The sequence below is a fragment of the Oculatella sp. FACHB-28 genome (assembly GCF_014696015.1).
GTDB lineage: Bacteria > Cyanobacteriota > Cyanobacteriia > Elainellales > Elainellaceae > JAAUTN01.
Genome location: NZ_JACJPJ010000050.1, coordinates 57,672 through 115,342, shown reverse-complemented (window position 1 = coordinate 115,342; position 57,671 = coordinate 57,672). Strand labels below are relative to the sequence as shown.

General features: G+C 49.7%; 49 protein-coding genes and 4 pseudogenes (2 of these 53 cut by a window edge). 30 read left to right on the top strand and 23 right to left on the bottom strand.

The features are described from left to right. Together H6F88_RS10260 and H6F88_RS10255 are read left to right on the top strand one after the other, a co-directional pair. On the top strand, positions 1–527 hold the 3' end of the coding sequence (locus H6F88_RS10260) for a transglutaminase domain-containing protein (protein WP_190642653.1). The gene continues 1,180 nt to the left of window position 1, outside the view; the window shows 527 of its 1,707 coding nt (coding positions 1,181–1,707); the start codon falls outside the window, past its left edge; it ends in the stop codon at positions 525–527. Between the two features lie 83 nt (positions 528–610). After that, on the top strand, positions 611–1,357 hold the full coding sequence (locus H6F88_RS10255; protein WP_190642652.1) for a Uma2 family endonuclease: 747 nt from the start codon (positions 611–613) through the stop codon (positions 1,355–1,357). A 29-nt stretch (positions 1,358–1,386) separates the two neighbouring features. Here H6F88_RS10255 and H6F88_RS10250 read toward each other — a convergent pair whose 3' ends face one another. Continuing rightward, on the bottom strand, positions 1,387–2,157 hold the full coding sequence (locus H6F88_RS10250; protein WP_190642651.1) for an amino acid ABC transporter ATP-binding protein: 771 nt from the start codon (positions 2,155–2,157) through the stop codon (positions 1,387–1,389). Positions 2,158–2,438: 281 nt separating this feature from the next. Here H6F88_RS10250 and H6F88_RS34385 point away from each other — a divergent pair. From H6F88_RS34385 to H6F88_RS34375, 5 genes and pseudogenes are all read left to right on the top strand, one after another. Beyond that, positions 2,439–4,133, top strand: a pseudogene (locus H6F88_RS34385) (ABC transporter permease subunit). 63 nt (positions 4,134–4,196) lie between these two features. Next, the gene (locus H6F88_RS10240) at positions 4,197–4,787 is read left to right on the top strand and encodes a chromophore lyase CpcT/CpeT (protein WP_190642650.1); all 591 of its coding nucleotides are present in this window, start codon (positions 4,197–4,199) and stop codon (positions 4,785–4,787) included. Between the two features lie 134 nt (positions 4,788–4,921). Next, positions 4,922–5,044, top strand: a complete 123-nt coding sequence (locus H6F88_RS34380) for a DUF4160 domain-containing protein (RefSeq protein WP_242050489.1) — start codon at positions 4,922–4,924, stop codon at positions 5,042–5,044. 75 nt (positions 5,045–5,119) lie between these two features. Continuing rightward, positions 5,120–5,461, top strand: coding sequence for a DUF2442 domain-containing protein (locus H6F88_RS10230; protein WP_190642649.1), 342 nt, complete (start codon positions 5,120–5,122; stop codon positions 5,459–5,461). A 143-nt stretch (positions 5,462–5,604) separates the two neighbouring features. Continuing rightward, positions 5,605–5,898, top strand: coding sequence for a PIN domain-containing protein (locus tag H6F88_RS34375; RefSeq protein ID WP_347277687.1), 294 nt, complete (start codon positions 5,605–5,607; stop codon positions 5,896–5,898). A gap of 24 nt (positions 5,899–5,922) precedes the next feature. Here H6F88_RS34375 and H6F88_RS10225 read toward each other — a convergent pair whose 3' ends face one another. The 4 genes from H6F88_RS10225 to H6F88_RS10210 all read right to left on the bottom strand — a co-directional run bounded on the left by H6F88_RS10225 (position 5,923) and on the right by H6F88_RS10210 (position 8,802). Further along, positions 5,923–6,234, bottom strand: a complete 312-nt coding sequence (locus H6F88_RS10225; protein ID WP_190642648.1) for an AzlD domain-containing protein — start codon at positions 6,232–6,234, stop codon at positions 5,923–5,925. Continuing rightward, positions 6,231–6,974, bottom strand: coding sequence for an AzlC family ABC transporter permease (locus H6F88_RS10220; protein ID WP_190642647.1), 744 nt, complete (start codon positions 6,972–6,974; stop codon positions 6,231–6,233). Before H6F88_RS10220 ends, H6F88_RS10225 begins: the two co-directional genes overlap by 4 nt. 87 nt (positions 6,975–7,061) lie before the next feature. Beyond that, positions 7,062–7,868 (bottom strand): AraC family transcriptional regulator, encoded by an 807-nt coding sequence (locus H6F88_RS10215; RefSeq protein WP_190642646.1) that lies wholly within the window; start codon positions 7,866–7,868, stop codon positions 7,062–7,064. Positions 7,869–7,884: 16 nt separating this feature from the next. After that, on the bottom strand, positions 7,885–8,802 hold the full coding sequence (locus H6F88_RS10210; RefSeq protein WP_190642645.1) for an NAD(P)-dependent oxidoreductase: 918 nt from the start codon (positions 8,800–8,802) through the stop codon (positions 7,885–7,887). A 291-nt stretch (positions 8,803–9,093) separates the two neighbouring features. Here H6F88_RS10210 and H6F88_RS10205 point away from each other — a divergent pair, with 291 nt between their 5' ends. From H6F88_RS10205 to H6F88_RS10190, 4 genes are all read left to right on the top strand, one after another. Continuing rightward, positions 9,094–10,245, top strand: a complete 1,152-nt coding sequence (locus tag H6F88_RS10205) for an NAD-dependent epimerase/dehydratase family protein (RefSeq protein ID WP_190642644.1) — start codon at positions 9,094–9,096, stop codon at positions 10,243–10,245. Between the two features lie 270 nt (positions 10,246–10,515). Then, positions 10,516–11,649, top strand: a complete 1,134-nt coding sequence (locus tag H6F88_RS10200; protein ID WP_190642643.1) for a glycosyltransferase — start codon at positions 10,516–10,518, stop codon at positions 11,647–11,649. A gap of 434 nt (positions 11,650–12,083) precedes the next feature. Continuing rightward, positions 12,084–14,657, top strand: coding sequence for an adenylate/guanylate cyclase domain-containing protein (locus tag H6F88_RS10195; protein ID WP_199333542.1), 2,574 nt, complete (start codon positions 12,084–12,086; stop codon positions 14,655–14,657). Positions 14,658–14,659: 2 nt separating this feature from the next. Then, positions 14,660–15,553, top strand: coding sequence for a rhodanese-related sulfurtransferase (locus H6F88_RS10190; RefSeq protein ID WP_190642641.1), 894 nt, complete (start codon positions 14,660–14,662; stop codon positions 15,551–15,553). Between the two features lie 246 nt (positions 15,554–15,799). Here the strand turns inward: H6F88_RS10190 and H6F88_RS32620 are convergent, their stop codons facing one another. Further along, complete coding sequence (locus H6F88_RS32620; RefSeq protein ID WP_199333535.1) at positions 15,800–18,121, bottom strand: NACHT domain-containing protein; 2,322 nt, start codon at positions 18,119–18,121, stop codon at positions 15,800–15,802. Positions 18,122–18,221: 100 nt separating this feature from the next. Next, a complete protein-coding gene (locus H6F88_RS10180) occupies positions 18,222–18,689 on the bottom strand; it encodes a hypothetical protein (RefSeq protein ID WP_199333534.1) in 468 nt (155 codons plus the stop codon). A 197-nt stretch (positions 18,690–18,886) separates the two neighbouring features. Between H6F88_RS10180 and hemB the strand changes: the two genes are divergently transcribed. Further along, a complete protein-coding gene (gene hemB, locus H6F88_RS10175) occupies positions 18,887–19,870 on the top strand; it encodes a porphobilinogen synthase (RefSeq protein WP_190642640.1) in 984 nt (327 codons plus the stop codon). Positions 19,871–20,087: 217 nt separating this feature from the next. After that, a complete protein-coding gene (locus H6F88_RS10170; RefSeq protein ID WP_190642639.1) occupies positions 20,088–20,567 on the top strand; it encodes a DUF732 domain-containing protein in 480 nt (159 codons plus the stop codon). A gap of 52 nt (positions 20,568–20,619) precedes the next feature. On the opposite strand, the gene H6F88_RS10165 is transcribed toward H6F88_RS10170, so the two are convergent. From H6F88_RS10165 to H6F88_RS10150, 4 genes and pseudogenes are all read right to left on the bottom strand, one after another. Further along, positions 20,620–20,802: a hypothetical protein gene (locus H6F88_RS10165; protein ID WP_190642638.1), complete on the bottom strand. Its 183-nt coding sequence runs from the start codon at positions 20,800–20,802 to the stop codon at positions 20,620–20,622. 107 nt (positions 20,803–20,909) lie between these two features. Beyond that, positions 20,910–22,538, bottom strand: a complete 1,629-nt coding sequence (locus H6F88_RS10160) for a glycoside hydrolase family 3 N-terminal domain-containing protein (RefSeq protein WP_190642637.1) — start codon at positions 22,536–22,538, stop codon at positions 20,910–20,912. A gap of 173 nt (positions 22,539–22,711) precedes the next feature. Further along, positions 22,712–23,068, bottom strand: a pseudogene (gene rbfA / locus H6F88_RS10155) (30S ribosome-binding factor RbfA); the annotation flags it as partial. Between the two features lie 89 nt (positions 23,069–23,157). Then, the gene (locus tag H6F88_RS10150) at positions 23,158–23,355 is read right to left on the bottom strand and encodes a DUF751 family protein (RefSeq protein ID WP_190642635.1); all 198 of its coding nucleotides are present in this window, start codon (positions 23,353–23,355) and stop codon (positions 23,158–23,160) included. Positions 23,356–23,665: 310 nt separating this feature from the next. Between H6F88_RS10150 and H6F88_RS10145 the strand changes: the two genes are divergently transcribed. The 9 genes and pseudogenes from H6F88_RS10145 to folB all read left to right on the top strand — a co-directional run bounded on the left by H6F88_RS10145 (position 23,666) and on the right by folB (position 30,012). Then, a complete protein-coding gene (locus tag H6F88_RS10145; protein WP_190642634.1) occupies positions 23,666–24,715 on the top strand; it encodes a catalase family protein in 1,050 nt (349 codons plus the stop codon). Between the two features lie 57 nt (positions 24,716–24,772). After that, a complete protein-coding gene (locus H6F88_RS10140; RefSeq protein ID WP_190642633.1) occupies positions 24,773–25,411 on the top strand; it encodes a Uma2 family endonuclease in 639 nt (212 codons plus the stop codon). Positions 25,412–25,658: 247 nt separating this feature from the next. Further along, on the top strand, positions 25,659–26,963 hold the full coding sequence (locus H6F88_RS10135) for a glutamate-5-semialdehyde dehydrogenase (protein ID WP_190642632.1): 1,305 nt from the start codon (positions 25,659–25,661) through the stop codon (positions 26,961–26,963). A gap of 69 nt (positions 26,964–27,032) precedes the next feature. Then, entirely contained in the window at positions 27,033–27,854 is an 822-nt protein-coding gene (locus H6F88_RS33250; protein WP_242043609.1) for a hypothetical protein, read from the top strand. Then, positions 27,851–28,081 (top strand): annotated as a pseudogene (locus H6F88_RS10125) (type II toxin-antitoxin system VapC family toxin); the annotation flags it as partial. The gene H6F88_RS33250 and the pseudogene H6F88_RS10125, both read left to right, overlap by 4 nt. A gap of 107 nt (positions 28,082–28,188) precedes the next feature. Further along, positions 28,189–28,641 carry a hypothetical protein gene (locus tag H6F88_RS33245; RefSeq protein WP_242050488.1) on the top strand — a complete coding sequence of 151 codons (453 nt, stop codon included), beginning with the start codon at positions 28,189–28,191 and terminating at the stop codon, positions 28,639–28,641. Between the two features lie 6 nt (positions 28,642–28,647). Continuing rightward, positions 28,648–29,373, top strand: coding sequence for a transposase (locus tag H6F88_RS33240; RefSeq protein ID WP_242050487.1), 726 nt, complete (start codon positions 28,648–28,650; stop codon positions 29,371–29,373). 24 nt (positions 29,374–29,397) lie between these two features. Further along, a pseudogene (locus tag H6F88_RS10115) lies at positions 29,398–29,556 on the top strand (type II toxin-antitoxin system VapC family toxin); the annotation flags it as partial. 87 nt (positions 29,557–29,643) lie between these two features. Continuing rightward, the gene (gene folB / locus H6F88_RS10110; protein ID WP_190642695.1) at positions 29,644–30,012 is read left to right on the top strand and encodes a dihydroneopterin aldolase; all 369 of its coding nucleotides are present in this window, start codon (positions 29,644–29,646) and stop codon (positions 30,010–30,012) included. 7 nt (positions 30,013–30,019) lie between these two features. On the opposite strand, the gene H6F88_RS10105 is transcribed toward folB, so the two are convergent. After that, positions 30,020–30,394 carry a hypothetical protein gene (locus tag H6F88_RS10105; protein WP_190642630.1) on the bottom strand — a complete coding sequence of 125 codons (375 nt, stop codon included), beginning with the start codon at positions 30,392–30,394 and terminating at the stop codon, positions 30,020–30,022. 247 nt (positions 30,395–30,641) lie between these two features. Here H6F88_RS10105 and H6F88_RS10100 point away from each other — a divergent pair, with 247 nt between their 5' ends. Next, a complete protein-coding gene (locus H6F88_RS10100; protein WP_190642629.1) occupies positions 30,642–31,946 on the top strand; it encodes a valine--pyruvate transaminase in 1,305 nt (434 codons plus the stop codon). Further along, positions 31,946–32,476 carry a ribosome maturation factor RimM gene (gene rimM / locus H6F88_RS10095; RefSeq protein ID WP_190642628.1) on the top strand — a complete coding sequence of 177 codons (531 nt, stop codon included), beginning with the start codon at positions 31,946–31,948 and terminating at the stop codon, positions 32,474–32,476. Before H6F88_RS10100 ends, rimM begins: the two co-directional genes overlap by 1 nt. Positions 32,477–32,572: 96 nt before the next feature. Here the strand turns inward: rimM and dxr are convergent, their stop codons facing one another. Next, on the bottom strand, positions 32,573–33,766 hold the full coding sequence (dxr, locus tag H6F88_RS10090) for a 1-deoxy-D-xylulose-5-phosphate reductoisomerase (protein ID WP_190642694.1): 1,194 nt from the start codon (positions 33,764–33,766) through the stop codon (positions 32,573–32,575). A gap of 83 nt (positions 33,767–33,849) precedes the next feature. Continuing rightward, positions 33,850–35,094 (bottom strand): hypothetical protein, encoded by a 1,245-nt coding sequence (locus H6F88_RS10085; RefSeq protein WP_190642627.1) that lies wholly within the window; start codon positions 35,092–35,094, stop codon positions 33,850–33,852. Positions 35,095–35,511: 417 nt separating this feature from the next. Between H6F88_RS10085 and glgP the strand changes: the two genes are divergently transcribed. After that, the gene (glgP, locus tag H6F88_RS10080) at positions 35,512–37,725 is read left to right on the top strand and encodes an alpha-glucan family phosphorylase (protein ID WP_190642626.1); all 2,214 of its coding nucleotides are present in this window, start codon (positions 35,512–35,514) and stop codon (positions 37,723–37,725) included. A gap of 387 nt (positions 37,726–38,112) precedes the next feature. Here the strand turns inward: glgP and purF are convergent, their stop codons facing one another. Both purF and purL read right to left on the bottom strand, forming a co-directional pair. Continuing rightward, positions 38,113–39,678, bottom strand: a complete 1,566-nt coding sequence (gene purF / locus H6F88_RS10075; RefSeq protein ID WP_190642625.1) for an amidophosphoribosyltransferase — start codon at positions 39,676–39,678, stop codon at positions 38,113–38,115. Between the two features lie 333 nt (positions 39,679–40,011). Further along, a complete protein-coding gene (purL, locus tag H6F88_RS10070; protein ID WP_190642624.1) occupies positions 40,012–42,411 on the bottom strand; it encodes a phosphoribosylformylglycinamidine synthase subunit PurL in 2,400 nt (799 codons plus the stop codon). A 570-nt stretch (positions 42,412–42,981) separates the two neighbouring features. Here purL and H6F88_RS10065 point away from each other — a divergent pair. The 5 genes from H6F88_RS10065 to recJ all read left to right on the top strand — a co-directional run bounded on the left by H6F88_RS10065 (position 42,982) and on the right by recJ (position 52,477). Then, positions 42,982–43,749, top strand: a complete 768-nt coding sequence (locus H6F88_RS10065; RefSeq protein WP_190642623.1) for a peptidylprolyl isomerase — start codon at positions 42,982–42,984, stop codon at positions 43,747–43,749. Next, entirely contained in the window at positions 43,746–46,733 is a 2,988-nt protein-coding gene (locus H6F88_RS10060; protein ID WP_190642622.1) for a type I secretion system permease/ATPase, read from the top strand. The genes H6F88_RS10065 and H6F88_RS10060 overlap by 4 nt, the downstream gene beginning before the upstream one ends. Positions 46,734–46,810: 77 nt before the next feature. Beyond that, positions 46,811–48,391: an HlyD family efflux transporter periplasmic adaptor subunit gene (locus tag H6F88_RS10055; RefSeq protein ID WP_190642621.1), complete on the top strand. Its 1,581-nt coding sequence runs from the start codon at positions 46,811–46,813 to the stop codon at positions 48,389–48,391. A gap of 86 nt (positions 48,392–48,477) precedes the next feature. Then, on the top strand, positions 48,478–50,091 hold the full coding sequence (locus tag H6F88_RS10050) for a rhomboid family intramembrane serine protease (RefSeq protein ID WP_190642620.1): 1,614 nt from the start codon (positions 48,478–48,480) through the stop codon (positions 50,089–50,091). Positions 50,092–50,113: 22 nt separating this feature from the next. After that, entirely contained in the window at positions 50,114–52,477 is a 2,364-nt protein-coding gene (gene recJ / locus H6F88_RS10045; RefSeq protein ID WP_190642619.1) for a single-stranded-DNA-specific exonuclease RecJ, read from the top strand. Here recJ and H6F88_RS10040 read toward each other — a convergent pair. The 7 genes from H6F88_RS10040 to H6F88_RS10010 all read right to left on the bottom strand — a co-directional run. Further along, positions 52,465–52,821 carry a thioredoxin domain-containing protein gene (locus H6F88_RS10040; RefSeq protein ID WP_190642618.1) on the bottom strand — a complete coding sequence of 119 codons (357 nt, stop codon included), beginning with the start codon at positions 52,819–52,821 and terminating at the stop codon, positions 52,465–52,467. The genes recJ and H6F88_RS10040 overlap by 13 nt on opposite strands. Positions 52,822–52,864: 43 nt before the next feature. Further along, complete coding sequence (locus H6F88_RS10035; protein ID WP_190642693.1) at positions 52,865–53,578, bottom strand: NnrU family protein; 714 nt, start codon at positions 53,576–53,578, stop codon at positions 52,865–52,867. A gap of 49 nt (positions 53,579–53,627) precedes the next feature. Continuing rightward, a complete protein-coding gene (locus H6F88_RS10030; RefSeq protein ID WP_190642617.1) occupies positions 53,628–55,532 on the bottom strand; it encodes a protein kinase in 1,905 nt (634 codons plus the stop codon). Positions 55,533–55,738: 206 nt separating this feature from the next. After that, positions 55,739–56,392, bottom strand: a complete 654-nt coding sequence (locus tag H6F88_RS10025) for a V4R domain-containing protein (protein ID WP_190642616.1) — start codon at positions 56,390–56,392, stop codon at positions 55,739–55,741. An 18-nt stretch (positions 56,393–56,410) separates the two neighbouring features. Continuing rightward, positions 56,411–56,896 carry a hypothetical protein gene (locus tag H6F88_RS10020; RefSeq protein ID WP_190642615.1) on the bottom strand — a complete coding sequence of 162 codons (486 nt, stop codon included), beginning with the start codon at positions 56,894–56,896 and terminating at the stop codon, positions 56,411–56,413. A gap of 73 nt (positions 56,897–56,969) precedes the next feature. Next, positions 56,970–57,311 carry a hypothetical protein gene (locus H6F88_RS10015; RefSeq protein ID WP_190642614.1) on the bottom strand — a complete coding sequence of 114 codons (342 nt, stop codon included), beginning with the start codon at positions 57,309–57,311 and terminating at the stop codon, positions 56,970–56,972. After that, positions 57,308–57,671: the 3' portion of a V4R domain-containing protein gene (locus H6F88_RS10010; RefSeq protein ID WP_190642613.1), read on the bottom strand. 323 nt of this gene lie beyond the right edge of the window; only the last 364 of its 687 coding nucleotides appear in the window; its start codon lies beyond the right edge, outside the window; it ends in the stop codon at positions 57,308–57,310. Before H6F88_RS10010 ends, H6F88_RS10015 begins: the two co-directional genes overlap by 4 nt.

Below are 57,671 nucleotides of genomic sequence, written 5' to 3'. Positions count from 1 at the left end.
CTGCACAAGAGGCGATCGGCACCGAAACCAACCTGCTGCGTAAAATTCTGAAAGTCCGCAACTACGTTTACGATCGCCTTTCCTACGGCATCAAGCCGCACATCGACACCCCCGACGTAGCTTTGGAACGCGGTGTTGGCTCTTGCGGTGAATATGTTGGCTTGCTGTTAGCGCTAGCCCGAATCAATGGCATCGCCTGCCGAACGGTTGGTCGCTACAAATGTCCACAACCCGCCGATCGTCAAGGAGTGCCTCTGCAGCCTGACTTTAACCACGTCTGGCTTGAGTTTTACGTTCCTGGTTTTGGCTGGCTACCGATGGAATCCAACGTGGATGATGTGATCGAAGGCGGTCCTTACCCTACACGCTTTTTCATGGGTCTGCCCTGGTATCACGCCGAGATTGCCAAAGGCATTCCCTTTGAGACTTTAAAGACTCCAGATGCCAGCTTTGACCTGTCAATTGGCGACCTAGCAATCAACCACATTCGCTTCACCATTTTGGGAGAACTGCCTCCTCCCACCTGATCTCTGAATCAAAACTAAAACCCATGTACTAATCCAATCCTTGCCGCCATAATAAAAGCACATCTGCAACGTTGAGGGACTCAATGGCTCTAACTGCCCAGGAACTAGAAAAACTGATGCCAGATGCCAGTCAGCTTTTGAGTGATGAGCCGGAAATGGAGAGTTCGCTTCACTATATGCAGCTTTTGCTGCTAGTTATCTGTCTGGAATGGCTGTGGCGTGACCAAAACAATTTCTTCATTGGGGCTAACCTGACGATCTACTTCAGTCGACAGCAACTCAAAAATCGAGATTTTCGAGGCCCGGATTTCTTTTTGGTGAAACAGACTGAGAAGCGACCTCGTAACGCCTGGGTAGTGTGGGAGGAAGATGGCAAATATCCCAACCTGATCATTGAACTGCTCTCGAACTCGACCGCTACAGTTGATCGCAATTTGAAGAAAGTTCTCTATCAGGACCGGTTTCGCACTCCTGAATATTTCTGGTTCTCGCCAGAAACTTTCGAGTTTGAAGGGTTTCGGCTAAACGGACATGAATATCAAGCGATCGCCCCCACTCATCAAGGATGGCGTTGGAGCGAAGAACTGGGTTTGTTTTTGGGAGTTGAGGCAAACCAGCTACGCTACTTCACGCTAGAAGGGGAAAAAGTGCCAACGCCTGAAGAGGCAGCAGCACAAGCAGTCGTTCAATTCGAGCAGACTTCAGCGCAGTTAGAGCAAACTTCGGCGCAGCTAGAACAAGAACGCCAGCAGCGGGAAGCTGCTCAGCAGCAAGCAGCAATCCTGGCAGAACGGTTGCGATCGCTTGGGATTGATCCTAATCAGCCGTAGCTTTTAGTGAATCTTGGGAATTCATTCTTTTAAGTTTTGGCAAAATTCATGCGACTGAGAAATACTTGAAGACGCTCGCTCTTCGGGTAGGTCAACACCTGCCGGGCAGCACCTTCTTCCTCTACAAAGCCCTTATTCAAAAACAGCACTCGATGGGCGACCTCACGCGCAAACTGCATCTCGTGGGTGACAATCACCATCGTCATGCCCTCTTCAGCCAACTGCTGCATGACAGTTAGCACCTCGCCTACCAATTCTGGGTCTAGGGCGCTAGTGGGTTCGTCAAACAGCATAACTTGCGGCTTCATACAGAGGGCACGGGCGATCGCCACCCGCTGCTTTTGCCCACCAGAGAGCTGGTCAGGGTAAGCCTCTGCCTTTTCTGACAGCCCCACCTTATCCAGATAAAACCGCGCCAGCCTTGAGCTTTCCTTAGCAGGCTGATTGAGCACCTTGCGCGGAGCTAGAGTCAGGTTGTCTAGCACCGTCATGTGGGGAAACAGATTGAACTGTTGAAACACCATTCCCACATTGGCTCGAAGCTGCTTCAGCTTCCCCGTACTGAGATCAGGGTGCGATAAATCAATGCCATTGACGATTAGCCGCCCGCCATTGATTGCCTCAAGTCGGTTAAAGCAGCGCAGCAGGGTGCTTTTGCCACAGCCCGACGACCCGATCACGGCAACGACCTCACCTGGGTTGATATAGCCACTGATGCCATTTAAGACTTGCAGTGCACCAAATCTTTTCTCTACTTGCTCAAAAATAATTGCTGGGGCAGCGCTATTGTTATCTTTCATCTGGATTTAGAAGTCTTCTGATGAGGGAGTGATTCTAAAGTTGCTCTCACCCTTAATAGTTGCTAACACACTTAGCGTTGCCAGATAGATGGAATGACTACCAACACGCTAGTTTTTAGTTTGTAGAATTAGGCGATCGCAGTGTGAATTGTAGATAATTCTTCACCTTGCGATTCCTAATGCCCGTTTAGTCTTGAATTTGAATGCTAAAAGTCTAAGACTGCTATCTGTCTTGGTGTGAAGGTTTAAGGGAGAAGAATGTTTGTATGAAGATTGCTCGCATGTTCAAATTCACTCGATCTCGTTTTTTACGCCAGTTTGCCATTGGCTTAGTTTGCGTTTTCATGATTGCTGCCTGTGGCCCAAATGGGGAAGAGGCTCCCGAAGCGACAGAAGGGGGTAGTTCAGAAGCCGCTGCCACAACGCTAACCGTTGCCACAGAGCCGGCCTTTCCACCTTTTGAAGCTCAGGCTGAAGGCGGCGACTATGAAGGATTTTCCATCGACTTGATGAATGCGATCGGGGAAGCTGCCGGATTCACCGTCGAGTTTCAGGCGCTTCCGTTTGATGGCATCATTCCCGCTCTGCAAGCTGGAACAGTAGATGCTGCAATCAGCTCCATGACCATCACTGCAGAACGGGCACAAACCGTCGATTTTTCTCGCCCCTACTTTAAGGCAGGGTTGGCGATCGCCGTTCCAGAAGACAACACCGACGTTACCTCCCTAGAAGATCTGGAAGGTAGACGGATTGCGGTACAAATCGGCACAACAGGCGCAGAGCAAGCCGCAGAAATCGAGGGAGCAACCGTCAGCACCTTTGACTCAGCCCCACTTGCTCTACAAGAACTAGCAAACGGCAATGCTGATGCTGTGATCAACGACGCTCCGGTCACACTCTATGCAATTCAAACTGGCAACATCGGCGGTGTGAAAGTCGTAGGGGAACTAGTCACTGAGGAGTTTTACGGAATTGCGCTGCCCAAAGGCTCACCCAATGCCGAAACGCTCAACTCAGGTCTAGCTACCGTCCTGGAAGATGGCACTTACGAGGAGATCTACCAAAAATGGTTTGGTGAGGCTCCACCCGAACTCCCTGAAGAAGCCCCACTAGAATAGCCTCAATCTGTAGGTTGGGTGCAGCAAAGCGGAACCCAACACAACCTCTATGCTCAGATGGGTTTCATGCCCTCACCTCAACCTACACCTTACTCACGCACTCAATGGAATCCCCCCGTGCTTCAATCCTTAGAAATCATCCTGGATGCCCTCCCTAACCTACTGCGCGGCGCACTCGTAACCCTTCAACTTACCGCCTTGTCCGTTGTGTTAGGCATGGTCGGCGGCTCTCTAATCGGAATTGTCCGGCTATCGGCATCGCCCATCGTCAGTTTCGCCGCAAGGGCCTACATCGACTTCTTCAGAGGTACGCCCTTACTGGTGCAGATCTTTATGATTTACTTTGGTCTGCCTGCTGTGATTACCAATATTGCCGACAGACAGTTTTCCTTCGATCGCCTCACTGCTGCCGTCTTAGCACTCAGCCTAAATAGTGCCGCCTACATCGCCGAAATCGTGCGAGCCGGGATTCAGTCTATTGAACTGGGACAGAGAGAAGCCTCTCAGTCACTAGGGCTAGGGCCAGTTCAGACGATGCGCTACGTAATCTTTCCGCAAGCTCTGCGCCGCATGATTCCACCTTTAGGCAATGAGTTCATCACGCTGCTCAAAGATACTAGTCTGGTCGCAATCATTGGCTTTGAGGAACTGTTTCGTCGCGGTCAACTGATTGTGGCGCAGAACTATCGCTCATTTGAAATTTTTGCCGCCGTTGCGGTGGTTTACCTGGTGCTAACGCTACTGTCCTCGCAGGCATTTAGCTGGATAGAGCGCTGGATGAACCCCGTAGAACGAGCCAGAGCAAAAGCTGCACCACCACTCAATCCAGTTTCAGCCAGCGGAGATCATTTATCGTAGGCTGCGTAAGTTGCTGCGTTCAGAGTCCTCTAAAATGGGGAATGTTCCGATCGCATACAGGTTATGACGCACTCTACCGACATCGCTGCGCTAGCCCGCTGGATGGCAGCAGACTTTAGCAATCAAGCACAGGCGTTTGAAAATCCGCCCTTTTTTGCTCACATTCGTGTCTGTATGCGTCCGCTGCCGCTAGAGTTTTTGTCTGGAGTCAGCTTTTTTGTTGAGCAAGCCTATGACTACATGCTGAATGACCCCTATCGGCTACGGGTATTGAAGCTGCTGGTACAGGGCGATCGCATTGAAGTTGAAAACTACACCGTTCACGATGAGCAAGACTTTTACGGCGCATCCCGCGACCTGAAGCGCTTGCAGCAAATCAGTCCTGACCGTCTGGAAAAACTTCCTGGCTGCAACATGATTGTGGACTGGACAGGGCACAGCTTCAAAGGGAATGTTGAACCGGGCAAAGCTTGCATGGTCGTGCGAAAAGGAAAAACCACCTACCTCGACAGCGAATTTGAAATCGACGACCAGCGCTTTATCAGCCAAGACCGTGGACGCGACCCAGAAACCGATGAGCATATCTGGGGTTCGGTCGCAGGTCCGTTTGAGTTTGTGCGAGTCGCAAATTTTGCAGACGAAGTAAAAGTCTGAAGCCCTGTAGGGCGAGTAACATCTTCCCTACCTGAACGGATGAGGCGATCGCCGTAGCTAAGCCACGATGTAGTACCAGGTCAAACTAAGAACGGATCAGCAAACTTCCCTATTAGGGCCGACAGTTTTTCAAGTTGGGCCTTACAGTTTTATCTTTTTTTAGCTCTGACAAAGGTGAACCTGCTCACATTCACGTTAAGCGCGATCGTCAATTGGTTAAGTTCTGGCTAAGTCCCGTTTCTTTAGTCAAAAATTGAGGATTCAAAGACCACGAATTAAACAACATCTTCGGCTTGTGGAGGAGAACACACAAATATTGTTGGAGGCTTGGCATGACTACTTTGACTCTTGACGCAGAACCCCTTGCAGTACAAGTCAGAGTGACAGATGAAAAGTTAATCGTAGATTTAGTTGAGGGGCGAAGTTTAAGTGTTCCTCTGTCTTGGTATCCCCGCTTGCTACATGCTGCTTTAGAGGAACGGCAAAACTGGCAACTCTTAGGAGAGGGTTACGCAATCGAGTGGGTTGACTTAGATGAACATATTGGCATTGAAGGTCTGCTAGCGGGCAGACAAAGTGGCGAGAGCCGTCATTCCTTTGAACGTCGGCTAAAAGCTCGGGATACTTCTTCTCAACTTAAACAAGCTCACGATTTAGATGGAACGAAAAGTTGAGAGCTACTGGTACTCAGTTAAAGCATGAAGAAGTTAGCGAGTAATAAACCTTAAGTAGCTACAGTAATGAGGTACTGATGACTGACACAAATTGCTCCAGAAAATGAACAGCAATTAGCTCAATTACTGCCGGACAACTCTCTTTGATTAGTGACTTTTTCAACTCCCTTCAAAGTAGAAAGAGTGTTAGGCATCGCACACTTCATCGGTTGCCGCCAATCATTGCAAGTCAACTCAAAATAGCAGTTTGTAACCAGTTTGCGCCCAAAGATAAAAGCAAACGTCGAAGTACAAGCGCTGGAGATTTAGGCTTTGACGATCACGATCTCTGGATTGCGGCAACAGCAATCCAGCATAACCTTGTCGTTGTGTCTGCTGACAGCGATTTTATCCGAATTCAGCAAGCACAGCCTTTCTCCCTAGAATCGTGGCTGTAGCCTCTGCCATAAAGGAACCTTCAATTAGAGCGTTGAACTGAGATCTAGGGAAACGATCGCCCCCCATACTCCACATCCGATCGCCACACAGAAAATGAGTGGAACCTTTTTGAAACTAGCGATCGCCACTACCACACCTGCTGCAACAGTTGCCAAAGTTTCTATCGTTGAACCGCTCAGGCTGACCATGCTGCTGATTGTGAGTACTAGAATTACCGCTAGCGGCAAATGATTCAGCCAACGTGCTTGAAAGAGTTGGGGTGGTAGCCAAACGCCTGCACTTCGCATTAGATAGGTGCCAATTCCAGCCAAGAAGATTACCCACCAGATATTCATACTTTCTCCTTAGGATTCAGCTTTTCCTTGTGGTTTAAGCCTGGGAGCAGGGAGGATAGGATGGCGATCGCCAAAATTGACATCAAAAGACCGATCGATCCAAACTGCTGAGTAACTAGAACCAGGGCAATTCCTACGCCCAAAACAATACTGATTTCTTGCTGCCAGCGATCGCGGGGTGCAGTGCTAGCAGAACTTCGCAGGTTACCGACTAACAAGCAAAGGAATAGTCCGGGCAATGCAAACTGAAGCCACTGTTCGGGTAATTGCATTCCCACCTGACAGCCCAGCCAGGAACCCGTGATCCAAGAAGCCCAGCAGCATAGGTGCATCCCCAGGTAATAAGCGAAGGGGCGCGGCTCGTCTGTCATCTCTAGAGCAAAGGTTTCATCAATCAGCCCTAGAGACAGAAGCCACTGCTGCCCCCAGCTAAACCGTTTGTAAATGTTGTGCGCTGACAGGCTCATGGGAATGTGGCGCAGATTGATGATCAGCATCGTGAGTAGAATGCTGACACCAGACAGATTTTGCCTTACGCCTTCAACTGCCGCAAACTGAGAAGCACCTGCATAGACCCAGACAGACATCGCGACGGTAGAGAGCGGAGACAATCCTGACTGGACTGAAATTGCGCCATAGCTCATGGCGATCGGCAAGAAACCGGCTACGACTCCTAGAGCGCGGTTCATGCCGTTAAAGAATTCTGCAAAGAAGCTTGAGCGATTTGTTTGTTGAAGCATGGGTCAATCACCTCCAGGGAGTAAAACCCTGATGCTTCCTAATTTATGGGCGATCGCCCCTCCCAGTCTTGAAGAAAATTGCTCTACTTACCGCTGATACTGCCCGGGAGTCACCCCAGTCATGCGCTTAAACTGTCGCGTCAGATGGCTCTGGTCAGCAAAGCCTGTCTCCTGAGCTACGTCAGAAATCGGCTTGCCCTGAACTAGCAGCCGTTTGGCACGATGCAGACGCACCTGATTGAGATAGCCGTGCGGTGGTAGACCAACCTGTTTGCGAAAGGTACGGAGCAGGTAAAAAGGACTGAGGTTGGCGATCGCCGCCAGTTCTGCCAACGATGAATTCTCGGCGTAGTGCGCTTCCAGGTAATTTTGCACCAGCCGAATCGGTTGAGATTCCTTCCTTGCTGCTTTAAGAGTGGGGCGATCGCCTGCATGACGGGCAATCAGTTGCGCCATCGTCCACACCATACGCGAATCTTGCTCTAGCTGACAGGTAGATTTCTCCAAGGTGACGTGCAGCCGCAAAAGTAACCCCTTCAGGTATTCATCCTGAATCACAGGTTGAGGGAAATAGGGAATGTCGGGCGAGCGCCAGGAATCAGCCATTGCTTCCCGCAGAAGGCTGACATCGGGATATAGCATTCGATACATCCAGCCTCCCTCAGTTGCAGCGTGCCCGTCGTGCGGTTCTCCCGGATTAATCAACGCAACGCTACCTGCCGTTGCAACGTGGGTAGCACCTCGATAATCAAATTCCTCTGCCCCCTGCTGAATCACGCCGATCGCGTAGGTGTCGTGGGTATGACGACAAAAGGAATGAGTAATAAATCGGGCATGAAGGAGTTCTAAGTCGGCGAATTGAGGCGATCGCCAGAATTTGACTTGTTCTTTCATGGCGGGAGTTGGGGGTTTAAGGATTAGGGATTGGGGGTATTCCGGCTTGTTCAGACATTTCTGAAGCGAGTCCAGTCCAGTCAAGGTCGCCTTTGCCTTTAGCAACAGCAGCCATCAGGCGATCGTGAAGCAGGCTGGCGAGGGGCATGGGCATTTGGCTAGTTCTGGCAGTTTGCAGGGCCAGGGTGACATCTTTTAGACCGAGGGAAAGCTTGAATCCAGCAGGTTCATATTGCTGCTGGGCAATCATGCGACCATAGTTTTGGTAGATCGGGCAAGCAAACAGCGTTTTGCCAAAAAGCTCTGCGATCTGAGTGCGATCGATACCGTTTTTTTCTGCCAGGGTAAATGCTTCAGCCATCGCTTCGATCGCTGAAACAATCAGGAAATTGCCAGTTACTTTAACGATATTTGCGGCTTCCGGCGTTTCGCCAAAGTCAAATACACCCTGTCCCAAAGCATCTAGCACGGGCGCAACTTCCGCTTTAGCAGCGGGGTTTCCTGAGATGCAAATCCACAGCTTTTTGGCAGCAGCGGCATCAGGGCGACCAAATACGGGTGCTGCCAGGTAATGCACCCCTTGCTGCTCGTGTTGTGCCGCTAAGTGCTGAGCGGTTGCGGGTGAAATGGTACTCATCGACAGGTGAATGCTGCTGGGGCTGAGCTTTTCTAGAATCCCGTTTTCGCCCAGCACAGCTTCCTCTAGTACCTGGTCGTTAGCGAGCATCGTGATGACAATGGTTTCGGGCGCTACAACTTCAGCAGGTGTATTCACCAAAATTGCGCCTTGCTCGGCTAGCGATCGCCCCTTCTCTAGAGTGCGATTATATACTCGCAGCGAATAACCCGCTGCAAGCAGATTCGTCGCCATTGGCAGCCCCATATTGCCTAGTCCAATAAAGCCGATTGTTTTAGAGCCGATATCTTTGCTCATTCGCCCATTCCTGAAACACTCTAATCGCTCTCAGGATAGAGGCGATCGACCCAATTTACATCCTTCATTAGAATGTCCCCGCTGCGATTTACTTTTGTCCCATTCACCTATCCGCGAAGACTAGGTCAGAGCTTAGGTGAAAAGGCTAAAAGATATTGCTGTCAGGGACTTCGAGTAGTTTGATAGCTAATTTTAATAGAAGTTTTTAGGCGAACAGTTCAGCCTCAATCGTCTAGAAGGTACCCAAACCTGATAGATTTGAGCGAGTATCAGCAAACAGGATATGGCAAGATGAAAGTCCTAGTCATTGGCGGCGACGGCTATTGCGGGTGGGCTACCGCACTTTACCTTTCAAACCGAGGATACGAAGTCGGCATCCTGGACAACATGGTGCGCCGACACTGGGATTTAGAGCTTTGTGTCGAAACTCTGACCCCGATTGCTCCCATCCAGCAACGCCTCCAGCGCTGGAAAGATTTAACTGGTAAATCGATCGACCTTTTTGTTGGCGACATTACCAATTACGAATTTCTTAGCAAAGCAATGCACCAGTTTGAACCCGAAGCGGTGGTGCATTTTGGCGAACAGCGATCGGCTCCCTTCTCCATGATCGATCGTGAACATGCCGTCTTGACGCAAGTTAATAATGTAGTTGGGACGCTGAACCTGCTCTACGTTATGCGTGAAAGCTTCCCTGATTGCCACCTGGTGAAGTTAGGCACGATGGGCGAATACGGTACGCCTAACATCGACATTGAAGAAGGTTACATCACGATCGAGCACAACGGCCGTAAGGACACCCTTCCCTATCCTAAGCAGCCCGGTTCGTTCTATCACTTGAGCAAAGTTCACGACTCTCACAACATTCACTTTGCTTGCAAAATTTGGGGTCTACGAGCTACTGACCTAAACCAGGGCGTGGTCTATGGGGTGCTAACAGAAGAGACGGGCATGGATGAATTGCTGATCAACCGCCTCGATTACGACGGTGTGTTTGGTACAGCGCTGAACCGTTTCTGCATTCAGGCAGCGATCGGGCATCCGCTGACGGTTTATGGCAGCGGCGGTCAAACTCGCGCCTTCCTAGACATTCGCGATACGGTGCGGTGTGTGGAATTGGCGATCGCTAACCCCGCCGACCCAGGAAAGTTCCGCGTCTTTAACCAGTTCACCGAAATGTTTAGCATTGGCGACCTGGCGCAAATGGTCGAGAAAGCTGGAAGCTCTCTCGGTTTGAGCGTTGAAGTCAAGCACCTCGACAACCCTCGCGTTGAGTTAGAAGAACACTACTTCAACGCTAAGAACACCAACCTGCTTGACCTCGGCTTACAGCCCCACTACCTGTCTGACTCGCTGCTCGACTCCTTGCTCAACTTCAGCGTTCAGTACAAGCATCGCGTAGACGAGAAGCAAATCCTGCCCAAAGTTAAGTGGAAGGGTTAACTCAGTCGATCCGGCCGAGCTGTATGTTATGTCAGATCTCCGACTTCTCAAAGAAGTCGGAGATCTTAATCCCTAGCCAGTGACATTAGGTTCAAACCCTTGTCAGGACGGAGCGTGATCGATTTTGCATTCCGTTCTAATAAGTTCTTGCCAACTTGACTGTGCCCTGTAGAAGAGGCAGAGTCTCTACGCTGATGTTCCCAAGTAAGCATGGGAACGAGAAAACCACCCCCAATCCCGAGCCCGCACCCCCAATCCCGAACCTTCTCTATGCGAATTGCCCTATTTACCGAAACTTTTTTGCCCAAAGTTGACGGCATTGTCACCCGCCTCAGCCATACCGTTGAACAGTTGCAGCGATTGGGTGACGAAGTTTTAGTAATTTCTCCCGACGGTGGATTGACCGAATATAAGGGAGCCAGAATTTATGGGGTGCCGGGGTTTCCCTTACCACTTTACCCAGAGTTAAAGCTGGCGCTGCCACGTCCCTCGATCGGTCAGGTGTTAGAAGGGTTCAAGCCCGATTTAATTCATGTAGTGAATCCTGCCGTTTTAGGGTTGGCAGGACTGTACTACAGCAAAATCTTTAAAGTGCCGCTAGTTGCGTCTTATCACACCCACTTGCCTAAATATCTAGAGCATTACGGCTTGGGAATGCTGGAAGGCATGATGTGGGAATTGCTGAAGGTGGCGCATAACCAGGCACAGATTAACCTTTGCACCTCAACTGCCATGCAGGAAGAACTGGACGCTCATGGGATTGAGCGCTTAGCAGTGTGGCAACGGGGAGTAGATACGGAGCTATTTCATCCCGGTTTGGCGAGCCAGGAGATGCGATCGCGTCTCAGCCAGGGAAACCCTGATAGCCCGCTGTTGCTCTATGTTGGACGGCTCTCGGCGGAAAAAGAAATCGATAAAATCAGACCCGTTCTGAAGTCGCTCCCGAATGCTCGACTAGCTTTAGTGGGTGATGGGCCGCACCGCCAGGAATTAGAACAGTATTTTGCTGGTACACCGACCCACTTTGTCGGGTACCTGACTGGCGCAGATTTAGCAACCGCCTTTGCCTCTGCGGATGCCTTTGTGTTTCCATCGCGCACCGAAACATTGGGACTGGTACTGCTTGAGGCAATGGCGGCAGGCTGTCCGGTGGTTGCAGCCAACTCTGGCGGCATTCCCGATATTGTGACGGACGGTGTCAACGGCTATTTGTTTGATCCCTACGACGAACAGGGGGCGATCGCCGCTACTCAACGCCTGCTCAACCAACAAACCGAACGCGAAACGCTGCGCCAAAACGCCCGCCAGGAGGCAGAACGCTGGAGCTGGACGGCTGCGACCCGTCAGCTTCAAGATTTCTACCAAGTGGTGCTGACACCACACTCCATGCCCACGGCAGCGTAGGGTTGTCATTTAGTTTTCGTAGATCCCTTCAAAAAGGCGCACCAAAAACTTAAAATGCCTTCATAAAGGGAGCGATCGCCACTTTTATCTCAGGAGACAATTCTAGATATTAGCTATGCTATATCCAGGTTGGGAAGAATGGAATTAACCGACTTGGCTTGCGCCTTGGAGTCGTCAGAAAGCTGTTAGACTATTGCCTTACCTGCGCTAAACCCAGATATTTGCGGGAGTCCAAGTACAGGTTGAACAGGGATTAACAGGAACGGTTGCTGATATTTGGCGGCTGAAGCTTTCTTCCAACTTCCAATCTTTACAAATTTTCATAGGTACCTATGACAGCTTCATCCCCACGCCGGCCCGATCGGGACCATGCTGACGCTGTGATTGATGTGTATCCTCACGTCTCCGAAGATGGGGGAGCCTACTTTAACTCAATGGGTGACATTGAAGTTGACGTGGTTCACAGCACCGACGACTTAAACCTAAACGTACCCCGCAAAACTGAGCCAGGTGGGGCTCTTGCTACTAACCACGGCAATTTCTCAGCTTTTCTGGCTCCTCTAACCCAGGATACGTTTAGGCAGGTTGTGACGGATGTTGAGCAAAAGCTGCGCGTCGTCAACCAGACCTTGTCGATGCTCGACTCTGTGCTAGATAGCCAGGGTTTCGATGCCATTCTGAACGAAATGCTTCAGTCGATCACCCTCAAGACAGGCGAGTTGCTGGGGGCCGATCGCACCACGATTTATCTCTTGGACGAAGACAAAAACGAACTCTGGTCAATCGTTGCCGAAAATGCTGGTGGCGGTTCCTTAGAGCTACGCATTCCTGCTGACCAGGGGATTGCGGGTGAAGTGGCGACCTTCAAACAGCCAATTAACATCCCCTTCGACTTTTACGATGATCCCCGCTCAGCTTTTGCCCAAAAGCAGGACAAAAAGACGGGATATCGCACTTACACCATGCTGACCCTGCCACTGTTGAGCGAGAATGGCGGATTGGTAGCTGTCGTACAGCTAATTAATAAGCTGAATTTTCCGAATAATCCTGGAGATCCATTGTCTGAGCGGGTAAATCGACAGGGCTTCACAGAAAAAGATCAGGACTTGTTCAGCGAATTTTCGCCATCGATTCGCCTGATTCTAGAAAGCTCTCGTTCCTTTTATCTGGCAACGCAAAGACAGCGAGCCGCGACAGCGCTGATGAAAGCAACGCGATCGCTGAGTCAGAGCAGCCTTGATCTGGATGCGACCCTGGCACGGGTGATGGAAGAGGCAAAGGAACTGATGAACGCCGATCGCAGTACGCTATGGCTACTCGATCAGGATCGGAACGACCTGTGGACAAAAATTCCGATGCCAGATGGCTCGCTCAAAGAACTGCGGGTACCCGTCGGCGTTGGTTTTGCAGGTAAAGTTGCAGAAACCCGTGAGCCGTTAAACATTCCCTTTGATCTGTACGAACATCCAGATGCAGACAACGCTAAAAAGCTAGACCCGACCAACGGCTACCGTACCTGCAGCCTGCTGTGTATGCCCATCTTCAACGCAGATGGTGAGCTAATCGGCGTCACGCAACTGGTCAACAAAAAGAAACAGGGCGAATTTACTGAATACAATCCAGAAGATTGGCCCAGAGCACCAGAGTGCTGGAAGTCTAGCTTTAACCGCAGCGACCAGGAATTTATGCAGGCGTTTAACATCCAGGCGGGTGTGGCGCTGCAAAATGCCAAGCTGTTTGCCACCGTAAAGCAGCAAGAACAGATGCAGCGAGACATTTTGCGATCGCTCTCTAACGCCGTCTTCTCAACCAACAAAGACGGGGAAGTCATCGCTGCTAACGAAAGCGCCAAGCGATTGCTCGGACTGGACGAGCAGGAAAAAATCGAAGGGCGACCGATCACCGAACTGATCAAAATCAAGGAAGGGGATTTCTCCAAGTGGTTCGTTGCTGCGTTAAAAGGCGCGGGTAGCAAGAATCGACAGCAGTACTACCCTGACCAAACTCTGATCTCATCGGAAGTCGAGCAGCACAGCGTTCACCTGTCAATCAACTCGATTGCTGATGTGGCAGACGATACTCATGTGTATGGCGCACTGGTCGTGATGGATGACATCAGTGACGAAAAGCGGCTAAAGAACACCATGTATCGCTACATGACCCAGGAGTTGGCAGAGGAACTGCTCAGGCTGGATGACCCGAAACTAGGAGGCGATCGCAAAGAAGTTTCTATTCTCTTTTCAGACATTCGCAGCTTTACCTCGATCGCCGAAAGCATGGAAGCCGAAGAACTGGTTGTCATGCTCAACGAATACTTTGAGTCGATGGTCGATGCGGTATTTAAGCATAAAGGCACCCTCGACAAGTACATCGGCGATGCAATTATGGCGGTGTTTGGCTCCCCCTTGCCGCTAGAAAATCACGCCTGGTTAGCCGTACAAACAGCGATCGATATGCGGCATCGGCTAGAAGCATTGAATCAGAAGCGCGAAGCAGACAGCAAACCCGCGATCAACATCGGCATTGGTATCAACACTGACAATGTGATCAGCGGCAACATTGGCTCCAGCCGCAAGATGGAATTCACGGCGATCGGTGACGGGGTTAATCTGGGATCGCGCCTGGAAGGAGCCAGCAAGCAATATGGCTGTGACATTATCATCAGTGAAACGACCTACCAGCCCTGCGCCGATCAGGTGTGGGTGAGAGAGTTAGACCGAATTCGGGTGAAGGGTAAAAACAAGCCCGTCAGCATTTACGAGCTAGTGGGACTGCGATCGGAACCCATCTCAGAGTTAGACCAACGCCGGATCGAACTCTATCAGCAGGGGCGAGAATATTATCTTGAGCGCAAATTTGTCAAAGCGATCGCCGCATTTGGCACAATTTTGGAAGAGCTAGACCACCAAGATAAAGCCGCTGACCTGCACGTCAAGCGCTGTCACCACTGGATGGTAACTCCGCCACCTGAAGACTGGAGTGGCGTTTGGGATCTCACCGAGAAGTAGAAATGTCTCTCGTTGTCGCAACCTTTTATAAGTTCGTTAAGCTGCCTGACTTTGCTGAGAAGCAAGCTCCATTGCTGGACTACTGCAACCAGCAAGGAATCAAGGGGACAATTTTGTTGGCAGAAGAGGGCGTGAACGGAGCGATCGCCGCTCCCCGTCAAGCCATTGATGCTGTCCTCGCCTTTCTGCGATCTGACCCCCGTCTAGCCGACCTGGAACATAAGGAATCTTTTACCGATTCCCCTCCCTTTGATCGGCTGAAAGTGCGGCTAAAAAAAGAAATTGTCACGCTGGGGCTTCCCGAAGTTGACCCCAATGATCAGGTTGGCACCTACGTCAGCCCGCAAGAGTGGAATGCGTTGATTTCTGACCCAGAGGTAACGGTAATCGATACGCGCAACGACTTTGAAGTGGCGATCGGTTCCTTTCAGGGCGCGCAAAACCCTCAAACAAATTCATTTCGCCAGTTTCCCGACTACGTTCGGACTCAGCTTGACCCGACCCAGCACAAAAAAGTCGCGATGTTCTGCACAGGCGGCATTCGCTGCGAAAAAGCCTCTTCCTTCATGCTGCAACAGGGCTTTCAGGAGGTTTATCACCTGAAAGGTGGCATCCTCAAGTATTTAGAAGAAGTCCCTGCTGACGCAAGCCTCTGGCAAGGTGAATGCTTTGTGTTTGACCAGCGCGTTGCGGTTCAGCATGGCTTGGCTCCGGGCACTCACGACCAGTGCTTGAGCTGCGGTCGCCCCATTTCTGATGCAGACAAGGCTTCTCCCCAGTATCAGGAAGGAATTTCCTGTCCCTATTGCTTTGACGGACTAACAGAAGAGAAAAAAGTACGGCAGGCAGAAAAACTACGGCAGATGCGGTTGGCACAGCAAAAAAACGTGCTTTAGCAGATGCTTATACGGAATCCGTTTCGTAAAGAAGTACTGTTTTGGTGTATGGGCGAAGCATTCGCTGAAAAGGCTGTGCTTGTGTTGCAGAGGTCGTAACCCAATGCCTCGCCCATATAGTCGGGATGATAAATTTCGTAGGTTGGGTGAAGCGCAGCGTAACCCAACACTTGCAGAGATCTCTCGTTGGGTTTCGCTCTGCTCCACCCAACCTACATCAGCTACATCAGTCGCTTTGCCCAAACGCTAAACCCTCTGAGCGAAGTAGTCGAGCAGTTCACGGTGTAGAAAGCGATAGCGCCCGCCGACTCGCTGAAGCAATCGACGCTCAACGCAGTAGTTGAGGAAACGGGCTAAGTTCCAGGGAACAATGCCGCTCTGCCAAAGAACCAAGCGCAGGCAGAGATGTTGGATAAGGGGTAAGTAGCTTGAACAAACTAGAAATCCAAGAACACAAAAAATAATTTGATAGTAAGTACTCTGTATTAGAAAGGGTAAGAAAGAAAAACCATAAAAGAGAATTAGAACTAGAGATGCAACCTTCAGGGATTCTTGTAATCCTTGATTAGGAGTTGATGTTTCCTTCATCTCTTCTGTTACTAAAACAGAAACTGAACTTATGATTAGGAACAGTACAAAAGTTGCCAGAATTGGAAGGAAGGTAATCATATTGAAAATTAGATTAAGCAGCCATCCACCTTCCTGTCTAATCATTCTTATGTATTGAAAACTTAGTTCACCTGCTAGGGCGTGATGGGGATATCTAAATTTGTCCGTACTTGCCAAAGATAATCTGGTTTTCTGACTAATTCTTGCATAGGATTTCTTGAGTTTAATACCTAGCCTCCTCATACCAATTAGATTGGCTAATTCTCCCGAAAGCATATGCATAGAAACAATGGCTGGTACTAGTGGTGCTAAAATGTTATGCGCCATCAATAAAGCCATTGTTGATGAGAAAACAAGAACTTCATCTCTTAAATCTTTTAACGAGGGAAGTTTCAATCGGAATCTGGAAGACAAATCGATGTGATGGAGTATGGGTATATATTCTCTGTATACTCTAGGTAGTTTCTTTTGTGATAGAAGGCAGTACAGTTGAATAAAGGGATAACTTATAAGCCTAGCTCCATCAGCTTTAGAGCTAGTAGAAAAAATAAATCCACCCGCTAAACCAAATATTAGGATACTAGTGAAAGTAGACGACCAAGAAACTGGATGATTTGCTGGAATCCACTGTGAATAAACGACTGTAGCAATGGTTCCAGTAGTTAATAGGTTTCCAATGAAAAGAAATAACCAATACTGCCATTGTCGAAATTTGTTACTCAAATTATAAGGCTGTATATCTTCGATCAAAAATTCTATTTGATTTTCATCTCTCAGGGTTTGTGCTATCCACCAGAGCGTTCGTAGTGTTTTCTGCCGTTTGGGTTCTAACTCAGGCGTTTTGTATGCCCACTGTCGCTGCTTAATTTCTTTGTGGCGATCGCTTTCCCTCACATCTTTCGACAACTGCCGCTCCACATATTGCTCTAACAATCCAGTCTTGGTTTGAAACGGGTATTGAGGGTCATAAACTTTGGCAGCAAGGCTGATAAACAAAGGCACTCGCAACAGTCCAACATCACCTTTATCATCAGATTCCAACAGGTTTTTTAGGGCAGGCACGGACTGAATCATTGACCAGAGATCAGGGCGATTGACAGTATTCAAATACTCCTGAATTTGTTCATCGGTGAGTGGTTCAAGACATACCGCTCCTCTCAGATTATCGAGTTTGAAATTCGCCTGAGCAAACTCCTTCACTCGGCAACACACCACCAGATGAGGATAGTGTTTGGCAAACTCATTTAGCTTGCGGGTGCATTGCTTTTGTCGCTCTAGCCCCAGTTCATCCAGCCCGTCTAACAGCGGCAACAGCACTTGCTGGTCTAACCATTGGTCATAGCGCTTGGCTTTTGGGTTGCCACCATGCAGGTCATAAAGCTGTTCGATCAACCAGTCTTGAATGCTCTGGTTATCATTGCGCCAGGTAGACAGTTCAAACAGGACTGGAATTACCGTTTTGGCCTGGGCAAGGGCACCACATACCAGTTGCTCTGCCAGACTTAACAGAGCGGTGGTTTTGCCTGCGCCCGGAGTTCCTAAAATCAGCAGCTTGCCTTTGATATCATCCTGCCCAAACGTTTTAATGAGCATCTGATGCATATCGAGGATGCCCCGGTCTTCACCCTGCACCTGCAAGCGGCGGTTGGCTTCGAGCCGCCCTACCCACGACAACTGCTCATTTATGGATAGCTGCATTAGGCAGCGATCGCGCCCTAAGGTATCGGTCAACCGTTTATGAATGTCGGGTAGCTGCTTGTCTCTTAGTAACCGAAGCGCCCAATTCCAATCGACAGACGAAGATACGGGCTGACCAAACAACCGCAGAATGATGTGGTTGATCGTGACCTGGTTATCCTGGCTGTTCTGAAAACTAACCGCATCTTGTCCAGCCTGAACCAGTTGAACCTGGCTATTTTCAATCTGGCTCCCATCAATGTCCTGATTCTGAGAAGCCATCACTCCTGCCCATTCTGAATATCACTGGATTGATTCATCTCCTCAAAAGATTCTGTAACTTCTCAAAGGAGTCGCAGATCTGAACCCCAACATACTTTGTTCAAATGCCAAAGAATGCAGCAGCAATGCCTAACCAGGGAGCAACTGCCTTAAAGATCTCCGTCCCGGTCTGCCACAGACTTTTTCCAGCTTCGGTGGTGTCCTTCAAGGTTTTCATCGTTTCACTCACCTGCTTCAGGTTTTGCCCCACCAACTCTTTACTAGGGGTTTCCTTACCTGCCTCTCGTTTTGCAGGACGTAGATAGTCAAGCAATTCTTCTTGCTGGGTGGAGTCAAGGGCTGATTGCTTTACCGCTGCTTCCAACTGTTCTAAAAGCGTTACGACCTCTATCCCGGTGATGCCCTGCTGCTGAGTATCTAAGCTTCCGGTCTGGCTTTGCTGAATGTTGCTTCCTGCTTGCCCAAGCTGCATCATGCCGCCTGTTAATATGACGTTGCTGAGGCTCTGCGATTGATTGGGTGATCTAGACTTGGATGGCTCAGATGGGGGCTTTTTGCCAAACATCATCTTTCAGGTCAAAGAATTCTCTTTATCATAAGCAGTCGATTTGAGTGACGCAATGAACGAAGGAAGCTGGAGGAATGGATGCGATCGCCCTCCATTGCTTTTACAGAAAGTTACGTTCTGAGTAAGTTATGAGTGCAGCCAAAGCTTTAGACTCTATAACAATTGGTGTTTAACTCCTCAAATCCCATCAGACTCCTATGTTTCCACTTCATCGCCCTCGTCGCCTCCGCAGCCATCCTCAGCTTCGACGCATGGTGCGTGAGCATACTTTAACCACAAGCGATCTGATCTATCCCCTCTTTGCAGTGCAGGGCGAGGGAATTGCCCAAGAAGTCCGCTCAATGCCGGGAGTTTACCAGCTTTCAGTAGACAAAATCGTAGAAGAAGCGAAGGAAGTCTATGACCTGGGGATTCCAGCAATCATTCTGTTTGGCATTCCGGCGGACAAAGACGTTGAGGCGACCGGAGCCTGGCACGATCACGGCATTGTGCAGGTTGCTTCCCGTGCTGTGAAAGAAGCGGTGCCAGACCTGCTGGTGATTGTGGATACCTGTCTCTGTGAGTACACCTCTCACGGTCACTGTGGCTATTTGGAAGTCGGCGATCTGTCTGGACGGGTGTTGAACGATCCGACCCTAGAGCTATTGAAGAAAACAGCAGTTTCCCAAGTAAAAGCGGGAGCTGATATCATTGCGCCTTCGGGTATGATGGATGGCTTTGTCCAGGCAATTCGGGCAGGGCTGGATGAAGCGGATTTCCAAGATGTGCCGATCATGTCTTATGCTGCCAAGTATGCTTCGGCGTACTATGGACCATTTCGTGATGCAGCAGAGTCTACACCCCAGTTTGGCGATCGCCGCACCTACCAGATGGACCCCGGCAACGGCAAAGAAGCGCTCAAAGAGATTGAGCTAGACATTGCTGAAGGTGCAGATATGCTAATGGTCAAGCCTGCTCTGGCTTACATGGACATCATTTGGCGCGTTAAGCAAGCCACCAACCTGCCCGTAGCTGCCTACAACGTTTCTGGTGAGTACGCGATGGTCAAAGCAGCCGCCCTTAACGGCTGGATTGATGAAGAGCGCGTCGTCATGGAAACACTAACAGGCTTCAAGCGATCGGGTGCTGACCTAATTTTGACTTACCACGCCAAAGATGCAGCCCGTTGGCTGAATGGGTAGTTAGGGGATTGGGGATTAGGGGTTAGGAGATCCCTGAAATGAGTTTCAGTTTCATTTCTAATTCCAACCCCCCAATTTCCAACCCGCAATTTGATACTTTCTGCAAGACTGCTATAACTGATCTGAAAACTGGGAACATAACCATTTCAGTAGTTATCCTGAGACAGAGAAAGTTCTGGTGTTGTCAATGCTGAAAATCGCTTATTCACTTGTGCTAATGGGGTCGATGTTACTGCCGCTGGCGGGACTGCCTCAGCCTGCGATCGCCCAAGATTCAGACAATGAGGATGAAGTGCAGGTTGTACCTGTGACAGGGTTCCTTGGCGTTTGTGAGTTAAACACCCTGTCAGGTCTTACCTTCATCGACGAAGAGACTGGCGAAGTGCGGATTTTGGCAGACTACTGCCCAACTGAAACTGCTACCCGACTATCTTTAACCGAGGAAGGGGAAGAATTTTGGCAGGCGTTTCTGAGTGTTGCTAGCCCTAACGCTATTGAGTTTGCGTCCAAAACAAACCGTCAAGAAGTTGCAAACTATGGTGCGACGGTGTGCGTCGTCATGGACGAAGGTTCTAGTCTCCAGGAAGTTCGGCAGCTTCAACTCGAGGGGGGCTTGCCTGCTTCTTTCGATGCAGCGGTCAATGTAGCTGCCATCAACACCTATTGCCCAGAGTACCGTGCGGAAATTGGTCGATAAGAGGGTTCAAAGACAATGAGGTAGAGACGTATTTGCTGCGTCTCTACTCAAGCTACGGTGCAGAAGATTCGATTGGGTGGATGACTGCTTCGGGTTCAGGTTCAATCATCATTTGTCCCGCCAGTGCATAGGCTAGCAAGTAAGTAAAAGTCAAGCCGACAAAGGCAATTTTGGCGGTTAAGGCAGTTGGCGATCGCTTGACTGCTAGTTGCTTTGGGGGAGTTTGTACCCGCATGAATTCGTTTACCTTTCTAGACAATTTTTAGGAACAGATCTGATTTCCTACTTTTCTAGAAAAACATATCAGGGGTACTTCTGCTTCCACCTCAAGTTATTCAAGGCTTAGAGCGTTTCACCATCAAAATACTGCTGCAGAGCGATCCCCTGGGCCGACGGCATCTGCCCATAGGTAAAGACATACGAAATATCGGGGGGTAGAACCGAAATAAACTGCTCCAGAATATAGGGACTCCCATAAATTACCAGGGCTTGCAATTGATCAGTTTTAACTAAGAATTGAAACCAATCCTGGGCAATCTGCGTTTGTCCTGCGCTACCGCGAAATGGATTGCCTCGGATAAACAGTTGCAGCAAGGTTGGGCACGGAGGCGTGTTCCAATCCAACAGTAGCTCGGGTGTATGGCAATCAATGATTTCGGTTTGATAGCCGCGAGCTTGCGGAAGAGCGATCGCCGGCGTGTGTTTTCCCAGGAAATCGCGCTCTAGAGCATCATCCACCAAAATCAGATTTCTCAGTTCCCCAGTTTGAGTAGACCGGAGGCGAGCGTTAGCTGGATGGTGAACCTGCATCGAGTCTCGTAGAATTTGAGCAACAGAGGCGATCGCCTCTGGCTGGGCTAGCCGCTCAAGCTGAACTGGCGGTGGTGAAACTTGTTCCCAAGCGTGAGAAGTACTGCCCTGCAAATCTGGAGCGCACACCTTTTGCTTTGCTTGCCAGATCCGCTCAACCGAAGCCTGAATTCGCTCTGGAGCAATTCGCCCTGATTCAACTGCCTCACAGATTGCCTGAATTGCACCGGCTGGATCAATCGGCATCAGGAGAATATCTGCCCCAGCTTCAACGGCTAACACGGGCGCTTCATTTGCTCCATAGCCGTTGGCGATCGCTCCCATGATCAGCGCATCCGTGACAATCAGTCCGCCAAAGCTCAATCGCTGCCGCAACTCCTCTGTCAAAATTCGATAAGACAGCGTGGCTGGATATTTCTCATCCAATGCCGGAATTTGTAGATGAGCGCTCATCACCGCATCCACTCCAGCGGCGATCGCCCGTTTAAATGGTGGCAACTCTACCTCAGCCAACCGCTTTTGAGCGTGCGTGAGAATAGGCAACTCCAGGTGAGAATCCGTCGCTGTATCGCCGTGTCCGGGGAAATGTTTGGCAGCAGTCAGAACTGGATGCTGCTCTGCCCCTCGGATAAACGCAGTTGATAGCCGACTCACGACATCTGGCGTTTCCCCAAAAGCCCGCACATTAATTACTGGATTCTGAGGGTTGTTGTTCACATCCACCACCGGAGCCAGCACCCAGTTGATACCAATCGCAAGTGCCTCTTCAGCCGTGAATGCACCCATTTGCTCAGCATACTGTTCAGCTTTGGCGAGATCCTGTTGAGCGATCGCAGCAAGCGCAAACGGTGGCGGAAACCAGGTCGCTCCAGCAAATCGCTGCCCTACGCCTTCCTCAATGTCTGCCGCGATCAGCAGCGGAATTTTAGCCCACTCTTGAAGCTGGTGCGATCGCAATCCCACCTCCGCCGCGCTACCCCCCAGCAAAATCACTCCACCCACTGCCAAATCTTCTAGCCAGTGACGCAAAGTTGCTGTTGGAGGCTCCCATGCAGGATAGCGAATCTGATGGTCAAACAGGTGCCCAGAAGCGCGAACTACCACCATCTGAGCCACCCATTCTGGCAAAGACAAAGTTTCCCAATCGGGCAAGGTAGACACGTTTACTGCTTAGCTCCCATGCCATCTTCATTCACTTCTTCGTCAAAATCATCCTCATCAAAGTCATCCTCGTCAAAGTCATCTTCGTCAAAGTCATCCTCATCAAAATCGTCCTCAGCGAGGCTACTTTTAACCGCAGCATCGTCAGCCAGTTCCTCGTCTAAGGGAGAATCCTTGCGCTCCTGGCTCAGTCGATTCAGTAGCGATAATACCTGGGTGCCGCGCTCAAGCGAACGATCTTCAACGAAGATAACCTCTGGAGTTCGACGCAGCCGCATTCGGTGACCTAACTCACCGCGAACGAATCCAGTTGCAGATTTCAACCCCGCCATCGTCGCAGCTCTGGCTTCATCGGTGCCATAGATGCTGACAAAAATCTTGGCGTGCTGCAAATCACCTGATACATCCACATCAGTGACACTCACCATGCCCGCTCCAACACGATCATCTTTAATGCCAGACATTAGCAACTGGCTAACCTCTCGCTTGATCAACTCAGAAACACGGGCAACACGACGACTGGTAGCCATAAAACTTTTCTCTAGCGTTTACACAGGGGGAGCGGGTTGATTTTTCGTACCTAGCGCACGGAAAATCCAACCTTTAAAGCACCTAGCCCCTAACCTAACCCCAACATAGCGCGTAGAGTGAAACCCACGAAGGTTAGTGCTGCTACGAGGAAAATGCTGGTGGCGATCGCCGTCGAGGGGCGCTTAAACAAAGGCAGCAATGGGCTAACCAGGGTCAGCAAGATGCCCAGCGATATCGTAATCAGAAAGCGAGGATAGCGGGAAATGTTGTTCAAAAACTCTTGCATGATTCTTAGCCAAAATAACGCCTTTGCAGCGAGTTAAAAATATTAAAGAAGCCAGCTAGCGTCAGTTAAAGTCAAACACTCTCTAATAACGCTCCTCAATATTGTACGAGTTTCGCTGCAAGAGTTTCACAGCCCCAAAGTTGGTTCAGTTAAAGCCAACAGAAAACTGCAACTACAGCAAACTGATCAAACTGCTCACCCTAAAAAGTGAGCCAATAGCTTCCCTTACTCTGTTAGGACATTGGTTTTAGGGCTTGCACAAGTCCTGGCTTTTGCTTTTCACCCCTAACCCCCAATTCCCCTAAAAACCATGCAAAACCAACTCGAACTAGGCAAGGAATATCCGCCCGCAAACGAGGCGGAGTTGATTCGAGAAATTGAACTGATCAGTTTGAAGTTGCTTGAGCAAGACTATCCAGCAAATTTGCGTCCAGCAAAACGGGATGCTCATGCCAAACATCACGGCTGTGTCAAAGCAGAATTCATCGTAGCAGATGATTTACCTGATGAGTTGCGAGTTGGCATTTTTAAGGAACCACGACGCTATCCCGCCTGGGTGCGCCTGTCTAACGGAGCCAGACAGCCCCAACCTGACGCCAAAGGCGACACTCGTGGAATTGCCATTAAGCTACTAGGTGTAGAAGGTGAGAAGGTACTAGAAGCGGAAAAACACGAGCAAACCCAGGACTTTACCCTGGTGAATCATCCGGTTTTTGCAATTCGCAATGCTCAGGATTATCTAGAACTGTTTAACCTGCGAAAGCAAGGAGAGAAACAGATTATTCGCTTCTTCTTCAATGGCATCAATCCGCTAAAGTGGCGTTTGCATGAGTTTGGCATCTCCAGAGCGATCAACAAAAAGAAAATTCCCAATCCGCTGACGATTCAATATTGGAGTATGGTGCCTTATCAGTTCGGCTCCAAAGCTGCTCGGTTTTCAGTCAAACCCACAAATGTAGAGAATGCGCCAGAGGGCGATCGCAGCTCAATGCACTACCTGCACGAAGTCATGGTGAAACACTTGGCAAACCAGGAAGCAACCTTTGACTTCTTAGTGCAGCTCCAAACCGATCCGGTGAAGATGCCAATTGAAGATCCAACGATTGAATGGGACGAATCCCTATCTCCTTATCGAAAAGTCGCAACTTTAAGAATTCCACCCCAAACCTTTGACTCCCCTGAACAAATGGAATTTTGCGAGAATCTCTCGTATACCCCTTGGCATTCCATCCCAGAACACAAACCGCTAGGTGGAATCAATCGCGTTCGCAAGGTGGTTTACGAATCTCTGGCGAATCTGCGACACGACTTAAACGGCGTTCCTCGCCAAGAACCGACCGCAGCAGAATTTCCAGATTAGTCAGGATGAGCAGGGGCGATCGCACTACCATCTAAGAATTCTCAGAGAGGTGTTCCTATGGCAATCACACTCAACCGCGCCGATCGAGTCGTGCTTCACAACATTAGCTGGCAACAGTTTGAGAATTTGCTGAAGGATTTGGGCGATCGCCGCTCTGCCCGAATTGCCTATGACCGAGGCACCCTGGAAATTATGACCCCCCTACCAGAACACGAATACTTCAAGGAAACGATTGGTGATGCAGTAAAAGATATTGCTGAAACGCTGGAGCTAGATTACGAAAGCTATGGCTCTACAACCTGGCGACGAGAAATCAAACAAGCAGGCCTTGAACCCGATAACTGTTTCTACTTCCAGAATGAGGCTCTGGTTCGCGGCAAGCTCAACTTTGACCTGAACCAAGACCCACCACCCGACCTGGCGTTGGAAATCGACATCACCAGCAAATCGCTCGATCGCTTTCCTATCTATGCTCGGTTAGGCGTTCCAGAACTTTGGTGCTACGACAACGGAGCGCTCAAAATCTATCATCTGCAATCCGATCAGTATGTAGAGGCAGAACGCAGCCTGGTTTTTCCAATGCTAGAAATCCAGAAGCTCCCTCAAATTATTGAAGCTCATCGAAATGCTGGAAGGTTAGCACTGCGGCGATCGGTGAGGGAGTGGGCACGGGAAGGAATGAGGAATGAGGGATAAAGACGTATTTAAGCTGTAGGAAGTAACTGTAAACAGGAGGTGCCCATAAAAAAGAGGCAAGCAATGCTTACCTCTACGGAGGGGTTCCCAAACGATTGTCAAAAATTGCTGAGGAGGAGAGTTCGTTCGCTGTGGCTGTTGGAGAGCTTCAGTTGAACGTAACTTTAGATTCAATCCCTTCAGCGGCGAATCCGCAAAAGTTTAGGATAGAAATAGTCGCAGCTTAAAATATCCCGCCCTTTAAACCATGACAGCTTCCCAAGTAGCTTCCGTTTCCTTGACTGCCCTGGCTCAGCAAACCCGTGAGGCGGCGCGCAAGCTGGCAGTTTTGCCAACTGATGCTCGCAATCGGGCCATTGAGGCAATCGCCCAATCCCTCGAAGCATCTACTCCAGAAATTTTGGCAGCAAACCAGGCAGACTGTGAAGCAGCTCTGGCAGAAGGGTTGGCAAAACCGCTATACGGGAGGCTGAAGCTGGATGCAAACAAGCTCCAAGGGGCGATCGCTGGAGTACGCGATGTAGGCAAATTGCCTGACCCCGTTGGCAAAGTCACGATTCACCGAGAATTGGATGATGGGCTGGTGATGCAGCGAGTCGCTTGTCCGTTAGGTGTTTTAGGCGTAATTTTTGAATCGCGCCCCGATGCGCTGGTACAAATTGCGACGTTGGCAATCAAGTCTGGAAACGGGGTAATTCTCAAAGGCGGCAAAGAAGCGGTGCGGTCTTGCACTGCACTCACCCAAGCGATTCACAATGGGCTAACTCAGGCAGGAGTTGATCCGGCGGTCGTTCGGTTGCTCACGACCCGTGAAGAAACTCTGGAACTATTACGGCTTGACCAATACGTTGACCTGATCATTCCCAGAGGCTCAAACTCGTTTGTGCGCTTTGTCCAGGAAAATACTCGAATTCCAGTGCTAGGACACGCGGACGGCATTTGTCATTTGTATGTAGACAAAGCCGCTGATATTCAAAAGGCAGTGGCGGTCGCCATTGATGCAAAAGTCGGCTACCCGTCTGCCTGCAACGCGATCGAAACGCTTTTGGTTCATCAGGCGCTCGCTCCAGATTTTCTCCCAGAAGTTGCTCAAGCGCTTCAAGCCAAGCAAGTAGAGTTACGAGGAGATGAATCTAGCCGCAGAATTGTAGAGATGGCAGTCGCAACTGAAGCAGATTGGTCAACTGAGTACAGTGATCTGATTTTGTCGATTAAAGTGGTGGATTCTTTGGATGAGGCGATCGCCCATATCAACACCTACGGCTCTCGTCATACAGAGGCGATCGTCACCGAAGACGACACAACCGCCGCAACCTTCGTTGCCCAAGTCGATGCAGCAGGCGTATTTCAAAATTGCTCAACTCGCTTTGCTGATGGCTTTCGCTACGGCTTTGGGGCAGAAGTAGGCATCAGCACCCAAAAAATGCCGCCGCGTGGTCCCGTTGGGCTAGAAGGACTTGTCACCTACAAATATCAAATCAAAGGTGACGGGCATATCGTGGCAACCTATTCTGGTGCAAACGCAAAACCTTTCACCCACCAGGATCTGTAGTGTCTTAGCACAACAACTACAATGCAGGAATAGTTCATCAGCTCTTTTAATGCTTAGGAAGTGTCTGCTATGAATAATATTCAAATGGAAGGAGTTGATAGTACTCTCAGTCAAGTTGTTTTAGAGGATATTCAGTACCTAAAGCAACACCTCGACGATATTCTTGTAAGTTCAGATCAAACCCTGATCAAAAATCTTATTGAAGAAACAGAGTTTTTTCTACAACAAACCAAGAGTAACTCCAAAACATATCAGGAAAAGTATGATGCCTTTGACCAATTAACTAACTCTTGGTTCGGTGTGTGGAATCACTACAAGCACATCCCTGAGGCAATCAATCTGATCAAATTACTCAATCATTTAACCAATCATTCTATAGCATATTCCTGTTTATTTCTTAGTCTCTCCCGTATAAACGAAGGTAGAACTGGTGAATATGAAGCGGATCTTGAGAGAATCGTTTCAGGTTTCCTGCTGCTCTCTCAAATTGTTGATGTTTTTACAAATTTCTTCTCAATCTCAGACCTCAAACAAATTCAAAACGGTGCCAAGAATGCAATTTCTATCTCTATCCGTGACGTAGAAGAATACTTTGAGAATGGCTTAGAATTGTCGATTTTAGTTACTCAACTTAGAGCTTATAGTAGCCTTATTGTACTGAGAGTTGAGGAGTATATTAATACGTCCGAAGAACTTGAACAGAACAGTAAGGTAATAGTTGAAGTAGCATCTAACTACCACTCTGATAAGTTAGACGCTGAAGCTAGACCTGCTGTATCCAACAATAAGCAACTACGACCGTTTGGACTGTGTGCCGGAAAATTTATAGTTCCCGATGATTTTGATTCGCCCTTACCAGAGGAGATTTTAAGTGCATTCGAGGGTAAATGAAAGTTCTGTTAGACACGCATATTTTCCTCTGGTTCATTATCGGTGATACCCGATTGTCAACCGATATTCGGGATACCATTCGTACACCGGACAACGAAGTCTATTTGAGTGCAGTTTCAGTTTGGGAAGCAATTGTTAAGTACCAGTTGGGTAAACTGCCTCTGCCGGAGCATCCCGGAATGTATTTACCTAAACAACGAAATCTTCATCAGATTACCAGTCTTGCTCCTGGCTGCCTGACAGAAGTAGGTAAAAGCCAATAAATACGTGGAAATTTGGAGGGACGGGTAGAGAGACATGAGAGGCTAGAGTTACCACACAACAGCCAAGAATCATGACAAACTCTACCCATTTGTATGGTCAACTAATCAACCAATTGCGTCAACACAGCCGAGCTTGCGATCTGCGTCACTTGAAAGCACTGGCATGGATGGTGGGTGCATTGTTGTGTAGCGAGGAATTAAACTTGGCAGCATGGGAGCCGTATGTTCCGAGTCGAGCGACAAAAGCGCAAAGCGTCGAGCGGCGCTGGCATCGGTTCATGGAGAATGGGCGAATTTCAGTCATGGCAATTTACATCCCGTTAGTGCTGGCAGCCTTGAGCAGGTGGAAGCAACAACGATTGTATTTAGCTTTAGATACAACTGTGCTGTGGGACCGTTTCTGTATGATCCATCTGTCGGTAGTTTGTTGTGGTCGAGCCGTCCCCGTATTGTGGCGAGTTCTTGAACATGGCAGTGCAACCGTCGCCTTTGAAACGTATAAACCTGTACTGCGTCGTGCTTGATGGCTATTGCGGCAGTACCCCGATGTGATGCTGTTAGCCGACCGAGGATTTGCCAATCACCAGTTGATGAAATGGTTGCACCAGAGTGGTTGGCACTACTGTTTGCGATTACCCTGTGATGTCTTTGTCCACACCACACGACGCTATCCCATGATGGTCGGAACGCTTTATCCACCGCAAGGTGAAGCCCGATTGTATGAGAATGTGGGCTTGTGGTCGGATGGGGTGCATCGCTGCAATTTAGTGCTGGCAACTGTACAGGGAGCGAAGGAATCTTGGGCAGTAATGACTGATGAACTTCCGACTTTACAGACGCTCTGGCAGTATGCGTTGAGATTCCAGGTAGAGGAATTATTTTTAGACAGCAAGTCTGGTGCGTTCCAACTGGAAGCTTCTCGGCTTCGTTCGGCTGCTGCTCTAGAGCGGCTTTATCTGGTCGCTGCAATCGCACTTTTATTTGCCACGACTCAAGGCATGGCAGTGCAACTAGCAGGTTTGCGCCAACAGGTAGACCCCCATTGGCAACGTGGCATTAGCTATCTCAAGATCGGACTGCGCTGGCTGCAAGGAGTCATGCATAAAGGGCGAACTTTACTGCCTTGCGTTCCATTGCTTCCCAAAGATCCGCAGCCTTGTTTTGCTTCTCTCAAAGCAAAGCACGACTATGATGACCAAATTTGGTTTTGTCGAATTCGCTCCCTGGTTTGTAAGCTTTGTCCCATCAGCAATTAAGAAAGATTTGTCAGGCAGTCAGGTCTTGCTCTCGACGAAAGCAGTGTGGCGCAACTGGCTAACCTACCGCCATTACATCGTGATCCGTTTGATAGGATGTTAATCTGTCAGGCATTACAGAATGGTTTGACGATTGCGACTGTAGACGCAGCTATTCGTGCTTACTCAGTCAGCGTCATGTAGCAGCGCAGCCCAACATAGCCTTTGAGCCGAACGGGTCAAGTAATCCTTTGAAGTTGCCATTTTTATGAATCGCGGCGTAGCTTAATGATGGACTCTATTCAAGTAACTGGTATTAGGGCATTTGGGCATATTGGACTGCTGCCCGAAGAGCAAGTATTGGGGCAGTGGTTTGAAGTTGACCTGACGGTGTGGTTTGACTTGACGAAGGCGGCGGAGAGCGATCGCATTGAAGACACTTACGATTACCGCTCAGCCGTCCTTGAAGTTCAAAAGTTGATCAAAACCGAGAGATTTGCCCTGATTGAGAAACTAGCAGGGGCGATCGCCACGCTAATTCTAGAATCAGGCGTTGAGAAAGTTCGAGTTCGGGTCACCAAAGTAACTGCACCAATTCCAGACTTTGACGGCAGAATCGCAGTAGAAATTACCCGAAGTCGCAACACTGCGGTTTCCTAAGCCTGCGCTATTGTTTGGCGGCACGGAAAGCAGCCTGAGTTTCTGAATCGAGCAAGCCCCACAGCCCTAATCCACCCAAAACTACAAAAGCGCTTGTAATATACAGGGCACAAATGACGATACCAGCAATCCAAGCCCAGTACTTGAGTTTTCTCAAACCCCAAACGACCACTTCTACCCCTACTGCAAGCAATAAAGAAAAAATCAAGGTAAACACACCCAGAAAAATTCCCAAAGGCTGAACGGATGTTAGGGAAGGGTCAGGTGCTATGGATTGTACTGAAACGAAAGCAAAGAAAAATCCCAAGCCAATTCCTAGCAGTACATAAAGAGCTGCACTGATATGCAAACAAACAATGGTGATATTTAAGCGTCCTGGCATATTTTTTTCCACTATGTTTACTCTTTTCTCTTCATCTTGCCTGCCGTCTCAACAGGTTGTGTAAGGCTAGTTCCGCCGCTCGAAACTGAGAATTGGTATAGCTTAGATGAGCAGCACTACACCGCTTTAAAGTTGCGATTTTTGAGAATGGGGCTTAGACTTTCCTTACTATTCTTGCCTGTAAATCTGCACAGCATTTTTGCACAGCACCCATTTGCATCCCCTTAGCTTTTAGTCCTAACTTCCTATGAAGCCTGCCCTTACTCGATTTGGCAATCAGATGTCTCACCTGAGCGGCGTTCGCGCAGTGATGAAGGATATCGTCGAGGCAGCCCGGGCAGGCAAAGATTTTATTAATTTGAGCGCTGGCAATCCGGTAATTTTGCCGGAGGTTGAGCAGATGTGGCGCGATTGTACTGCCAAGCTTTTGAGTAGTGCGGAATATGGGGAAGTGGTCTGTCGCTATGGTGCAAGCCAGGGCTACCGTCCTTTAATTGAGGCAGTACTCCAAGATTTTAATCAGCGGTTTGGGCTGAATTTGAGCGATCGCAACATTCTCATCACCCCCGGTAGTCAAGCCCTCTACTTCTACGCTGCGAATGCACTGGGCGGCTACACTACTGACGGCGAACTTAAGCAAATGGTTTTGCCGCTGAGTCCTGACTACACCGGATATGGCGGCATCTCGCTCACACCAGAAGCGGTAAAAGCTTACAAGCCAGCCATTGAGATGGATGCAAAGGGGCATTGGTTTAAATATCGCCCTGACTTTAGCCAACTAGAAATCAACGAAAAGACCGGATTCGTGCTGTTTTCGCGTCCGTGTAACCCAACAGGCAATGTGTTGTCAGACGATGAGGTGAGACGAATTGCGGCAATGGCTAGTACCTATAATGTCCCTGTACTAGTTGATTCCGCCTATGCGCCACCTTTCCCGTCACTCAACTTTACGGAGATGACTCCTATCTTTGGAGACAACATTGTTCACTGCACTAGTTTGTCAAAGGCGGGGCTTCCGGGTGAGCGGGTAGGGATTGCCCTAGGCGATGAGCAGGTGATTCAGGCGCTAGAATCTTTTCAGACTAATCTTTGCTTACATTCTTCACGTTATGGGCAGGCGATCGCCGCTCACGCAATTCGCTCTGGACAACTGGCAGACATCTCAACACGAGTGATTCGTCCTCACTATCAGGCAAAGTTTGCCGTCCTGGAGTCAACTCTACAAGACGTAATGCCTGATGTGCCCTGGTTTTTGCATCGCGGCGAAGGCTCGATTTTTGGTTGGCTCTGGCTCCAAGATTTGCCCATCACCGATTGGGAATTTTACGAACTGCTGAAGCAAAAGGGTGTTTTAGTCGTTCCAGGTAGCCCCTTCTTCCCAGGCATTCGGGAGGATTGGAGCCATACGCAGCAATGCTTCCGCATCAGCCTAACTGCCACCGATCAAGAACTGGTAACAGCCATGCAACGACTAGCAGAGGTGACAGAGCAAACCTATCGGCAGTCGAGCCTACAATCAAGTAAGCGGGTGGCTAATTTGGTGGTGGGTTGATGGCTGATACAAGCTGGTTGGAAGTCGGTAAAATTGTTGGCGTACAAGGATTAAAAGGGGAAGTTCGGGTTTACCCAAACTCAGATTTTCCAGAGCGATTTGAGGTACCTGGGCTGCGCTGGCTGCTACGACCAGAGGCAACAGAGCCAGAGCAAATTGAGCTATTGTCAGGACGCTATCTCAACGGTAAAGGGCTGTATGTGCTGCGGTTTGAGGGAGTTAGCGATCGCACCCAGGCTGAAGCACTAAAAAATTGCCGCCTGCTGGTGCCAGAGAGCGATCGCCCCCCTTTAGAAGAGGGTGAATTTCATGTCTCCGATCTGTTGGGTCTAAAGGTCTTTGACCAGGCAACCCAGGCTTTGGTTGGCACCGTTGTAGACGTATTTGCAGCAGGCAATGATTTGTTAGAAGTAGAGCTCAGTGAATCTGGCTCTAAAAAGCTGATCCCGTTTGTTGAAGAAATTGTGCCTGTCGTAGATTTGCAGCAAAGACGAATTGAGATTACGCCACCTGCTGGGTTGATTGAGTAGGGGCGAAGCGTTCGGCAGATAGACCTTGGAGTAAATCGAAAAACCTTGCCCGAACGCTTCCGCCCTACGGGGATTATTCTCTTTCGCAAACCCTCTCTAAACCGCGATCGCCCGATCGCCCTTATCCAGTTTCTGGCAAAACTCCAACACCGCCTGCCTGGCCCACTGGTCAGCCGCAATGATGTCCTCCAGGGAAGGAGAAGCGTGATTGTCAGATTGATGGCGATCGCACACCTGCTCAATTAGCCGAGGAATATCGAGAAACTGAATTCTTTCCTCTAAAAACAGCGCAACAGCCTGTTCATTTGCAGCATTGAGAACGGCAGGCATTGATCCCCCGGCTCGACCTGCTGCATACGCCAACCGCATGCAGGGATATTTCTGATGGTCAGGCTCTCGAAATGTCAGATTCCCAGCTTTGACCAAATCCAATCGTTCCCAATCAGTCGAAACTCGCTCTGGGTAAGAAAGGGCATACAGTAGGGGCAACCGCATGTCAGGCAAACCAAGCTGCGCCAGCACAGACGTGTCTTCTAGCTCAATCAGCGAGTGAATGATACTTTGCGGATGGATCACAATCTCAATATGGTCATAATCCAGCCCAAACAGAAAATGCGCCTCAATTACCTCCAACCCCTTATTCATCAAGGTGGCGGAGTCAATGGTAATCTTTTGCCCCATTGTCCAGTTAGGGTGCTTTAGCGCATCAGCAACTTTAACAGTTGCCAACTTTTCCAGGGGCAAATCTCGAAACGCACCGCCAGAGGCAGTTAGCAGAATTCGCCGCAACCCTCCTGCCGGAACTCCTTGCAGGCATTGAAAGATTGCAGAATGCTCTGAATCGGCAGGCAACAGCTTGATCCCGTGTTTCTCAACCAGTGGCAGAACGACCGGACCACCTGCGATCAGGGTTTCTTTGTTGGCTAAGGCAATATCTTTTCCGGCTTCGATCGCCGCAATTGTTGGTAAAAGTCCGGCACAGCCTACAATTCCGGTCACAACGGCTTCTGAGTTGCCGTAGCGAGCGACTTCAGTTACACCGGCTTCGCCTGCCAGCAGAATCGGTTTGTAATCAAGGTCAGCGATCGCCTCCTGCAAAGCGCCCAACTGAGTGGTGTCACAGATCGCTGCAATTTGGGGACGAAACTGACGAATTTGCTGAGCCAGCAGTTCAACATTACGTCTGGCTGCCAATCCGACAATCTGAAACTGATCGGGATATTCAGCCACAATATCCAGGGTTTGGGTGCCGATAGAGCCAGTGGAGCCAAGCAGAGTAATCGGTTTCACGGATTGTTTAAGAATTAGCAGCAACTCCACTATAGGACGCTCTGGGGCAGGAACCAAGCAAAGCAGAAGAGATGATCCCAAGGTTATTTCCCAGATGCCGTCTCAGCCTTTTGATCAATCTGGGCATAGTAAACCCCAGCAAAAACCGCAAAGGCGTAAATCAAAATGCCAATGGTGTAAACAAAGTTGCCGAAAGGCTGTGCTTTAGCCAAAGAACTCGTGTGCAATAGCAGGTAGTGCCAGTCGTGATAGCTGATTTCACCGCCCAGCAGCGGCAAAATTCGATCTTGAGCATCTTTGATGTAGATGGAGACATCCCAGAAATTTTCTCCAGCCCAGCAAAGGGCGATCGCACTGGCATAGCGCTGTTGCGTATAGAAAAAATAGCCGCAGATGCCCGCAGGTACCAAAATCTGCATCAGCGATCCCCCTAAAACGTAGATGAACCACCCAAAGGGACTGAACAGAACGTGCCCCGCTTCATGAAAAATCAGGTTGACCCCATGCATAAACATCATGATGCCGTTGTTAGCTATCAGAAAGCCATCAACCGTGTAGTCTGAAGCGCTAAACAGCCCATAGAATGCCAGAGCTGAAACGAACCCCAGCTTGAGATAGTTAAACTTGAACGTCCACTCCATCGGGGGTTGGGCAGGCTGTTGAGCAGAAAGGGGCTGACCAGCCCTGGACTTGAGCAGATTTGAAACGGGGATCGCTTCTGTTGCGGGCGGATTGACTACTCCCTCTGCGGGTACCTGCCGCGAAAACTCCTCAGTCCAGTCTGGAGAATCTGATTTAGTCCGTTTTCCAAAAACCTGAACGTCTGCAATCAAATTTGTGCTGAATCCGGCTAATTCTCGCTCAATCAGCGTTACTGCGGCTCTTTGATTGGGAGTTTGGTCAGAACTTAAATAAATGGATAGATGAGCATTTTGTAGCTGAGCTTTGATTTCAACCGTTTGGTGAGCTAAAGCACGGCTGAGCAGAGCGGCGATCGCCTCTTCATCGCCCTGTTTTGCTAATCCCTTGAGCAGACCTAGCCGATTGGCAGAACACTGGTCAGCCCACACCGGAAGCTGGTCTTGCTGGCAGGCATAAACCTGAACTGACTTGACCAGCGGAATCTGTAAATGCAGCAAGGCGCGATAGATCTGTTTGAGACAAGTCGTCTGATCAGGAATCTCAGCCGCCTCTAGCATGATTCGCAGACAGCCATCCGTCAGGCTTACTTTTGTGGCGATCGCTTTAGTCCGAAGCGCTTTTTCAATGAAAGTGGCGATCGCCTGCTCATTCCCCTGCTTAGCAAGATGCAAGTTGGGTTGTGTCATACACCCAAAGCTTTGAAGTATAAAACCTAACTATAGCCTCAAGTAAATTGAAGGTCACCAACCTACTTTCTGCCCCTTGTAGCCTGCCCTTCAGCTTGAGTAATGATTGGTTAAAAAAAGCGTTCAAAACTTTGCAGATTGAAAAAGTAATTCAGGATCAAGTCAGTTTGTAGTCTGCAAAACCGTAAAGAGTGTAAAAAAAACTTCTTTTTAAGCAAAATCCTGTCAGCCTGTAGGTAGACTTCATTGCAGTGCGTTTTGACTCATCAGGGTTTTGATTCAGCGCTAAATAAATTAGGCTACTTGGCGATCGCAAAACTAGTTCAAGTCGTGCCAAACAACCAGCCTGACTCACACAATCCGGTTTTGATGAGAGAAGTCTAACGAAGCACAGAGAGTATTGAGAGCAAAAAAGATATGGTGAACGACAGTTCTGTAACGCCTGCTAACAGATTAGGCGCAAGATTACCGCTTCCCCTCAAACGCTTAGCGGATTTGGCTTACAACTATTGGTGGAGCTGGACAAGCGATCGAATCTCCCTATTTCAAAACATCGACCCAGAGGAATGGCAGCGTTGCGGTCATAACCCCGTTGCTCTGCTAGAAACCGTTTCCTACGATCGCCTCACCCAAGTTGCTGAAGACCCTACCTATCTCAAGCGACTGCAAACCCTGGCTGCTCAGCTTGACCAATACATGTCAGAGCGCAACACCTGGGCTAATCGAGTCGCGCCCCAGATTTCTCAAGAACATCCCGTAGCCTATTTTTGCGCCGAGTTTGGTCTGCATGAGTCGCTGCCCATCTACTCAGGCGGTCTAGGCATTCTGGCTGGGGATCACCTCAAATCAGCCGCTGACCTGGGCGTACCACTGGTAGGATTAGGGCTGCTTTATCGTCAGGGCTACTTTCGGCAACGGCTGAGCCGCAGCGGTTGGCAGGAAGACTATTACGTAGATAACCAGTTTGAGAAACTGCCCCTGGAGCTAATGCTCAATGACCAGGGATCAGCCATCACGATTGAGCTACAGGTTCGCCAGCGACTCGTTAGAGCGCAAATTTGGCGGGTGCAGGTGGGGCGCGTCAGCCTTTACCTGTTAGATACCGACCGAGAAGACAATGATCCGATTGATCGCTGGCTTACTGGACACCTCTATGGTGGCAACCAGGAAACCCGGATCGCCCAAGAAGTGCTACTGGGGATCGGCGGTGTCCGGGCACTACAAGCTCTGGGAATCGAGCCTTCGGTTTATCATTTGAATGAAGGACACGCTGCTTTTTGCTTGCTGGAAGTGGCAAAGCTGGAAATTCAGCGTACGGGCAAATCCTTCTACGACGTAGAAGCGTCGGTACGCGATCGCTCCATCTTCACCACTCATACGCCCGTTCCTGCGGGGCATGACGTATTCTCTGCTGACTTGATCGATTCCTACTTTGCTCACTACTGGCAAGAACTAGGGCTTTCCCGTGAACAGTTCCTGGCACTGGGCGCACGGCGCTTAGGCGATCCTTGGGAACCGTTTGGCATGACCGTTCTAGCACTGCGTCTGACCCGTGCTGCCAATGGCGTAAGCGAATTGCATGGTCAGGTATCGCGCAAGATGTGGACGATTCTCTATCCCAATCGCCCTGAAGACAAAGTTCCAATTGGTCACATCACAAACGGCGTTCATGCGCGCACCTGGACAGCCCCCTTGCTGGCTGACCTTTACGCCCAATACATGGGAGAAGACTGGTCTAGCCATGTCGTCGACCCACAAATGTGGGCAAAGGTAGATCAGGTGCCGGATGAGGAACTGTGGCATCGTCACCAGATTCTCAAAGACCGTCTGGTTGCCCATACCCGTTTCAAGATCAAACATGCACGGCAGCTACGGGGTGAAGATCAGGGGCTGATCCAGGCAACCGATCATCTACTTGATCCCAAAGTACTGACGATTGGCTTTGCCCGTCGATTTAGCCCTTACAAGCGTGGAGCTTTACTGCTGCGCGACTTTGAGCGGGCAATTCGCCTATTTGGCAACCCAGAGCGCCCCATTCAAATTGTCTTTTCGGGCAAAGCACATCCTGCCGACGAGGAAGGCAAACGCATCATTCAACGACTGATGGAATGGTGCAAACATCCTGCCTTGCAAAACCGAGTTGCGTTTGTGGAAGACTACGATATCTTCACCGCCCAAAAGCTGGTGCAGGGAGTCGATGTCTGGCTAAACAATCCTCGTCGTCCGCTAGAAGCATCAGGCACCAGCGGTCAGAAAGTTTGCTTTAACGGCGGCATCAATTGCAGCGTGTTAGACGGCTGGTGGTGTGAAGGCTACCAGGTAGACGCAAACGGTAAGGGCATTAATGGATGGGCGATCGGCGAAGACGCTCACACCAGCGACCAAGATTTGCAGGATCAAATCGATTCTGAATCTCTATATCAGTTGATGGAGCAGGAAATCGTGCCGCTCTACTATGACCAGGATGAGAACGGCGTTCCGCATGGCTGGGTGCAGATGATGAAAGCCTCAATCCGCACAAATGCACCTGTGTTTAACACCGATCGCATGATTGCCGATTATGTGGCCAAGATGTACGCCCCTGGTGCGCCTATCCACATGGAGCCGATTTTAGCCAGCGTTCCTTCTTAGAGACGTTTAAACGTAACGTGAGTTCGGGTTAAGCTAAACGCTGCAAGGTTTGGTATAAAAGGCTTTAGGCAAAGGGTATTGCTGTAGGCTCTTCTCAATAAGGTTGTTTATTGAGAAAAATTGCATCTGTGGACCTTGCTGACAATAGCTTGATTCACTGCAACGAAATGAGGTACGAAAAATCAGGGGTTCTGACGATTTCTTATCCCGAACTCACGTTAAACGTAGGGTTATTTTTGTAGGGACAACATCTAAATGTAATGTTGTCCCTTTTTTATAGTGCCAGTCATACCCACTTACCAAAGAAGGGAGGGCACCCCGCGCAGCGGGGTGCCCTCCCTTCTTTGTCCTAACCTGTACGGCTACAGCGGTAATGCAAAAGCTGCCCTACACCGAAGTTGAAGCCGGAATTGCTTTCTCAGGCAAAACAGGCTGCTCTGCCGGAACATTCTTCTCTAGCATCAACTTCGATCGCTTGACCATCTCTGGAATCTGCACGGGATAGTCACCTGTAAAGCAAGCTGAGCAAAAGCTTTCCTTGTCTTGCTCGGTCGCTTCTAACATTCCATCCCAAGTCAGATAGGCTAGGGAATCTACACCAATCTGCTCACGAATTTCTTCTACCGATTTGGTTGCAGCAATTAGTTGATCCTGGCTATCTGTATCGATGCCATAAAAGCAAGGATGAGTTACAGGTGGGGAAGAAATTCGCATGTGAACTTCGATCGCCCCAGCTTCACGCAACGCTTTCACAATTTTGCGGCTAGTGGTACCCCGAACGAGCGAATCATCCACAATTAGAATTCGCTTACCGACTAACACATCCTTGAGCGGATTCAGCTTCATCCGAATGCCAGACTCTCTCATACTCTGGGTGGGCTGAATGAAGGTTCTTCCGACGTAGCGGTTTTTGATTAATCCTTCTGCGTAGGGGATCTTGGATTCTTGTGAAAAACCGATCGCCGCCGGAATTCCAGAGTCAGGCACTCCCAGGATCATATCGACATCAGCAGGAGATTCGATCGCCAGTTGTTTACCCAACCGCAACCGATAGCTGTAAAGGCTTTCATCATTTACAACGCTATCGGGGCGGGCAAAGTAAATCATTTCAAAAATGCACAGTTTACGCTTGACCTTGGGTGCCCAATGGAAAGAAGCTAGCCCTTGCTCGGTGATCCACACTAGTTCCCCTGGCTCAACGTCACGCAAATATTCTGCGCCGATGATGTCTAGCCCACAGGTTTCTGAAGACAAAACATAGCGCTGGGGAGCCTCTGATTCAGGATCATTCAGGGTGCCAATAACCAGCGGACGAATGCCGTTAGGGTCGCGCACACCCATGATGCCGTCTGGAGTGGCGATCGCCAAGCTAAATGCTCCCTGACAGCGGTTAAAAGCACTAATTGAGCCTTCTAGCCAATCTTTGCCCGCGTTAACCTCTTCAGCGATCGCAAAGGCAATCATTTCTGAGTCGGTCGTGGTGATCAGGTTGAACTTAGATCTCAGCAACTCTTCTCGCAGGGCTGGTGTATTGACCAAATTACCGTTATGAGCCAGCGCTAATGAACCCAGCCGAGTCTCCACCACGGCGGGTTGGGCATTCACAACTCGACTAGAGCCAGTCGTGGAGTAGCGAGTATGCCCTACAGCCAAATCGCCAGGCAAATCGCCCAGAGTGGTTTCGTTAAATACTTGAGAAACCAGTCCCATATCCTTATGCAGATGCACACGATCGCCTTCAAACGTGGCAATTCCAGCAGATTCTTGTCCACGATGCTGGAGCGCGTACAGCCCAAAGTAAGTCAACTTCGCAACATCTTCACCAGGTGCATAAACCCCAAACACGCCACAGGCTTCTTCTGGTTTGTCTGGTCGGGTCAAACCAGCGGAAGTAGCAAGGGACAAGTCAGAATCTTCACCCGAAGATGGACGATCAGCAGGATTAGGCATCATGCGAGGATTTGGCTCCTGGTTGAGTTAGCGAATTTTGTTGAATACTAAATAAATGCTACGAGATGTAACTACCCACGGTAGTAAAGAAGTGGATTAATGTTTACAAATTAACGTTTCCTTAACAATCCCATAGATTAACGGTAACGTAAACAGCTTTTAGTTAACCATTCATATCTGTTTCGTTGGGCTTACATTGATGCAGAAAAGGGTTGAAATGTATGTATCGTTGACACTCTACCCACCAAGATTCTTCCAGCTCAATGCCGGAGGTCTGCATTACCAGTAAATGAAAACTCTCATGCTGCGTTACCCGGAAGCCTTTACTGAAGCTGATCAGGTGGTTAAACGCCGCTCGATAGCATTGAGCCAGCGATCGCCCATCTCCTCAATCCTAGCGCTGATTAAGTTGGAACCGTCCGCCATTACCTGGAGAGTTGTTCCGCTGACTTGCCCAATTTGCTGCCAATTCTGATCCAAGTTCTTGGTTAAATAGGATTCCCACTCTGCTTTGTGAATCGCTGGAACAGAAATCACAATCCTCGCGCCACCTTCTCCAAACAGCAGGGTATCCCAGCGATGGGGAATTTCAGCCTCACCAACAGGCAGGTGAACGTCGGCTCCAAGACGACCGCTGATGCAAGACTCAGCAAGGGCGATCGCCAACCCACCTTCCGCGCAATCGTGGGCTGACTTCACCCACCCCTGACGAATTCCCTCCCGGCAAGCCGTCTGTACCTGCCGCTCCAGCGCAAAATCTACAGCAGGTGGCATCCCTGCAACGGTATTGTGAATTGCCGCCAGATATTCCGAACCACCCAGAGTGACCCCAGAATCTGAATTCACAGGTACCCCCAACAGATAGATCAAATCTCCTTCTGCCTGCCATCCCTGTCCACAAATTTTGCTCAGCTCAGGAATGAGCCCTACCATGCCGACAACAGGCGTGGGATAAATCGCCTGAGGCTTGCCCTCTGAATCGAGCGTTTCGTTATAAAGCGAAACATTTCCTCCGGTTACAGGGGTAGCAAATTCGCGGCAGGCTTCGGCTAATCCCCGGCAGGCTTCAGCTAGCTGCCAATAGCCAATGGGCTTCTCAGGACTACCAAAGTTGAGATTATCGGTCACCGCTAACGGCTCTGCACCTACACAGCTTAAATTTCGGGCTGCTTCAGCAACGGCGGCTTTCGCCCCCTCATAGGGGTGCAGGTAGACGTAGCGGGCATTGCAATCTACGGTCGCAGCAACACCGGTCTGGAAGGATAAAGGATGAGAGGGGAGGGATGAGGAGCCATTTTCAGGAATTGCTTTGCTGCCTTCTAGCGGTTCTTGAGGGCGAATGCGGATAACAGCAGCATCGGCACCACCAGGAAGGAGAACAGTATTGTTTTGTACTTGGTGATCGTATTGGTGATAGACCCAGCGCTTGGAAGCGATCGTGGGCGTTTCTAGTAGCTGGAATAACACTTCAGTCCAGCTTAGAGAATTTTGGGCTGTGGATGAGTTGGCGATTGCAATTCCCTTTATTGAACACGCTGGCAGTGATGCCTCGCTCCACATCCAGGCTTGACGAGCATAATCTGGCGGCTCTGCCAGCAATTCTCGATGGTAAATGGGCGTATTGTCTGCCAAAGCGGTTGCCGGAATTTCAGCTGCGACCTCCCCTTCAAACAAAATCCGCACAATCGGCTCAGCGATTACAGTTCCAGCCACAACAGCTTGGAGTCCCCAGCGCTGAAAAATCTCAATTAGCTCCTGCTCTCGCCCTTTATGGGCAACAAACAGCATTCGCTCCTGAGACTCAGACAGCAAATATTCATACGGCACCATTCCCGTTTCCCGGACAGGAATTTGGTCGAGGTCAAGCTCAATGCCCACCCCCCCTTTTGCCGCCATCTCTGAAGTAGAGCAGGTAATTCCAGCCGCACCCATATCCTGAGCAGCGACAACTGCTCCAGTCTTAAATGCCTCCAAGCAGGCTTCAATCAGAGATTTTTCCAAAAATGGATCGCCAACTTGAACAGCGGGGCGATCTGCTTCAGATTCGTCACTCAATTCGGCACTGGCAAAACTGGCTCCACCCATACCATCTCGCCCCGTTGTAGAACCCACATAGAGAACCGGATTACCAACGCCCGACGCACCCGATTTGACAATCTCAGCCGTTTCCATCAGACCCAGCGCCATTGCATTGACGAGCGGATTGCCCGAATAGGCTGGGTCAAAATACACCTCTCCGCCGACCGTTGGCACTCCAACGCAGTTGCCATAATGAGCAATGCCCGAAACCACACCTGAAAAGAGTCTGCGGGTTCTACTGTCTGCCAAATCGCCAAATCGGAGTGAGTTGAGGATGGCGATCGGACGTGCCCCCATCGTAAAAATGTCGCGCAGAATGCCGCCAACCCCCGTTGCAGCACCTTGAAATGGCTCCACAGCGGAAGGGTGGTTATGAGATTCGATCTTGAAGGCCAGTTGCAGTCCGTTTCCTAAATCCACTACGCCTGCATTCTCACCTGGACCAACCAGGATACGCTGCCCTTCTGTCGGAAATTGCTTGAGCAGGGGGCGTGAGTTCTTGTAGCAGCAGTGTTCTGACCACATCACGCCAAACATGCCCAGTTCGGCACGATTTGGGTGTCGTCCTAGACGAGCTACAATTTCCTCGTATTCTTCCGGCTTCAGCCCCTCCGCAGCAATTTCCTGAGGTGAGGGCAAAGGCGAGACAGCAGACATAAGCACCTCAAGATAAATCAGGTATCAATTCTATAGCAGTTAATCGAACTTCCGGAATCATGAGATTAATTGATGATTAACTGGACTGGGTAGAAAGGCAAATCTGCCCTATTCTCAGGAGAGCCATCTGACGTGCAGATAGGCTCATTTCGCTCTGCCCAGCTCTATCAATCAATATTTAGGATGTTTGCTTAAGGTATAGCTGTTGCGATTGTCAATTTTTTATACGACGAGGAACTAGTGTGTTTGAGTTTAGTCAGGATTAGGTTAGCCTAGCTCATCCGAAATTCCAGTAGTTGGAGCAAAGTCAGAAATAGTCAGAATAAGTATTAGAAAAGGTAAGGCTATCTCTACTTCTTACTTATTCATACTTACAAGACGCTAATCAGCAGCTAGCTTGAAAGAGCAATTTAGGTAGAGATTATTAACGTGTTCCTAACGCCTTTAGGCACTGATTTAGAATCAGAATGAACTTTTGGGCAAGCTAAGCACTGAGATTGATCCTAGATCTCTGAAACAAGATTTCTAGAATACCCCCTCTAAGACAAAACCTCTAAGAGACTTGCTGAAATGACTGTAGTTCTAAAAGTTGGGGATCGCTCTATTGAAGCTGAAGAACTCCTGTCGCTGTTAGCAGGCTACCAAATGCTGCCACAGTTTCTTCAGGAACTTCTCATCGAACAGGCGATCGCTCGCATCACCTGCACTGACGAAGAGAAGACCACTGCTTGCGAACAGTTTTACGCCCAAAACCAGATTAATTCTGAGGAAGCGCTAAAAGCATGGTTAGGGCGTTATGGCATGACCCAGGAACAGCTAGAAGCCTTAGCAACCCGAGGGTTGAGGGTCGAGAAGTTTAAGCAAGCGACTTGGGGTCCAAAGCTAGAATCCTATTTTTTGACGCGTAAAGGACAGCTTGACCGAGTCATTTACTCCCTGATTCGTACTCAAGATTTGGGAATCGCTCAAGAGCTTTACTTTCGAGTGTTAGAGGGAGAACAATCCTTTGCCGAATTGGCCCGTGATTACTCACAAGGTCCAGAAGCTCAAACAGACGGCATGATCGGTCCGGTAGAGCTAAGTGTGCCTCACCCAACGCTTGCCCAAATGCTCTCAGTTAGCCAACCCGGTCAACTGTGGGCACCGACGCGAGTAGGCGAGTGGCTAGTGATTGTCCGGCTAGAGAAATTTATCCCCGCCCAGCTAGACGACCCGATGCGTCGCCGTTTGTTAAACGAATGCTTTACCACTTGGCTGCAAGAGCAGCTAGCTCAGTTAGGTTCCCTTTCCTCCGGTTCTTCGTCCCCCAGCGATAACGCAACTCCTGTTGCCCCATGACTTATACCAAAACCTCCGTTCAAGAATTTCTCTCGACCGTTACCCCGTTTGGCAAGCTGCCGCCCTTTGAGCTTGGGGTACTGGCGAGCCAGTTTCAACTCCTGCGCTATCGAATGGGGCAGGCAATTCTGGTACGCGATAAGATGCCAGCCCAGGTTGCCATTCTCTATCAAGGTCAGGCTCGCTCACTAGCCTATGATCCTCGCACTCAACGCCCGGTCACCCTAGAACTGGCGCAGCCTGGAGCAGTTCTGGGCTGGGTTGGGTTGGTGCGCGGCGTACCTTGTGAGACAGCGATCGCCTCCGTTGAAACGATTTGCCTGACACTACCTGCTGCAAATTTTCTGGCCCTGATAGAAGAGCAGCCGATCGTCGCTGCCTACTTCCAGACACAGTGTCAATCCGTTGAAGCCTTTGACCTGCTCGGGGCAGAACTGCATCGCCAGGCAAATGGCGATACCATCCTCAAAGATCTGACTCTAAAAGTATTGCCGGATGCTGCCGTGACTAATTTGCCTCCGGGAATCACTCCCTGGAGCCAGTTGGGTAATAACCGGCTCTGGTTAGTCAGCGGCGGTGGGGCGATCGCGGGTTTCCCGATTGGCAGCCGTCTTGAACCCGAAGACAACCTCTCTTACGTTGAGGTGACAGGTTCTGAACCCGCACGGATTGTTGGCTTCCAGCACTTTGACGAATTGCTAACTGACTCTAGCATCCCTCAAGAGATCAACGTCGAAGCCATCATCACCGAAGAACTAGAGATTCCGTACGCGCCCGATCGTCCGCAAGAAGCGGACCCCCACATTCGCTCCAACAGCAATAAACCCTTACAGCCAGACAAATATCCTTTTGTGCGAGGGCGTGGCCCACTCGACAGTACGATGGCTTGCCTGCAAATGGTCAGCCGTCATCTCAACATTCCTTTCCGTAAGGATGTGATTCAGCGCGTGTTGGTTAGCCAGGTAGAGCGAACCGGCAGTCTTTCACTCGATCTGTGTGGCGCAGTTGCAGAATTAATGGGGCTGAATGCTCAGCTTGTGACCGCACCTGCAAGTGCGATCGGTCGTCTCGAACCCCCAGCCTTATTTCAGTGGCAGGACAGTTATGCCCTACTCTACGCGGCAAGCGAACGAGAATTGGTGATTGCGGTGCCAGAAATTGGCATTATTCGGCGCAAACCCAGCGACTTCGCTGAAACTTGGGGAGAACAGGGTCAGATCCTGCTGCTTAAACCCACCAAGCAAACACCCCAGCAGCGGTTTAGCTTGAAATGGTTTTTGCCCTCGCTCTACAAGCATCGTAAAGTCCTGCTGGAAGTGTTTATTGCTTCCTTCTTTGTGCAGCTTTTTGCTCTAGCAAACCCGCTGATGATTCAGGTGATCATCGACAAGGTGATCGTGCAAAACAGCGTCGATACGCTTCAGGTGTTGGGAGTCTTCCTGCTAGTTTTGGCAGTGTTTGAGGCAGTTCTCACCAGTCTGCGAACCTACCTGTTTGTTGATACAACGAACCGGATCGACATGACACTCGGTTCTGAGATCATCGACCACCTGCTGCGTTTACCCCTGCGTTATTTTGAACGGCGACCTGTAGGTGAACTGGCAACTCGAATCAACGAGCTAGAAAACATTCGCCAATTCCTTACCGGAACGGCTTTAACGGTGGTGCTAGATGCCGTCTTTTCGGTGATTTACATCGTCGTCATGTTTATCTACAGCTGGCTGCTGTCGCTGGTGTCGCTGGCAACGATTCCACTATTTGTCTTGCTGGCGATGGTGGCTTCGCCGCTGATTCGGCAGCAGCTTCGGGTAAAGGCAGAGCGAAACGCTGAAACGCAGTCCTACCTAGTAGAGGTGGTGTCAGGCATTCAGACGGTGAAGGCGCAAAATATGGAGTTGCGATCGCGCTGGCAGTGGCAACAGCGTTATGCCCGTTACGTCAGTGCTGGCTTCAAAACCGTCCTCACTTCAACTACTGCCGGATCAACTAGCAACTTCCTCAACCAACTGTCTGGACTGTTGGTGCTGTGGGTAGGGGCTTACCTGGTCCTTCAGGGAGAACTCACCCTCGGTCAATTGATTGCTTTCCGCATCATTGCTGGATACGTTACCAGCCCTCTGTTGCGACTAGCGCAACTCTGGCAAAACTTCCAGGAAACGGCTTTATCTTTGGAACGCTTAAGCGACATCGTAGATGCAGCTCCCGAAGCGAATGAAGTCGATCGCCTGAACATTCCCATGCCTGCAATCAAGGGAGCGGTTGAGTTTGATGATGTTTCTTTCCGGTTTGGTCCCAGTGGTCCGCTCCAGCTTTGCAACGTCAAGGTAGAGTTTCCAGCAGGCGTGTTTGTCGGTGTGGTCGGGCAGAGCGGTTCCGGTAAAAGCACCTTGATGAAACTTTTGCCTCGTCTCTATGACCTGGAATCAGGTCGGATCATGATCGACGGGTATGACATCAGCAAAGTGGAACTTTACTCGCTCAGACGGCAAATCGGTATCGTGCCGCAGGATACGCTGCTGTTTGACGGCTCGGTTCAGGAAAACATTGCCCTGACCTGCCCAGATGCCTCAGCCGAAGAAATTATCGAAGCTGCCAAGGTCGCTGCCGCCCACGAATTTATCATGAGTCTACCAAATGGCTACAACACCCGCGTCGGAGAACGGGGCTCGGCACTATCGGGTGGACAGCGACAGCGAATTGCGATCGCCCGTACCGTCCTGCAAAACCCACGCATGCTGATTTTAGACGAAGCGACCAGCGCTCTAGACTACGACTCCGAGCGTCGAGTCTGCTTGAACCTAGCAGAAGCTTTCCGGGGGCGCACAGTTTTCTTCATTACTCACCGCCTCACCACAATCAAAAATGCCGACAACATCCTACTCATGGATAAAGGGGCGGTCGTCGAATTGGGCACCCATGATGAACTGATGGCACTGAAAGGACGCTATTACTGTCTCTATCAACAGCAAGAAGCTGAGCTTTAATCGACTGCCCTTCACCTTCTATTCCTCATACTCCAGCCTTTACCTACTCTGCCGCCAACCGCAACCCAGTAATCCCTATGACTAAGTCTCACACCACCAACGGACACAACGGAGCTAAAACTCAGCCGTCGTTTGCTCTGACTTCTCCTAATGGCTCGGCTCCGGCTCAACCTAAAGCAAAAGCAAACGGTTCAGGAACCAACCAGGCAACTCGAACTGAGGCATTTGACCAGCCTGTCGTGTTACAGCAAACCTCAGTTTGGTCACGCGCTATTGTTTGGGGAATTGTCAGCGTCACAACCTTCGTTGTGATCTGGGCTTCCGTTGCCAAAATTGAAGAGGCTGTGCCAGCAACGGGTAAACTCGAACCTCAGGGCAGTGTGCAGGAAGTGGAAGTGCCTGTTGGCGGTGTGGTTGAGGAGGTTTTGGTTGAAGATGGGCAGCGGGTAGAAAAAGGAGAACTGCTGGTACGTCTTGACCCAACCGCCGCCGAGGCACAACGGCGATCGCTTCAGCAAGTTCGTAATTCTCTAGCTCAAGAAGTTCGGTTTTATCGGGCTCAACTAAGCGGCGCGACCCAAGCTTCACCCGATGAAGGCGTTGATTTACCTGCCGAAATTCTGTCGTTAACTGAAAATCGGGCTGCTCTGGTTGCAGAGAATAATTTGTATCGGTCACAGCTACGGGGCTCTAGCGCAGGTGCTAACCTGACTCCTGAGCAGCAGGAACGACTTCAGGCGATCGCCGCTGAAGCTGACTCTCGTACCGCAGCCGCACAGCTACAGCTTTTGCAGAGTCAGCGTGAATATAACCAGGTTGACATTCAACTAGCAGCGGCTCAACAAAGTCTAGCCATTGACCAGGCAATTTTAGGCGACATTGCGCCTCTCGTGGAAGAAGGCGCAATCGGACGGCTCCAAAAAACTCGGCAAGAGCAAGAGGTACTCAATGCCCGAGCCGAAGTCAATCGGTTGGCTCAGGAGAAGGCACGATTGGAGTTGGCAATAGCTGAGGCTCAACAACAGCTTCAAAACACAATGGCGGTCTCCAGCACCGAGTTGTTGTCTCGCATCTCAGATAACGACAAGCAGATCGCGACCATCAACAGTGAATTGAACAAGGCGATCGTTGAGAACGAAAAGCAAATTGCCGACATCGACAGTCAGCTTAGCCAAACAGAACTAAACCTGAGATATCAGGAGCTTCGCGCCCCGGTTGATGGCGTTGTCTTTGACCTACAAACTCAAATTCAAGGCGTGGTGAATCAGGGTGCCCCTGAACCCATTCTTAAAATTGTGCCGGATGACTCTCTCATTGCCAAAGTCACCATCACCAACCAAGATATCGGCTTTGTAGGGGAAAACCAGGAAGTTGACGTCCGAATTGACTCCTTCCCCTACAGCGAATTTGGCGACATCGAAGGTGAACTGGTTTGGATCGGCTCAGACGCACTGCCTCCAACTGAAATTACACCGTTCTACACTTTCCCTGCCAAAATTCGGCTAGAGGAACAGGCACTTAATGTTGGGGGTCGAGAAATTGCACTGCAATCAGGGATGTCTGTGACGGTTAACATCAAAGTACGACAGCGTACTGTCATGAGCATCTTTACGGAACTATTTGCTGACAAGGTGAATAGCCTCAGAACGGTGCGTTAAACCCTTCAATCAAGATTTTAGCCTTCGACTGGGGAGAGGATTTTGTCAACCTCCTCCCCAGTTTTCTCATTTTTAGGTCAAGATGATTGCTCAACCGTGCGATCGCCCTATTTCTCAGCCCTATGGATCTAAACGTCATCCTCATCCAGCTTGTTAGCTTTTCCTGCATTCTGCTACTGCTGCGTGCCTCGCGTTTGCCTCGCGGTTGGGTGATCGTCTCAGCAATCATCCTGTTGGTGCTGGCTGGGGCATATTACGTTGCACCTAGCTGGGCTGGTTTTGTCAGCGGCGGTTTGTGGGCATTGTTGATCCTGCTGCCGATTGTAGGGTTTGCTCAAGTCAACCGTTTGGTTTCCCAAGAACGGTATAGTCAAGCGCGTAGGCTAGCAATGGGACTGCGCTGGCTCCACCCGACTGACGGTCTGTTTGAATACCCGCAGCTCTTACGGGGGCTGGAGCTAGGACATCAAGGCAAGCTGGAAGAAGCAAGTCAAATCTTTGATCGCTACGGATCTACCAAAACTTTGACGGGGCGAACCGCTATAACTTTGCTGTATCGAATTAGTGCCCGTTGGGACGAATTGCTGAGTTGGGTTGCGCAAAACTTTCAGCAAAAAGCGTTGAATGAACCGACCCTGGCTGTTTGTTATTTACGCGCTTTAGGAGAGACAGGGAACCTGGAGCAGTTGATTCAGGAGTTGGAACGGTTTGAGCAGCGATCGCCCCGACGCGCAGATCCCGTCACGTTGAATCTAGTAAGAATGTTTGCCCTGGCTTTTGGGGGGCAGCCTGAGCAAGTGCAACAAGTCTTTGACGATGCTTTGGCAACGCATCCGCCTAACGTTCGTGAGTTTTGGTTGGCGACGGCTGAACTAGCAGCAGGAAACGGTTCTGAAGCAAGGCAACGCCTATTGGCGCTGAGCGATCGCAGCGATGCAGTTTTGAGGAATGCGATCGCCTGGAGACTGTCTCATCCTCTGGCTGATCCTGATCAAGCGCTGAGCCAAATCTCAAAGCAAGTTCTTTCGCGCATTGCAACAGATATTCAGCAAGAGTCGAGGTATGGCGGCACTGCATTTCTTAAAAGCAAAGCCTATGCAACCTACACTTTAATTGCAGCAAATGTAGCCATCTTTGCTGTGGAAATCTGGCAGGGCGGCAGCGAAGATTTAGAGACGCTTCGTCAACTCGGGGCGCTAGTACCAGCAGTTGTTTTTGCCGGGGAATGGTGGCGATTGCTCACTGCAACTTTCCTACACTACGGTGTTGCCCACCTGCTAATGAACATGGTCGGGCTATATTTTCTTGGCACGATTGCAGAAGCTTCTCTGGGCAGCAAAAAATTCTTGCTAACTTACTTCTTTAGCGGCGTAGGCTCCATGCTGGTCGTCTCCTGGTTGGCGGTTAAGCTCGGTTCCTCGAATCAAATTGTCGTGGGTGCATCAGGTGCAATCATGGGGTTGCTAGGAGCGATCGGGGCAATTTTGCTGCAAGGTTGGTATCGAGAAAAAGCTAGAGTTGCTGCAAAACGCCTGCGAACCGTTTTGTTTATCATTGGGCTACAGATTGTGTTCGACCTGGCGACCCCACAGGTTAGTTTTGTCGGGCATATTTCGGGCTTAGGGTTAGGTTTTCTAGTCGGTAGCCTCCTGGCGGTCGCTACCCCCGTCACAAAGCCAACGTCGATACATTCTGAGTAAATCTTGAGTAGAGCTGTATGTCATGCCTGAACCTCAGTGGCAAGTCCAACCCGTCGCTGAATTGCCCACTGCCTTTGTGCAAGCAGTCAATCAATGCGCTGCCGGGCTATCAGGATATGCGGCTCAACTGCTCTGGCAGCGAGGAATCCAAGATCCTGAGCAAGTAGCAGGCTTTGTTAACCCCGATTTGTACCAGCCGACTAGCCCGTTTGAGTTTGGGCAGGAAATGCATCGAGCAGTTGAGCGGCTGCGGCAAGCTTACGAACAGGAAGAAGCGATCGCCATTTGGGGAGACTTTGACGCTGACGGCATCACCGCCACGGCAGTTCTGTGGGATGGCTTGGGGCAATTCTTTCCACAGGATAAGCAGCTTACCTACTTTATTCCCAATCGCCTGACTGAGTCGCACGGCTTATCGCTCCATGGAATTGATGCTCTAGCAGCGCAAAACTGCCATCTGATCGTTACCTGTGACACGGGTAGCACTAATTTGCCTGAACTCGAATACGCCAAAAACTTGGAAATCGATGTGATTGTCACCGATCATCACACTTTGCCCAGAGATCGCCCCCCCGTCACCGCCATCATTAATCCCCGCTACTTTCCCCCAGAGCATCCGCTCGCGCATCTCTCTGGTGTAGCAGTTAGCTATAAGCTAATCGAGGCACTCTACCAGACCCTACCAAACCCCGATCGCCCCTTAGAAGGGTTATTAGATTTGGTCGCGATCGGGCTGATTGCTGACCTGGTTCAATTGACAGGAGACTGTCGTTATCTGGCGCAACGAGGCATTGAGCAGCTTCAAAAAAATACTCAAGCTGCTCCTGCTCGCCCTGGAATTGCTCGGCTTTTAGAACTTTGTAAGCGCAGTGGCGATCGCCCCACCGACATTTCCTTTGGCATTGGCCCTCGGATCAACGCTATCAGCCGCATTCATGGAGATGCCCGATTTGGGGTTGAACTGCTGACCAGCCAAGATGCAGAGCGTTGTCGCTACCTGGCAGAAGAAACAGAGCTAGCTAACGCCCGCCGCAAAGCCCTGCAAAAGGACTTGCTGCAGCAAGTGACTGCCCGCTTAGCCCAAATTGACCTCTCTACCACTAGCGTAATTGTACTGGCTGATCCTCAATGGCCGGTCGGTGTGCTGGGATTGGTAGCAGGTCAAATTGCTCAAACCTACGGTCGTCCCACCATTCTTTTAACCACTGAATCTACTGATTTAGAAGCAGTTACATCAGTTACACCAGAAGGAGCGATCGCGAGGGGTTCAGCCCGCTCCGTCAATCAAATTGATCTGTACCAGTTGGTTAAGGAACAGTCACACCTGCTAACCAGTTTTGGTGGGCATCCCTACGCAGCAGGATTGAGTCTACCCGTTCAAAATCTTCCTCTGTTTACCGAAGCGATTAACCGCCAGTTTCGGCAGCAGTTTGGCAATGAGTCCATTTCTGCCGTTATTCGGGCTGACCTGACCGTAACAGTGGCAGAACTAGGCAAGGATCTCTTTCGGGAACTCAAGCTTCTAGAGCCTTACGGGATGGGAAACCCAATTCCCAGGCTGCTCCTGCTAAACTGCTGGTTTAGAAATGTCAGGAACCAAAATATCAAGGACTGGAAAGGGCGCAAAATTCGCTATATCAAAACTGAGTTTGATATCTGTGATGATTCGACTGACCAGAGCTTTCCAGGAATTTGGTGGGAGCATTACCGAGACGAAATTCCACCCGAGCGGTGTGATGCGATTGCCGAGCTAGACTACAACACTTACAAAAAGCGATATGAGATTCGACTGATCGCTCTTCGCCCTCGCATTGGAGACAGCCCAATTAACGCCACCGTCCTAGCAAACTGGATTCTAGATTGGCGGCAAGGGAAAAACCTACAGGGGCTAGAGCTAGACAACAATCCGCTACAAATAACGCACTGCCCCAGCAGTTGGACTGAAATGCAATTTTGGTTTCGTAGAGCGCTACAGGAAAACCGCAAGCTGGCGATTGCCTATCCTCCTCCCAGCCAGCAACAACCCTCCCAAATCTGGCAGCAGCTTGTCGGAATTGCCAAGTACCTCAGCCGTACTGGACAAACCGCTACTCGCAAGCAACTTCACGAAAAATTAGGGATCGGCGATCGCAGCCTTCAAATTGGGTTCAAATGTTTGAAAGCACTAGGGTTTGAGGTGACTTCCTCAGACCAGGGTTTTCAGATTACCTGGCAAGCATCGCAAGGAGCAAGCTCAGACCAGCAAACGACTCAAGTTACCGCTCAATTTCTCTCAGCCGTTCAGGAAGAGCAATTCCGTCAGCAGTATTTCTACGAAATTCCCCTTCCCGTGATTCAATCCGTCGCTCAGCAAACCGAGCGCCTTGGGCAGGCTCAAGCCGTATAGCTATAGCTCGTGATCGCATCTAAGGTCATTTGCAGGTCGTCAGCAGCAATCCGCAGATCATCGCGATTACGGAATTTATCTAGCCGATGCAGCACCTTACCACCTGCAAACACAATGACGGTTGGCAGAGTTGTAAGCCGATAGGTGTTAGCTAGCTTTAGATTTTCATCTGCATTTATACTTACTAACTTGATTTCAGCACCGCATTCACTTTGACACTTAATCAGCATTGGGTTGATCAAGCGACACAGTCCGCACCAAGGGGCCCAGAAATTGACCACAACAGGAGTCGAGGCAGTTAAAACTTCTTCTTTAAATGTTTTTTCAGTAACAGCTAGCACCATGATCCCTCTAAATTTCTTGTTTAAAGTCCGCTTTGGGATCATGCTACCAGCCTATGCTCCCTGTCGCACGGATCAAAATTGGATGTGCCCACCAAAGTAACAGCACAAAAACTACTATACCCACGTATGCAGGCTTAAGGAACTCTTTAATATCAAGGGTTTGCCGCCCTTGAAAAATCGCCAGAAAGGGCATAATCGAAGTTCGAGATTTTAAGGTTTCAAAAGATTCGCCGTAGCGGGCCTGTAGACGGCGATCGCCATGCCATACACCAAATAGATGATGCAAAATTAGCCCAGCCGATGTAACCAGCATAAACGTCGTACCTAGCCAAAGTGCATGGGCGACACACCAAATTACCTGTCCAACCATTTGAGGGTGGCGAGTAATCCGAATAATCCCGGTTTCAAACAGATGCACCTGGGGTTTTTGAATTGCCGCAATTTCCAGCAAATTAAAAGTTGCTGGGTAGAGAAAGATAAAAGAAATTGCCGAAAGTGTCCATACAGCAATTTCTACACCGGGAATGCCCTGCAATTGCCAAAGCTGTAACCCGTCATAGCGGTGATTAATAAAGTAAATAATCAGAACTATCGCTAAGGGCAAACTAACCAGCGCAAAAAAAACGCGGTAGAGCCTTGCACCAACTAGTTTCTCAGCACGAGGGCGCAATGCCGCCAAACCACTATGGGCGATCGCAAAACCAAACAATAGCCCCAAAATCACAAAATGACTGGGCGTTAGCCATTCGTTAGACATAGCCACTAACAGACACCTATCCGCGATGTATCAAGCACTAACGTATACTCTAAAACAATAAATCGATGTCTAGCTGCATGAGATCAACGGTATAGAGATTGCCTTTGTTGCCGTCCCAGGTAGCAATCAGGAGATTACTTTGGTTGAACGGGGCGATCGCAGTAATAGGAGCCTGGCCATCAATCCGGCTGATTTGCTGCCCTTCACGGTCTAGAAGTACGATTTGCCCCTGGCTATCTGCCAAGATATAGCCCCAACGAGTAGCCAGCAAAAGTTCAGGCACAATTTCAACTCCGAGCCGTGTAATTCTGAAGGGTTTCAGGTCGATCAGCAATACAGACTGAGGATTGCACAAATCAGTTGCTAGCAGTTGATAAGGGACAGAAGTTGCAATAACCTGTCCTATCGGCACAGGCACAACGAGAGAACCGAGACGATTGCCCCGGCGCGTAAACCCTTCAATCAAGGTCGCTGAAGAATGCTGTTTTGAATTTGGAAACAGCGACATCGTTCGAGACGGCAAACCAGAAGCAACTACGACATGACGAGAATCCAGCGCAATCAACCTAATACTAGAAGGATGTCCTTTGAGCGATAGCTTAATAGATTGAGTAGAAGTCTTGAATTTAAAGTCCATCTCCGAAAGATGCCAAAACTCCAAACTATTGAACTCGGCATCAGTAGGAGTAGTCAGAGTCGCCAACCAGGTCCCTTTGGCAGCAGCAACAAAATCTTGACTTGGCACAGTTACGAGTTGTGGCGTAGGGTGCGCTGCCTGATTAAACAAAGGGAGAAAATAAACTGCCTCAGATGTGACAGCAAAACAACCTTGAGAATGAAGCCATAAATTCCGCACGGGTGAAGGCAGAATTGTGTGCCAGGTCTGCCGCAAATCACCTGCGCTAATCAAAGTGTCAGCAGGGAGCAGTTGATGAGCAACCTGAGTGCCCGTCGTCCAACAAAGATTTGCCAGTGGAATAGAGTGCGATCGCTGTAATGGTGTGTTGGACTGTGGAGCCAGCGACAACTGGGCGATCGGGTGAGGCAGTGGCTCACACTGCTGATAGCCAAATTCGCAAACCGGAGCAGGTCGCTTCGGTTGCAGCAATGGCACGTTTGCCTGCGATTCCAGCAAAGAACCAAACCCTTGCTCCACCGCAACAATCTGTAAAGCAGACAGCATCTCAGCTGCTGAGCGAAACCGTCGAGCCGATAGCTTTTGCAACGAAGTAATCAGAATTGGCTGCCACGCAGGTGGGATGGAGTCAGGCAACTTTAAGGGATGATTCAAATGGGCCGACATCAACTCTGTTGGAGTACCTGAAAACGGGCGGTGCCCAGTAATCAGTTCAAACAGCAAGATACCTACTGAGTAAAGGTCAGAAGCAGGCGAATATTGCCCGTAGAATCGCTCTGGAGCCATATAAGCAGGTGAACCCGTATTGCCCGTTCCCTGCTCAACCAATTCCTGATTGAGACGAGCAATGCCAAAATCAGAAATTCGTGCCGTCCAGCCTGAAGGTTGCAAATTCAGCAGAATGTTCTCTGGCTTAATGTCGCAGTGAACAATACCCCGACTGTGAGCATGGTCCAGCCCTGCCAAAATATCAGCCACTAGCTTCAGGCTTTGCGGCAAATTCAGGAAGCTATCTCCCACCATCAGGTTGCGAAGGGTGCCGCCTTCGCAATAATCCATCACCAAGTAGCGCCCTGTGCGAGTGTGCTCCAAGGCTTGACAGGTAACAATATTTTCGTGCTGCAAACTCAGCAAAAATCGCAGTTCACGCAAAAACTTGTGCGTTGGAAATCGCTGATGCTCTAGATTTTTCAGCGCTACCAAACGACCCGTCTGCCGGTGTACGGCGCAGAAAACCCGGCCAAACTGCCCTTGCCCCACCAATCCGAGGAGCCGATACTTCGATCGCTTTAACTCACTTCCAACGGGGCTGGACACAACAACATTTTTCTATAGCTTAGTCTATAGAACCTAACAAAATTAATAGAAATTTGGCTCAGATGAGGCTACACTCCGAGCGGTACGACCTTTTTAGACTTAGGCTTTAAAGCTTAACTAGAAAACTTAGAGTAGAAGTTGCAACCCAACCATATTTCCATATTTGTAGATGTACCTGGGTGCAAGCTTAGCAACGAAGGTTTAGTTTAGCCAGAAATTTGCTGCATTATAGCTTCGTGTTCCAGATTTGTAACTAGAGTCTCAGCAGGCTCTAGACGCTTAGTCAAGCCGATGACAAACCGATTACAGTCAGCTTCAAGCGACTCGCAGGTCGTCTGGACGCAGTGAAGTTCTCGTCCTGTTAGTTGACTGAAGAAAGCACTCAAGATTCCGGCTTCCAGGAAACAACTGGGCTGTTTACCTTGGGGAGCTAATTTAGCAAAGGGAGAGTTCCAAGTTTTAATGACCAAAAACCCACGATGCTGGTAGGTTTGGTCAAGCTCAATCTTGCCCCAGCCATGTGTAATCCAACATTGCTGCAAGGATTGGAGAAACTCGACCATCGGCATATCGGCAGGTGAGACGCTGTAATAATCCGTCAATTGTTCACAGAAGCGAACGTAGAAGTTCTTACCCCACCAACGACCGCAGTTAAACAACACTAACCGCGATGCTTGTCCTGTTTCCTTTTCTAATCCAGCATAGATGCCCTGGATCAGGGTTTCAGGAATTGCCAGCAGGCGATCGCCCTGACGATTTTCCAGCAAGCCTAACTCCAGATCACCCCGCACATAGGCATCAGTTGCGAAGTAATTGCTGGGAATACGATTATTGGTGAGTAAATCAGCAACGGAAATCATGGTTTTGGGGAGTGAGGATTAGCGGTTAGGAGTTGGAGTATTGGCAGGCTGCTGGAGCGTGTTTTGCGCTAGCAGCAGCATGGGGCTTAGTAGGGTTAAGTGCCTGGGATTTAGGGCTTGCTTGAGGCGCTGATTGAGGAGTCGGTATAACACTGCGTCTATGGAGCGGGTGTCGTAAACCTGAATAGTTTGGCTCAACCAGCCCAACAACCGTTCTTTGACAAATGTTTCATCGTTGAGTAGCATTCCCATCGCGCAGTAGCGAAGCAGCAGCAGCGCATTTTTGATACTGCGTTCCAGCATCTCAACTTTTTGCTGAGGCAGTTCTAACTGAAGCTGATCTGCGACCGACTGCATGATTTTGAGTTCGCGATCGCGCAAGTTGCGATAGGCTTCTAGCCGCTCAGGGAGAGAGTCTACGTATTCACCTAGAAGGCTAAGTTCCTCGGGCTTGAGATAACGATTCTCTGCTTCATCAAAAATGGTTTCAAGTTGTGGATGCATGGCGGAGAGAAGTGATGAGGGATGAAGGAAAATTGGAAGGTGAATGGCTAGGGTTGGGAAGTTGTATTGAACTTTAGAAGAGGTCAGAGAAATCTTCTAAAGTGAAGTCTTCGTTGGATGATGGGGTAGAGGTTGCTGGGGTGGGCGTAGTGGCGATCGCGTTGCCATCCCAGGCGATCGCGCCGAAAAACTGACTGACGGTCAGAGTCAAGCTCAGTGATGCGTCGTTGCCGTGTAGAGCAGTGAGCTTGAGTTCTTGTACCTCTGGTGAATGTCCTTCCCAATTGAAGGCGGTGAAAAACTGATGGACGGTTTGTTGTAACCAAGATTTTGAAGTTGGGGTAGAACCATTCATCCCACCATTCATCCCACCATTGGTCTTTCCGTTGGTGTGTGCTACTGCTGCATTGCTCATCTCAACAGTTCTCCACCCCGCAGACGCTTCTCGATGTCTCTAGCTGTTGCGCCTTCGTTAAGCCAGAAGGAGGCTGCATCAATCCGATCTTGGCTGCCTAGGAGGAATTTGCAGTAAGTTTCGCCCATTGAGTAGCACTGAATCTCGATGCAACCAAGCTGTTTTTTGACGAGTTCGGTGAAGAAACCGGCAAATAGTCCGGCGTAGATGTGGCAGACCGGCTTACCTACGTCTCCTAGGGTACGAGCAACAGCAGAATCAAAGATATTGATAAACATGAAGCCTTGTTTGCGATCGCCCATATCTACCTCCCAGCGTCCCCAACCTTGAGAGGTGAAGGGCCACCACCAGGTTTCTAAG

Coding starts and splice junctions, on each gene's coding strand:
- H6F88_RS10240 (WP_190642650.1), top strand. CDS start 4,197: ATGACGCACTCTACCGACATCGCTGCGCTAGCCCGCTGGATGGCAGCA.
- H6F88_RS10205 (WP_190642644.1), top strand. CDS start 9,094: ATGAAAGTCCTAGTCATTGGCGGCGACGGCTATTGCGGGTGGGCTACC.
- purL (WP_190642624.1), bottom strand. CDS start 42,411: ATGTCTGCTGTCTCGCCTTTGCCCTCACCTCAGGAAATTGCTGCGGAG.
- H6F88_RS10165 (WP_190642638.1), bottom strand. CDS start 20,802: ATGCGGGTACAAACTCCCCCAAAGCAACTAGCAGTCAAGCGATCGCCA.
- H6F88_RS10220 (WP_190642647.1), bottom strand. CDS start 6,974: ATGCTTCAACAAACAAATCGCTCAAGCTTCTTTGCAGAATTCTTTAAC.
- H6F88_RS10150 (WP_190642635.1), bottom strand. CDS start 23,355: ATGCAAGAGTTTTTGAACAACATTTCCCGCTATCCTCGCTTTCTGATT.
- H6F88_RS10195 (WP_199333542.1), top strand. CDS start 12,084: ATGGGTGACATTGAAGTTGACGTGGTTCACAGCACCGACGACTTAAAC.
- H6F88_RS10085 (WP_190642627.1), bottom strand. CDS start 35,094: ATGACACAACCCAACTTGCATCTTGCTAAGCAGGGGAATGAGCAGGCG.
- H6F88_RS10145 (WP_190642634.1), top strand. CDS start 23,666: ATGCAAAACCAACTCGAACTAGGCAAGGAATATCCGCCCGCAAACGAG.
- H6F88_RS10230 (WP_190642649.1), top strand. CDS start 5,120: ATGACTACTTTGACTCTTGACGCAGAACCCCTTGCAGTACAAGTCAGA.
- H6F88_RS10105 (WP_190642630.1), bottom strand. CDS start 30,394: ATGCCAGGACGCTTAAATATCACCATTGTTTGTTTGCATATCAGTGCA.
- H6F88_RS10060 (WP_190642622.1), top strand. CDS start 43,746: ATGACTTATACCAAAACCTCCGTTCAAGAATTTCTCTCGACCGTTACC.
- H6F88_RS10100 (WP_190642629.1), top strand. CDS start 30,642: ATGAAGCCTGCCCTTACTCGATTTGGCAATCAGATGTCTCACCTGAGC.
- H6F88_RS10215 (WP_190642646.1), bottom strand. CDS start 7,868: ATGAAAGAACAAGTCAAATTCTGGCGATCGCCTCAATTCGCCGACTTA.
- H6F88_RS10255 (WP_190642652.1), top strand. CDS start 611: ATGGCTCTAACTGCCCAGGAACTAGAAAAACTGATGCCAGATGCCAGT.
- purF (WP_190642625.1), bottom strand. CDS start 39,678: ATGATGCCTAATCCTGCTGATCGTCCATCTTCGGGTGAAGATTCTGAC.
- recJ (WP_190642619.1), top strand. CDS start 50,114: ATGCCTGAACCTCAGTGGCAAGTCCAACCCGTCGCTGAATTGCCCACT.
- H6F88_RS10135 (WP_190642632.1), top strand. CDS start 25,659: ATGACAGCTTCCCAAGTAGCTTCCGTTTCCTTGACTGCCCTGGCTCAG.
- rimM (WP_190642628.1), top strand. CDS start 31,946: ATGGCTGATACAAGCTGGTTGGAAGTCGGTAAAATTGTTGGCGTACAA.
- hemB (WP_190642640.1), top strand. CDS start 18,887: ATGTTTCCACTTCATCGCCCTCGTCGCCTCCGCAGCCATCCTCAGCTT.
- H6F88_RS10225 (WP_190642648.1), bottom strand. CDS start 6,234: ATGAATATCTGGTGGGTAATCTTCTTGGCTGGAATTGGCACCTATCTA.
- H6F88_RS10140 (WP_190642633.1), top strand. CDS start 24,773: ATGGCAATCACACTCAACCGCGCCGATCGAGTCGTGCTTCACAACATT.
- H6F88_RS32620 (WP_199333535.1), bottom strand. CDS start 18,121: ATGGCTTCTCAGAATCAGGACATTGATGGGAGCCAGATTGAAAATAGC.
- H6F88_RS10015 (WP_190642614.1), bottom strand. CDS start 57,311: ATGAGCAATGCAGCAGTAGCACACACCAACGGAAAGACCAATGGTGGG.
- folB (WP_190642695.1), top strand. CDS start 29,644: ATGGACTCTATTCAAGTAACTGGTATTAGGGCATTTGGGCATATTGGA.
- H6F88_RS10250 (WP_190642651.1), bottom strand. CDS start 2,157: ATGAAAGATAACAATAGCGCTGCCCCAGCAATTATTTTTGAGCAAGTA.
- H6F88_RS10190 (WP_190642641.1), top strand. CDS start 14,660: ATGTCTCTCGTTGTCGCAACCTTTTATAAGTTCGTTAAGCTGCCTGAC.
- H6F88_RS33245 (WP_242050488.1), top strand. CDS start 28,189: ATGACAAACTCTACCCATTTGTATGGTCAACTAATCAACCAATTGCGT.
- H6F88_RS10025 (WP_190642616.1), bottom strand. CDS start 56,392: ATGATTTCCGTTGCTGATTTACTCACCAATAATCGTATTCCCAGCAAT.
- H6F88_RS33250 (WP_242043609.1), top strand. CDS start 27,033: ATGAATAATATTCAAATGGAAGGAGTTGATAGTACTCTCAGTCAAGTT.
- H6F88_RS10210 (WP_190642645.1), bottom strand. CDS start 8,802: ATGAGCAAAGATATCGGCTCTAAAACAATCGGCTTTATTGGACTAGGC.
- H6F88_RS10170 (WP_190642639.1), top strand. CDS start 20,088: ATGGGGTCGATGTTACTGCCGCTGGCGGGACTGCCTCAGCCTGCGATC.
- H6F88_RS10200 (WP_190642643.1), top strand. CDS start 10,516: ATGCGAATTGCCCTATTTACCGAAACTTTTTTGCCCAAAGTTGACGGC.
- H6F88_RS10055 (WP_190642621.1), top strand. CDS start 46,811: ATGACTAAGTCTCACACCACCAACGGACACAACGGAGCTAAAACTCAG.
- H6F88_RS10020 (WP_190642615.1), bottom strand. CDS start 56,896: ATGCATCCACAACTTGAAACCATTTTTGATGAAGCAGAGAATCGTTAT.
- H6F88_RS10040 (WP_190642618.1), bottom strand. CDS start 52,821: ATGGTGCTAGCTGTTACTGAAAAAACATTTAAAGAAGAAGTTTTAACT.
- glgP (WP_190642626.1), top strand. CDS start 35,512: ATGGTGAACGACAGTTCTGTAACGCCTGCTAACAGATTAGGCGCAAGA.
- H6F88_RS10065 (WP_190642623.1), top strand. CDS start 42,982: ATGACTGTAGTTCTAAAAGTTGGGGATCGCTCTATTGAAGCTGAAGAA.
- H6F88_RS10180 (WP_199333534.1), bottom strand. CDS start 18,689: ATGATGTTTGGCAAAAAGCCCCCATCTGAGCCATCCAAGTCTAGATCA.
- H6F88_RS10035 (WP_190642693.1), bottom strand. CDS start 53,578: ATGTCTAACGAATGGCTAACGCCCAGTCATTTTGTGATTTTGGGGCTA.